At 69.9% G+C, this 56,723-nt stretch carries 47 protein-coding genes and 1 tRNA gene (1 of these 48 running past the window's edge); 22 read left to right on the top strand and 26 right to left on the bottom strand.

All coding sequences use genetic code 11. The features are described from left to right. The 4 genes from gluQRS to C6P64_RS04925 all read left to right on the top strand — a co-directional run. Window positions 1–143, top strand: partial view of a tRNA glutamyl-Q(34) synthetase GluQRS gene (gluQRS, locus tag C6P64_RS04940; protein WP_105747478.1) — the 3' portion only. The gene continues 769 nt to the left of window position 1, outside the view; 143 of the gene's 912 nt are visible here — the last part of the coding sequence; its start codon lies beyond the left edge, outside the window; it ends in the stop codon at window positions 141–143. After that, on the top strand, window positions 113–919 hold the full coding sequence (gene trmB, locus C6P64_RS04935; RefSeq protein WP_105747477.1) for a tRNA (guanosine(46)-N7)-methyltransferase TrmB: 807 nt from the start codon (window positions 113–115) through the stop codon (window positions 917–919). The genes gluQRS and trmB overlap by 31 nt, the downstream gene beginning before the upstream one ends. An 83-nt stretch (window positions 920–1,002) precedes the next feature. Beyond that, window positions 1,003–2,127: a bifunctional diaminohydroxyphosphoribosylaminopyrimidine deaminase/5-amino-6-(5-phosphoribosylamino)uracil reductase RibD gene (ribD, locus tag C6P64_RS04930; RefSeq protein ID WP_105747500.1), complete on the top strand. Its 1,125-nt coding sequence runs from the start codon at window positions 1,003–1,005 to the stop codon at window positions 2,125–2,127. Between the two features lie 35 nt (window positions 2,128–2,162). Then, a complete protein-coding gene (locus C6P64_RS04925) occupies window positions 2,163–3,101 on the top strand; it encodes a pseudouridine synthase (RefSeq protein WP_105747476.1) in 939 nt (312 codons plus the stop codon). 40 nt (window positions 3,102–3,141) lie between these two features. Here the strand turns inward: C6P64_RS04925 and C6P64_RS04920 are convergent, their stop codons facing one another. The 8 genes from C6P64_RS04920 to C6P64_RS04885 form a co-directional block, all read right to left on the bottom strand. Further along, on the bottom strand, window positions 3,142–3,483 hold the full coding sequence (locus tag C6P64_RS04920; protein WP_105747475.1) for a helix-turn-helix domain-containing protein: 342 nt from the start codon (window positions 3,481–3,483) through the stop codon (window positions 3,142–3,144). Between the two features lie 127 nt (window positions 3,484–3,610). Beyond that, entirely contained in the window at window positions 3,611–4,363 is a 753-nt protein-coding gene (locus tag C6P64_RS04915) for a 2-keto-4-pentenoate hydratase (protein WP_105747474.1), read from the bottom strand. An 11-nt stretch (window positions 4,364–4,374) separates the two neighbouring features. Continuing rightward, entirely contained in the window at window positions 4,375–7,011 is a 2,637-nt protein-coding gene (alaS, locus tag C6P64_RS04910) for an alanine--tRNA ligase (RefSeq protein ID WP_105747473.1), read from the bottom strand. 162 nt (window positions 7,012–7,173) lie between these two features. Then, window positions 7,174–8,151: a Bug family tripartite tricarboxylate transporter substrate binding protein gene (locus C6P64_RS04905; protein ID WP_105747472.1), complete on the bottom strand. Its 978-nt coding sequence runs from the start codon at window positions 8,149–8,151 to the stop codon at window positions 7,174–7,176. 29 nt (window positions 8,152–8,180) lie between these two features. After that, window positions 8,181–9,917, bottom strand: coding sequence for a long-chain-fatty-acid--CoA ligase (locus tag C6P64_RS04900; RefSeq protein ID WP_105747471.1), 1,737 nt, complete (start codon window positions 9,915–9,917; stop codon window positions 8,181–8,183). 34 nt (window positions 9,918–9,951) lie between these two features. Continuing rightward, window positions 9,952–11,121 (bottom strand): acetyl-CoA C-acyltransferase, encoded by a 1,170-nt coding sequence (locus tag C6P64_RS04895; RefSeq protein WP_105747470.1) that lies wholly within the window; start codon window positions 11,119–11,121, stop codon window positions 9,952–9,954. A 19-nt stretch (window positions 11,122–11,140) separates the two neighbouring features. After that, on the bottom strand, window positions 11,141–13,255 hold the full coding sequence (locus tag C6P64_RS04890) for an FAD-dependent oxidoreductase (RefSeq protein WP_105747469.1): 2,115 nt from the start codon (window positions 13,253–13,255) through the stop codon (window positions 11,141–11,143). Window positions 13,256–13,271: 16 nt separating this feature from the next. Further along, entirely contained in the window at window positions 13,272–14,426 is a 1,155-nt protein-coding gene (locus tag C6P64_RS04885) for an acyl-CoA dehydrogenase family protein (RefSeq protein WP_105747499.1), read from the bottom strand. A gap of 142 nt (window positions 14,427–14,568) precedes the next feature. On the opposite strand from C6P64_RS04885, the gene C6P64_RS04880 reads away from it, so the two are divergent. Beyond that, window positions 14,569–15,078 (top strand): MarR family winged helix-turn-helix transcriptional regulator, encoded by a 510-nt coding sequence (locus tag C6P64_RS04880; RefSeq protein WP_105747468.1) that lies wholly within the window; start codon window positions 14,569–14,571, stop codon window positions 15,076–15,078. Window positions 15,079–15,175: 97 nt separating this feature from the next. On the opposite strand, the gene C6P64_RS04875 is transcribed toward C6P64_RS04880, so the two are convergent. Beyond that, window positions 15,176–15,988, bottom strand: coding sequence for an SDR family NAD(P)-dependent oxidoreductase (locus C6P64_RS04875; protein ID WP_105747467.1), 813 nt, complete (start codon window positions 15,986–15,988; stop codon window positions 15,176–15,178). 169 nt (window positions 15,989–16,157) lie between these two features. Here C6P64_RS04875 and hpaE point away from each other — a divergent pair, with 169 nt between their 5' ends. After that, the gene (gene hpaE / locus C6P64_RS04870; RefSeq protein ID WP_105747466.1) at window positions 16,158–17,627 is read left to right on the top strand and encodes a 5-carboxymethyl-2-hydroxymuconate semialdehyde dehydrogenase; all 1,470 of its coding nucleotides are present in this window, start codon (window positions 16,158–16,160) and stop codon (window positions 17,625–17,627) included. Between the two features lie 84 nt (window positions 17,628–17,711). Here hpaE and C6P64_RS04865 read toward each other — a convergent pair whose 3' ends face one another. Next, window positions 17,712–18,785: an NAD(P)H-dependent flavin oxidoreductase gene (locus C6P64_RS04865; protein WP_105747465.1), complete on the bottom strand. Its 1,074-nt coding sequence runs from the start codon at window positions 18,783–18,785 to the stop codon at window positions 17,712–17,714. A gap of 71 nt (window positions 18,786–18,856) precedes the next feature. On the opposite strand from C6P64_RS04865, the gene C6P64_RS04860 reads away from it, so the two are divergent. After that, on the top strand, window positions 18,857–19,363 hold the full coding sequence (locus tag C6P64_RS04860; protein WP_105747464.1) for a dihydrofolate reductase: 507 nt from the start codon (window positions 18,857–18,859) through the stop codon (window positions 19,361–19,363). Window positions 19,364–19,429: 66 nt separating this feature from the next. Here the strand turns inward: C6P64_RS04860 and C6P64_RS04855 are convergent, their stop codons facing one another. Further along, window positions 19,430–20,428, bottom strand: coding sequence for a c-type cytochrome (locus tag C6P64_RS04855; protein WP_105747463.1), 999 nt, complete (start codon window positions 20,426–20,428; stop codon window positions 19,430–19,432). A 186-nt stretch (window positions 20,429–20,614) separates the two neighbouring features. Then, on the bottom strand, window positions 20,615–21,478 hold the full coding sequence (gene nadC / locus C6P64_RS04850) for a carboxylating nicotinate-nucleotide diphosphorylase (protein WP_105747462.1): 864 nt from the start codon (window positions 21,476–21,478) through the stop codon (window positions 20,615–20,617). A 145-nt stretch (window positions 21,479–21,623) separates the two neighbouring features. On the opposite strand from nadC, the gene C6P64_RS04845 reads away from it, so the two are divergent. Continuing rightward, window positions 21,624–21,845, top strand: a complete 222-nt coding sequence (locus C6P64_RS04845) for a hypothetical protein (protein ID WP_105747461.1) — start codon at window positions 21,624–21,626, stop codon at window positions 21,843–21,845. A gap of 53 nt (window positions 21,846–21,898) precedes the next feature. Next, window positions 21,899–22,678: an exodeoxyribonuclease III gene (gene xth / locus C6P64_RS04840; protein WP_105747460.1), complete on the top strand. Its 780-nt coding sequence runs from the start codon at window positions 21,899–21,901 to the stop codon at window positions 22,676–22,678. A 65-nt stretch (window positions 22,679–22,743) separates the two neighbouring features. On the opposite strand, the gene ntrC is transcribed toward xth, so the two are convergent. The 11 genes from ntrC to hemC all read right to left on the bottom strand — a co-directional run bounded on the left by ntrC (window position 22,744) and on the right by hemC (window position 34,430). Next, on the bottom strand, window positions 22,744–24,297 hold the full coding sequence (gene ntrC, locus C6P64_RS04835) for a nitrogen regulation protein NR(I) (RefSeq protein ID WP_105747459.1): 1,554 nt from the start codon (window positions 24,295–24,297) through the stop codon (window positions 22,744–22,746). A 41-nt stretch (window positions 24,298–24,338) separates the two neighbouring features. Next, the gene (glnL, locus tag C6P64_RS04830; RefSeq protein ID WP_105747458.1) at window positions 24,339–25,430 is read right to left on the bottom strand and encodes a nitrogen regulation protein NR(II); all 1,092 of its coding nucleotides are present in this window, start codon (window positions 25,428–25,430) and stop codon (window positions 24,339–24,341) included. Beyond that, window positions 25,427–25,966: a hypothetical protein gene (locus C6P64_RS04825; protein ID WP_342747514.1), complete on the bottom strand. Its 540-nt coding sequence runs from the start codon at window positions 25,964–25,966 to the stop codon at window positions 25,427–25,429. Before C6P64_RS04825 ends, glnL begins: the two co-directional genes overlap by 4 nt. Window positions 25,967–26,115: 149 nt before the next feature. Then, the gene (gene glnA, locus C6P64_RS04820) at window positions 26,116–27,531 is read right to left on the bottom strand and encodes a type I glutamate--ammonia ligase (protein WP_105747457.1); all 1,416 of its coding nucleotides are present in this window, start codon (window positions 27,529–27,531) and stop codon (window positions 26,116–26,118) included. Between the two features lie 223 nt (window positions 27,532–27,754). Further along, on the bottom strand, window positions 27,755–28,588 hold the full coding sequence (locus C6P64_RS04815; RefSeq protein ID WP_105747456.1) for a competence/damage-inducible protein A: 834 nt from the start codon (window positions 28,586–28,588) through the stop codon (window positions 27,755–27,757). A gap of 9 nt (window positions 28,589–28,597) precedes the next feature. Next, the gene (locus tag C6P64_RS04810; protein ID WP_170073042.1) at window positions 28,598–29,419 is read right to left on the bottom strand and encodes an EI24 domain-containing protein; all 822 of its coding nucleotides are present in this window, start codon (window positions 29,417–29,419) and stop codon (window positions 28,598–28,600) included. Window positions 29,420–29,444: 25 nt separating this feature from the next. Continuing rightward, window positions 29,445–30,179 carry a pseudouridine synthase gene (locus tag C6P64_RS04805; RefSeq protein ID WP_105747455.1) on the bottom strand — a complete coding sequence of 245 codons (735 nt, stop codon included), beginning with the start codon at window positions 30,177–30,179 and terminating at the stop codon, window positions 29,445–29,447. 9 nt (window positions 30,180–30,188) lie between these two features. Next, a complete protein-coding gene (locus C6P64_RS04800; protein ID WP_105747454.1) occupies window positions 30,189–31,466 on the bottom strand; it encodes a heme biosynthesis protein HemY in 1,278 nt (425 codons plus the stop codon). A gap of 11 nt (window positions 31,467–31,477) precedes the next feature. Then, the gene (locus C6P64_RS04795; protein WP_245911626.1) at window positions 31,478–32,515 is read right to left on the bottom strand and encodes a uroporphyrinogen-III C-methyltransferase; all 1,038 of its coding nucleotides are present in this window, start codon (window positions 32,513–32,515) and stop codon (window positions 31,478–31,480) included. A 104-nt stretch (window positions 32,516–32,619) separates the two neighbouring features. After that, window positions 32,620–33,450, bottom strand: coding sequence for a uroporphyrinogen-III synthase (locus C6P64_RS04790; protein WP_105747452.1), 831 nt, complete (start codon window positions 33,448–33,450; stop codon window positions 32,620–32,622). Further along, a complete protein-coding gene (hemC, locus tag C6P64_RS04785; RefSeq protein WP_105747451.1) occupies window positions 33,447–34,430 on the bottom strand; it encodes a hydroxymethylbilane synthase in 984 nt (327 codons plus the stop codon). Before hemC ends, C6P64_RS04790 begins: the two co-directional genes overlap by 4 nt. Window positions 34,431–34,575: 145 nt before the next feature. Between hemC and argH the strand changes: the two genes are divergently transcribed. Beyond that, window positions 34,576–36,027, top strand: coding sequence for an argininosuccinate lyase (argH, locus tag C6P64_RS04780; RefSeq protein ID WP_105747450.1), 1,452 nt, complete (start codon window positions 34,576–34,578; stop codon window positions 36,025–36,027). A gap of 17 nt (window positions 36,028–36,044) precedes the next feature. Here the strand turns inward: argH and C6P64_RS04775 are convergent, their stop codons facing one another. The 3 genes from C6P64_RS04775 to C6P64_RS04765 all read right to left on the bottom strand — a co-directional run bounded on the left by C6P64_RS04775 (window position 36,045) and on the right by C6P64_RS04765 (window position 40,465). After that, a complete protein-coding gene (locus C6P64_RS04775) occupies window positions 36,045–37,421 on the bottom strand; it encodes a GGDEF domain-containing protein (RefSeq protein ID WP_105747449.1) in 1,377 nt (458 codons plus the stop codon). Beyond that, complete coding sequence (locus C6P64_RS04770; protein WP_105747448.1) at window positions 37,418–38,212, bottom strand: ABC transporter substrate-binding protein; 795 nt, start codon at window positions 38,210–38,212, stop codon at window positions 37,418–37,420. Before C6P64_RS04770 ends, C6P64_RS04775 begins: the two co-directional genes overlap by 4 nt. Window positions 38,213–38,377: 165 nt before the next feature. After that, the gene (locus tag C6P64_RS04765; protein WP_105747447.1) at window positions 38,378–40,465 is read right to left on the bottom strand and encodes a TonB-dependent receptor plug domain-containing protein; all 2,088 of its coding nucleotides are present in this window, start codon (window positions 40,463–40,465) and stop codon (window positions 38,378–38,380) included. A 129-nt stretch (window positions 40,466–40,594) separates the two neighbouring features. Between C6P64_RS04765 and C6P64_RS04760 the strand changes: the two genes are divergently transcribed. The 12 genes from C6P64_RS04760 to C6P64_RS04700 all read left to right on the top strand — a co-directional run bounded on the left by C6P64_RS04760 (window position 40,595) and on the right by C6P64_RS04700 (window position 56,675). Beyond that, window positions 40,595–41,443, top strand: coding sequence for an AAA family ATPase (locus C6P64_RS04760; RefSeq protein ID WP_211296796.1), 849 nt, complete (start codon window positions 40,595–40,597; stop codon window positions 41,441–41,443). A gap of 44 nt (window positions 41,444–41,487) precedes the next feature. Then, the gene (locus C6P64_RS04755; protein WP_105747446.1) at window positions 41,488–42,108 is read left to right on the top strand and encodes a GNAT family N-acetyltransferase; all 621 of its coding nucleotides are present in this window, start codon (window positions 41,488–41,490) and stop codon (window positions 42,106–42,108) included. 3 nt (window positions 42,109–42,111) lie between these two features. Then, a complete protein-coding gene (locus C6P64_RS04750) occupies window positions 42,112–43,293 on the top strand; it encodes a vWA domain-containing protein (RefSeq protein WP_105747445.1) in 1,182 nt (393 codons plus the stop codon). 275 nt (window positions 43,294–43,568) lie between these two features. Then, a complete protein-coding gene (locus C6P64_RS04745) occupies window positions 43,569–44,870 on the top strand; it encodes a dicarboxylate/amino acid:cation symporter (protein WP_105747444.1) in 1,302 nt (433 codons plus the stop codon). 24 nt (window positions 44,871–44,894) lie between these two features. Further along, on the top strand, window positions 44,895–45,236 hold the full coding sequence (locus C6P64_RS04740) for a GlpM family protein (protein ID WP_105747443.1): 342 nt from the start codon (window positions 44,895–44,897) through the stop codon (window positions 45,234–45,236). 22 nt (window positions 45,237–45,258) lie between these two features. Then, window positions 45,259–46,023, top strand: a complete 765-nt coding sequence (locus C6P64_RS04735; RefSeq protein WP_211296795.1) for a sulfite exporter TauE/SafE family protein — start codon at window positions 45,259–45,261, stop codon at window positions 46,021–46,023. A gap of 34 nt (window positions 46,024–46,057) precedes the next feature. Next, entirely contained in the window at window positions 46,058–47,926 is a 1,869-nt protein-coding gene (locus C6P64_RS04730) for a sensor histidine kinase (RefSeq protein ID WP_105747441.1), read from the top strand. Next, window positions 47,919–49,256 (top strand): sigma-54-dependent transcriptional regulator, encoded by a 1,338-nt coding sequence (locus C6P64_RS04725; protein ID WP_105747440.1) that lies wholly within the window; start codon window positions 47,919–47,921, stop codon window positions 49,254–49,256. Before C6P64_RS04730 ends, C6P64_RS04725 begins: the two co-directional genes overlap by 8 nt. A 151-nt stretch (window positions 49,257–49,407) precedes the next feature. Continuing rightward, on the top strand, window positions 49,408–51,327 hold the full coding sequence (locus tag C6P64_RS04720) for an autotransporter assembly complex protein TamA (RefSeq protein WP_170073041.1): 1,920 nt from the start codon (window positions 49,408–49,410) through the stop codon (window positions 51,325–51,327). Then, window positions 51,324–55,178 carry a translocation/assembly module TamB domain-containing protein gene (locus C6P64_RS18150; protein ID WP_170073040.1) on the top strand — a complete coding sequence of 1,285 codons (3,855 nt, stop codon included), beginning with the start codon at window positions 51,324–51,326 and terminating at the stop codon, window positions 55,176–55,178. The genes C6P64_RS04720 and C6P64_RS18150 overlap by 4 nt, the downstream gene beginning before the upstream one ends. Continuing rightward, a tRNA-Arg gene (locus C6P64_RS04705) sits at window positions 55,169–55,243 on the top strand. Before C6P64_RS18150 ends, C6P64_RS04705 begins: the two co-directional genes overlap by 10 nt. Window positions 55,244–55,436: 193 nt before the next feature. Further along, window positions 55,437–56,675: a tyrosine-type recombinase/integrase gene (locus C6P64_RS04700; protein WP_105747438.1), complete on the top strand. Its 1,239-nt coding sequence runs from the start codon at window positions 55,437–55,439 to the stop codon at window positions 56,673–56,675. The last annotated feature ends 48 nt before the right edge of the window (window positions 56,676–56,723 follow it).

Genomic DNA, 56,723 nt, shown 5'->3' with positions numbered 1-56,723 from the left:
CAGCGGTCGATCTGTCCGATCCGCTGGCGGCGCTCAACGCGGCGGCTGCCCTGCTGGGCCTGGCTCAGCAGGGCGGATCGGTGATGCAAGCGCTGGACTGCTGGACCCGGCAATGGGCGACTCTCTACAATTCCGCCCCGTGAACACCGAAAACAACGCCTCCCCCACCGACCTGCCGGCTGTCGACGCTCCAGCGAGCGAGACAGCCGCCCAGGCACCGGCCCATGTGGCCCACCCCAAGACCATCAAGAGCTATGTCAAGCGTGCCGGCCGCACCACGACTGGCCAGGCCAAGGCCTTCGAGGACCTGGGACCGAAGTTCCTGCTGAAATACGCGCCGCAGCCGCTCGACGCCCAGGCTGCCTTCGGCCGCGAAGGCAAGCTGATCCTCGAGATCGGCTTCGGCATGGGCGAGGCGACCGCGCATATCGCGCGCGTGCGCCCGGACGACAACTTCCTGTGCTGCGAGGTGCACGAGCCCGGCGTCGGCGCCCTGCTCAAGCGCATCGGCGAGCAGGAGCTCGCCAACATCCGCATCCTGCAGCATGACGCGGTCGAGGTGATCGACCACATGCTGCCCGAGGGCTGCCTGGACGGCATCCACATCTTCTTCCCCGATCCCTGGCACAAGAAGAAGCACAACAAGCGCCGCCTGATCCAGTCGCCCTTCGTCGCCAAGCTGGTCAGCCGGCTGAAACCCGGCGGCTACCTGCACTGCGCGACCGACTGGCAGCCCTATGCCGAGCAGATGCTCGAAGTCCTGAGCGCCGAAGCGCAGCTGGCCAACACGGCCACCGACGCTGGCCTGGCTGGCTATGCGCCCAAGCCCGACTACCGTCCGCTGACCAAGTTCGAGAACCGCGGCCTGCGCCTGGGCCATGGCGTCTGGGACCTGGTGTTCCAGCGCGTCGCCGCCTGATGCGGCCCGCTGCCGCCGGACTTCGCGCGATGAACGACCAGCAGCGCCCGGGCGATCTGGGCAGCCTGGGCAATGTGGGCGATATGCTCGCCCTCGATGCGCTGGCCGCGCAGGCCACCGGCCTGTCCGAGCCGAACCCGCGTGTCGCCTGCCGCCTGATCCTGGCCGATGGCCGGGTGTTCGAGGGCCATACCCAGCAAGCCGGCGGCCCGCATGCCGAGGTGATGGCGCTGCGCGCGGCGCAGGCGGCCGGTGCCGACACGCGCGGTGCAACCGCCATCGTCACGCTCGAGCCCTGCAGCCACCATGGCCGCACCCCGCCCTGCTGCGACGCGCTGATCGCGGCCGGCGTGGCGCGCGTGATCGTCGCGCGGCAAGACCCCAATCCACTGGTCGGCGGCCAAGGCATTGCCAGATTGCGCGCGGCCGGCATCGAGGTCGAACTGCTGCCAACCGATCACCCGCTGGCCATCGCGAGCCGCGAGCGCAACATCGGCTTCCTGAGCCGCATGACGCGCGGCCTGCCCTGGGTGCGCATGAAGATGGCGGCCTCGCTCGACGGCACCACCGCGCTGTCCAATGGCGTGAGCCAGTGGATCACCGCCGAGGCCGCGCGCACCGACGGCCATGCCTGGCGCAAGCGTGCCGGCGCCATCCTGACCGGCATCGGCACCGTGCTGGAGGATGATCCGCGCCTCGACGTGCGGCTGGTCGAGACCGCAAGACAGCCGCTGCGCGTGCTGGTCGACTCCCGGCTCGAGTTGCCGCTGGACGCCAGGATCATCGCGCCGCCCGGTGCCCTGCTGGTCTACACCGCCAGCGACCCGGCAGCGACGACGCCCAAGCGCACCGCGCTGGCCGAGCAAGGCGTGACCGTGATCGACTGCCCCGGCCCGGCCCGGCCCGGCTCACACGCCAAGGTCGATCTGGCGGCCCTGCTGCGGGACCTGGCCCGGCGCGGCGTCAACGAGCTGCATGTCGAGGCCGGCCACAAGCTCAACGGCAGCCTGCTGCGCGAGGGCCTGGTCGACGAGCTGCTGCTGTACCTGGCGCCCAAGCTGCTCGGCCCCGGCCTGGGGCTGGCCAACATCGGCCCGCTGACCGAGCTGGCGCAAGGCGTCGAGCTCGAGTTCGTCGAGGCGACACCGGTCGGGCGCGACCTGCGCCTGCGTGCCCGCCTGCCGGGCCGCTTCGATCGGCAAGACTGACGCCTTCCAGCCCGCCAGCCCCCTGAGCTAGACCCATGGCCCATGTCCCGAAGAACCCCGCGATCGCGATGCGCGACGGCGTCTCGCCGAGCTGCGTCGCGCTGCCGCGCATGAAGGCGCCGCCCTGGCCGACCCTGCTCGACTACCTGGCCGAACGGCTGGCGGCGGTCAGCCGCGCCGAATGGCAGCAGCGCATGCAGGCCGGCGAGGTGGTCGGCGAGAACGGCGAGCCGCTGGCACCTGATCACCCCTACCAGAACGGCGCGCGCGCCTACTACTGGCGCAGCCTGCCCGACGAGCCCGAGATCCCCTACTACGAGTCGATAGTTTTCCAGGACGAGCATCTGGTGGTGGCCGACAAGCCGCATTTCCTGCCCGTGACGCCGGGCGGGCGCTATGTGCAGCAGACCCTGCTGGTGCGGCTGAAGAAGGCGCTCGACCTGCCGAACCTGAGCCCGCTGCACCGCATCGACCGCGAGACCGCCGGCCTGGTGGTGTTCAGCGTGCGGCCGCAGGACCGCGACGCCTACCAGCGCCTGTTCCGCGAGCGCCTGATCGCCAAGAGCTACGAGGCGATCGCGCCGGCCTGCACCCACCTGGACTGGCCGCTGACGCGGCGCAGCCATATCCTCGAGCAGGAGGACGCCTTCTACAAGATGCGCGAGGCGCTGCCGCACGAGGGCCTGCCGGACAACAGCGAGACCGTCATCGAGGCGATCGAGCAGCGCGGTGCCTGGGCGCGCTACCGGCTATCGCCCGTGAGCGGCAAGCGGCATCAGCTGCGCGTGCACATGAACGCGCTCGGGCTGCCGCTGCTCGGCGACCAGTTCTACCCGCAAGTCAGGCGCAAGCCCGGCGAGCTCGAGGACTATGCCGAACCGCTGCGGCTGCTCGCGCGCGCCATGGCCTTCGACGACCCCGTCACGGGCCAGCGCCGCCAGTTCGAGAGCCGGCTCGAGCTCGCCTGGCCCTGAGGACCGGCCGCCCCAAGCAGCAGCCCGGCGGCCCTGCCACTCAGGACTCGACGTGCAGCTGGGCCTGGGCCATGCAGCGTCCCAGCAGCGCGAAATACTCCTCGGTGCGGCCCGTGGCCTGGACATACTTGATGCGGTTGTCTTCCAGGTCCGGGACCAGCTCGATCAGCCCCTTGGCGCGCAGGGTCTTGAGGCGCCGGTGCACGGTGCTCGGCGAGATGGTCGGAAACATGTGCATGGCCGCCATCACCGTCAGGCGGGTGCCCGCATGCCAGGTCACGGCCATGGCATTGAGCATGCGCTCCTCGATCGGATCCATCCCGGGATAGGTCGGCGACTCGCGCAAGGCCTCGACGAGGCTGAGAAAACGTTGAAAACTCATGATCCGGTCTCCTCAAAAATAAGTCTGAATGGCTCGGAGCCCATGTGCTCCACACCATTTGTCGCCTTTTTGATCAGAATGTAAGCGGAAAGTTTCAACTTGCCAAGAAAATCTTGGCCACCTCGGCTCAGGCTGTCAGCAGCAGCTGCGCCTGGCCCAGACCGTCGAACGAGACCTCGACCCGGTCGCCCGCGCGCACCGTCGTCACGAGCCAGGCGCCGGTGGTCACGAGATCGCCCGCGCGCAGTCCCGCGCCATGGGCCGCCGCATGGTCCAGCAGCCAGGGCAAGGTCGCCAGCGGATCGCCGCTCGGATGGCCGCCCTGCCCCTGGAGCCGGGTCTGGCCATTGACCTCGATCCGGCAGGCCAGCCCGGCCCAGTCGGTCGGGCCGTAGCCGGCGAGCTCGGCATAAGGCCGCTCGGGACCGATGACCAGGCCGGCATGCACGCTCTGGTCGGCGATCTTCCAGGCCGTCGGCGCCTGCAGGCCACCCGCCAGCCGGGTGCCGATCAGCTCGATCGAGACGCAGACCGTCCCCAGGCAGGCCAGCAAGTCGGAAGGTCCGGCAGGGCTACGGGCCAGGCGAAATGCCAGCTCGGCCTCGATCAGCCATTCGGGCTGGGCCGCCGCCGGCCAGTGCGCCGGGCTGCTGAGTACCTCGGGCAAGGGCGCGGCTGTCACCAGCGAGGTGCCGCCGACCTTCCAGGCCCGGGGCCCCTCCGGGAACCAGCCCAGCGCCTGCGCCACGCCGGCCTGGATGGCGTAGGCGTCGTCGAGCTCCAGGCTGGCGTCATAGGCTTCGGGCTGCCAGGGCTGGCCCGAGCGGCGGGCTTCGAGCAGGCCCGAGACGATGGCCTGCTGGCGGGCGGATAGGGTCATCGTCAAGGGATTCAGGCGCGCTCGGCGACCCAGGCCGGCACGCTGGCCAGCGCCTCGGCGAGCTTGCTCGAATCGGTGCCGCCGGCCATCGCCATGTCGGGCTTGCCGCCGCCCTTGCCGCCGACTTGGCTGGCGACGAAGTTGACCAGCTCGCCGGCCTTGACCTTGGCCACGCTGTCGGCGGTCACGCCGGCTGCCAGCTGGACCTTGGCGCCATCGACGGCGGCCAGCACGATGGCGGCGGTCTTGAGCTTGTCCTTCAACTTGTCCATCGTGTCGCGCAGCACCTTGGCATCGGCGCCCTGCAGCACGGCGGCCAGCACCTTGATGCCCTTGACCTCGACCGCCTGGCCGATCAGCTCGTCGCCCTGGGCCGAGGCCAGCTTGCCCTTGAGCGCGGCGATCTCCTTCTCGAGCGCCTTGATCTGGTCCTGCGACTGCGCGATGCGGTGGGTCAGCTCGGCGGCCGGCGCCTTGAGCGCGGCGGCGGCCTGGGCGACGGTGCTCTCGAGCGACTGCAGGTAGGCCAGCGCGTTGGCGCCGGTCACCGCCTCGATGCGGCGCACGCCGGCAGCGACGCCCGACTCGGCCACGACCTTGAACAGGCCGATGTCGCCGGTGCGCTGGACATGGGTGCCACCGCAGAGTTCGCGGCTGGAGCCGATGTCGAGCACGCGCACGGTCTCGCCGTACTTCTCGCCGAACAGCATCATGGCGCCGGTCTGCTGGGCGCTCTCGATGTCCATCACGCGCGCCTGGGCAGCAGCGTTGGACAGGATCTCGGCGTTGACGATGGCCTCGATCTGGCGGATCTCGTCGTCGCTCACCGGCGCGTTGTGCGCGAAGTCGAAGCGGGTGCGCTCAGGCGTGACCAGCGAGCCCTTCTGCTGCACATGGGCGCCGAGCACCTCGCGCAGCGCCTTGTGCATCAGGTGGGTGGCGCTGTGGTTGCGCACGGTGGCAAAGCGCAGGTCGGCATCGACCACGGCCTCGACATGGTCGCCGACCGCCAGCGTGCCGGTCTCGAGCTGGCCGTGGTGGCCGAACACGTCGGCCTTGATCTTCTGCGTGTCGGCGACGGCAAAGCGCGCCGAGCCGCTGGTGAGCACACCCTGGTCGCCGACCTGGCCGCCCGACTCGGCGTAGAACGGGGTGCTGTCGAGCACGACCACGCCGGACTGGCCGGATTTCAGCTCGGCCACCGCGACGCCGTCGAGGAAGAGGCCGACCACCTTGGACTGCTGCTGCAACTGCTCGTAGCCGACGAACTCGTTGCCGGCGCCAGAATAGTCGAGCGCCTTGTCCATCTTGAACTTGCCGGCGGCGCGCGCCTGCGCCTTCTGGCGTTCCATCGCGGCGGCAAAGCCGGCCTCGTCGACGCCCAGGCCGCGCTCGCGGCAGACGTCATTGCTCAGGTCGAGCGGGAAGCCGTAGGTGTCGTGCAGCTTGAAGGCGACCTCACCCGGCAGCACCTGGGCGCCATCGGCCAGCGCGGCATCGAGGATCTGCATGCCGTTTTCCAGCGTCTCGTAGAAGCGCTCTTCCTCGGCTTTCAGCACCTCGGTGATGCGCTGCGCGTTGGCGGCCAGGTTCGGGTAGGCCTCGCCCATCAGCGCGACCAGGTCGGGTACCAGCTTGTGGAAGAACGGGGTTTTCTGGCCCAGCTTGTAGCCGTGGCGGATCGCGCGGCGCACGATGCGGCGCTGCACATAGCCGCGGCCCTCGTTGGACGGGATCACGCCGTCGCTGACCAGGAAGGAAGTCGCGCGCACATGGTCGGCGATCACGCGCAGCGAGGGGTTGCCCAGGTCGGTGCAGCCGGTCTCGCGCGCGGCGGCCTTGATCAGCGCGTCGAAGATGTCGATCTCGTAGTTGCTGTGCACGCCCTGCAGGATGGCGGCCAGGCGCTCCAGGCCCATGCCGGTGTCGACGCAGGGCGCCGGCAGCGGCGTCACCGAGCCGTCCTCGGCCATCTCGAACTGCATGAACACGTTGTTCCAGATCTCGATGAAGCGGTCGCCGTCCTCGTCCGGGCTGCCCGGAGGGCCGCCGGGGATATGGTCGCCGTGGTCGTAGAAGATCTCCGAGCAGGGGCCGCAGGGACCGGTGTCGGCCATCATCCAGAAGTTGTCCGACTTGTAGCGGCCGCCCTTGTTGTCGCCGATGCGGATCACGCGGTCGGCAGGCAGGCCGATCTCCTTGGTCCAGATGTCGTAGGCCTCGTCGTCCTCGGCGTAGACGGTGGCGAGCAGGCGCTCGGCCGGCAGCTTGTAGACCTCAGTCAGCAGCTCCCAGGCCCATTTCAGCGACTCGCGCTTGAAGTAGTCGCCAAAGGACCAGTTGCCCAGCATCTCGAAGAAGGTGTGGTGGCGCGCGGTGTAGCCCACGTTCTCGAGGTCGTTGTGCTTGCCGCCGGCGCGCAGGCAGGCCTGCACCGAGGCCGCGCGCACATAGCTGCGCTTGTCGGTGCCGAGGAACACGTCCTTGAACTGCACCATGCCCGAGTTGGTGAACATCAGCGTCGGGTCGTTGCCCGGCACCAGCGGGCTCGACGCCACCACGGTGTGGCCCTTGGCGGCGAAGAAGTCCAGGAAGGTCTTGCGGATCTCGGCCACGGAGGCCACGGGTTTTGCTGAAGGCTGGGTCATGGGCTTAGGTTTGGGACGCAGACGACTCGAGTGCGCCACGAATGAATGGGTCAATGCCGGACGGGTCCGGGTCAATCGCCCATTTTAAGACTTGGCACGCCCGGCCGCCTGGCAATCCGCTGCCGCGCTGGCCAGCAGGTGCGCGGCCAGCGACTGGCGGACTCACTCCGCGACGAAGCCGGAAGCCTTGACCGCCTGCTCCCAGAGCCTGGTGGAGCCGGCCGTGCGGGCCACCAGTTCCTCGGGCGACTTGCCCACCGGGATGAAGCCCATCGAAATCAGCTTGTCCTTGACTTCGGGCAGGGCCATGACCTTGGTCAGGGCCTTGCTCCAACCCGCCACCGCGGCCGCCGGCGTGTTGCCCGGGGCATACAAGGCATTGAAGCCCAGTCCGGTGGCGCTGGCGTAGCCAGACTCGGCAAAGGTGGGCACGTCAGGCAGCTGGGGCGCACGCTGCGGCGTCGACACCGCCAGCACGCGGATCTTGCCGGCGCGGTGGTTCTCCAGCATGCTGCCCATCACGTCGACCGCCATCGGGATCTGGCCACCGATCAGCGCCATGTTGACCGGCGCGCTGCCCTGGAACGGCACCGGCTCGAGCTTGACCCCGATCGCATCGCCAAAGATCGTGCCGTAGAAGTGCGGCGGTGCGCCCACTGCCGGAGTGCCGAACATGGCCATGTTCGGACTCCTTTTGATGCCGCCGACCAGATCAGCCAGGGTGTTGATCTTGCTCTGCGGATTGACCGCGATCGCGAACGGAAACTCGGCCACGGTGCCGATCGGCGTCAGGTCCCTGGCCGGGTTGTAGTTCAGCTTGGCCACGGTGAAGGGATAGAGCGAGGCCACGGCATCCGGCCCGAACATCACCACGCTGCCGTCATTCGGTGCGTTCTTGAGGATGTCGACCGCCAGCCGGCCGCCAGCGCCAGGCTTGTTATCGACGATGATCGTGCGGTTGAGCTCGCCCTTGAGCTTGTCGGCCAGCAGGCGGGCGATGGTGTCGAACGAGCCCCCGGCCGGAAAACCGAGCAGGATCTTGGCGGGACGCTCCTGTGCCTGGACCGGCAGGACGGCCGAGGCGGCGAGCAGGCTGGCGAGCAGCGCGTGGCTGGCATGGCGGCGGGTGAGGCGGATCATGTTGTCTCCTTGTCGTGGTAAGAAAATCGTCAACCCTGCCGGGCGGCGACGGTTGCCGCGCCGTCGCGGACATCCTGCTCGGCCTGCGCGCGGCGCCACAGCACCTTGCCGGTGGCGGTGCGCGGCAGCTCGGCGACCAGCTCGATGACGCGCGGGTACTTGTAGGCGGCCATGTGCTCGCGCGCCCAGGCGATCAGCTCGTCCGCGCCGACCTGGCCGCGGTGGCTGTCGCGCAGCACGACGAGGGCCTTGACGGTCTCGCCGCGGTAGGGGTCGCGCGTCGCGATGACGCAGGACTCCTTGATCGCGGGGTGGCGGTGCAGCAGGGCCTCGACCTCGGCCGGCCAGACCTTGAAGCCGCTGGCGTTGATCATGCGCTTGAGGCGGTCGGCCATGTAGTAGTAGCCGTCTTCATCGACCCGGCCCAGGTCGCCGGTGCGGAAATAGCGCTGGCCGTCGATCTCGATGAAGGCGTCGGCCGTGGCCTGGGGCTGCCGCCAGTAGCCCTGGAACAGCTGCGGGCCCGCGACCAGGATCTCGCCCACCTCGCCGGGCGGCAGGCGGCGGCGCGTCTCGGGGTCGATGACACAGGCCCTGGTGCCGACATAGGGGATGCCCAGGCAATGGCGGCGCGGCGCCGACAGGGTGTTCTTGTGCGTGGGCGCTGCGGTCTCGGTCAGGCCATAGCCTTCCACATACTGGACCCCGAACACGGCGCTCAGCCTGTCGGCCACCGCATCGGGCATCTGCGCACCTCCGCCGCCGATGTAGCGCAGGCTGGACAGGTCATACTGGTCGAGGTCGTCGCCGCCCAGCAGGTCGATCACCATGGTCGGGATGTTGGGCCAGTGCGTGACCTTGTGGTCGGAGATGTCGCGTGCGGCGCGCTTGCGGTCCCAGCGCGGCAGCAGCACCATCTTGCAGCCATGGCGGATGCTGGCCAGCATGCCCATGACCAGGCCGGTGACATGGAACATCGGCACCACGATCAGGGTCACGTCGCCCGGCCCCATGCCCAGCCAGGGTGCGGCGCCCAGGGCGTTGTGCAGCAGCGAGGCATGGCTGTGCATGCAGCCCTTGGGCGCGCCGGTGGTGCCGCTGGTGTAGCCGAGCATGGCCAGGTCGGCGCCGCGGCGGCTGACCTCGGTCGGCATGATCTGCCGCGCCACAAGATCCTGCCAGCGCTGCACCGCCAGGCCCGGCACCTCGGGCGCGGGGTGGCGGACCGGCAGCCAGTTCTGCCACAGCGCCGGCCAGCTGGCGGCGTCCGGCTCGAAATCCGGCGGCAGCGCCTCGACCAGGTCGAACAGCACCAGCTGCTCCAGCCCTGCCGGCACGGCCGCGCTGGCCTGCGCCAGTTCGGCCGCGATGTCCGACGAGGCCAGCGCGATGCGGGCCTGCGAGTCGGTGATGTAGTGCTCGAGCTCGTCGGCCTTGTTCATCGGATTGACCGGTACCACCACCCCGCCGGCGCGCAGCACGGCGTGGAAGCCGATGATGTACTGGGGGCAGTTCTGCATGAACAGCAGCACCCTGTCGCCGGCCTGCAGGCCGAGCTGCTGCAGGGCGCCAGCGAGCTGCTCGGCCTCCCGGTGCAGCTGCTCCCAGCGGTAGTCGCGGCCCAGGAAATGCAGCCCAACCTGCTGCGGCGCGCCCTGGGCGCGGGCCGCGAAGCCCTGCCACAGCGACTCGTCCGGAATGCTGATCTGCCGCGGTACGCCCTCGGGCCAGAAGCGCCAGTGCGGTTGTTGCTCGATCTGGTTCATGCCTGTCTCCTTGTCGTTTTTTTCTGGGGTCGGCTCAGAGCACTTCGAAGATGCCGGCCGCGCCCATGCCGCCGGCGATGCACATGCTGACGCCGACCAGCCGGGCGCCGCGGCGCTTGCCCTCGATCAGGGCGTGGCCGGTCAGGCGCTGGCCGCTGACACCGTAGGGGTGACCGAGCGCGATCGCGCCGCCGTTGACGTTGAGCCGTTCGGCCGGGATGCCGAGCCGGTCGCGGCAGTACAGCACCTGGACGGCAAAGGCCTCGTTGAGCTCCCAGAGGTCGATGTCGTTGACCGACAGCCCGAGGCGCTGGAGCAGCTTGGGGATCGCGAACACCGGACCTATGCCCATCTCGTCGGGCTCGCAGCCGGCGGCCGCGAAGCCCAGGAAGCGGCCCAGCGGCTGCAGGCCGCGACGCTGCGCCAGCGTGTCATCCATCACGACGCAGGCGCCGGCGCCGTCGCTGAACTGGCTGGCATTGCCCGCCGTGACCAGGCCGCCGGGCAGCGCCGGCCGCAGGCCGGCAATCGCCTTGACCGTGGTGCCGGCGCGGATGCCTTCGTCCTGGCTGAGCGTGACCTCGCGCGTGACCAGGCCCTGCCGCGGGTCGGCCACGCCCATGGTGACGGTGATCGGCGCGATCTCGGCATCGAACCGGCCGGCGGCCTGCGCCGCATGCGCCCTTTGCTGGCTGGCGGCGCCATATTCATCCATCGTCTCGCGGCCGATGCGGTAGCGGCTGGCGACCTGCTCGGCGGTCTCGAGCATGCCCCAGTACATGGCCGGCTTGATCCGTGCCAGCTCGGGATCGTTCAGCATGGCGCTGTTCATCTGGACGCAGGAGATGCTCTCGACCCCGCCTGCGACATAGACCGCCCCCTCGCCGGCAATGATGCGCTGCGACGCCAGCGCAATCGCCTGCAGCCCCGAGGAGCAGAAGCGGTTGACCGTCAGGCCGGGTACCTCGACCGGGCAGCCGCCGGCCAGAGCGCTCTGGCGCGCGATGTTGAGTCCGGTCGTGCCTTCCGGGAAGGCGCAGCCCATGATGACGTCCTCCACCTCGGCGGCCTCGATGCCGGCGCGCGCGATCGCGTGCCGCACCGCGTGGCCGCCCAGCGTCGCGCCATGGCTCATGTTGAAGGCGCCCTTCCAGCTCTTGGCCAGCGGCGTGCGGGCCGTCGAAACGATCACGGCTTGTGTCATGTTCAATATCTCCCGGCCATCAGCCGTTGAAACGGCCGCCCGCGGCGACTAGGCGCTGCAGCCACTCGGCCGGCTGCCAGAAAACGGCATCGCCGTTGGGCGCTTGCGCGAACTGCCTCATGGTCTCGGCGACCTCGAACAGGCCGAGCTGGTCGGCGTAGTGCATCGGGCCACCGCGCCAGGCCGGAAAACCGTAGCCGGTCAGGTAGACCAGGTCGATGTCGCTGGCACGCGCCGCGATGCCCTGCTCCAGGATGCGGGCACCCTCGTTGACCAGCGCCAGCAGCAGGCGCTGCACGATCTCCTGCTCCGGCACGCGGCGCGGCACGATGCCGATCGCCTGGCGGTGCTGCTCGATCAGCTGCTGCACCACCGGGCTCGGGATCGCGTCGCGCCGGCCCGCCACGTAGTCGTACCAGCCGGCGCCAGTCTTCTGGCCAAAGCGGCCCAGCTCGCAGAGCCGGTCCGCGACCGCGCTGTGGCGGATCTCGGGCCGCTCAAGCCGGTGCCGCTGGCGGATATACCAGCCAATGTCGTTGCCGGCCATGTCGCTCATGCGGAATGGCCCCATCGGGAAGCCGAACTTCTCCATGGCCCGGTCGACCTCGGCCGGGCTGCAGCCTTCCTCGAGCAGGAAGGCCGCCTGGCGCAGATAGGGGTCGAGCATGCGGTTGCCGATGAAGCCGTCGCACACGCCCGAGACCACGCAGGTCTTGCGGATGCGCTTGCCCAGCGCCATCGCCGTGGCCAGCACCTCGTGCGAGGTCTGCACGCCGCGCACGACCTCGAGCAGCTTCATCAGGTGGGCCGGGCTGAAGAAATGCAGGCCGACGACATCCTGCGGCCGCTGCGTGAAGGCGGCGATGCGGTCGAGGTCGAGCGTCGAGGTGTTGGACGCCAGGATCGCGCCCGGCTTCATCACGGCGTCGAGCTGGCGGAACACGCTTTCCTTGACGCCCATGTCCTCGAACACGGCCTCGATCGCCAGGTCGGCCTGGGCCAGGTCGGCGTAATCGAGGCTGCCCCTGAGCAGGGCCAGACGTTCGTCAAGCTGGCCGGGCTTGAGCCGGCCCTTGCGCAGCTCGGTCTCGAAATGCTGGCGGATGCTGGCCAGGCCACGGTCGAGCGCCTCCTGCTTGGTCTCGAGCAGGGTGACGGGCAGGCCCGCCTGCAGCAGGCTGATCGCGATGCCACAACCCATGGTGCCGGCGCCGACCACCGCCACCGACTGCACGTCGCGCGGCCGGATGCCGGGCGGCATGTCGGCAATCCGGGATGCCGCGCGCTCGGCCAGGAAGGCGTGGCGCAGCGCGGCGCTCTCGGGCGACTCCATCAGCAGCCTGAAGCTCTGGAACTCGATCGCCATGCCTTCATCGAAGGGGGACCGGGTCGCGGTCTCGACCAGGTCGACGGCCTTGACCGGCGCCGGCAGCGGCCCAGCCTTGCCCTTGACCAAGGTGCGGGCGAAATGGAAATAGCCATCGGCGCGCGGGTGGCTGCAGGGCAGGTCGCGCAGCCTGGGCAGCGGCTGGCCGGCGGCCTGGGCGTCGGCTCCGGCGCGTGCCAGGGCAATCGCCTCGTCGCGCAGGGTCTCAGCACCAGCGGCCAGGCGGTCGAACAGCCGCTGGCCCGGGATGGCGGCGAGCTGCTCGGCCTTGACCGCATCGCCCGAGACGACCAGGTTGAGCGCGGGCTCGACGCCCAGCGCGCGCGGCAGGCGCTGGGTGCCGCCGGCGCCCGGCACCAGGCCGAGCTTGACCTCGGGCAAGGCCAGGCTGCAGTCCGGCGTCGCGATGCGGTAGTGGCAGCCGAGCGCAAGCTCGAGCCCGCCACCCATGGCCACGCCGCCCAGGGCCGCCACCACGGGCTTGGGCGAGCGCTCGACCATGGCGATCAGCTGGCTCAGGTTCGGCCCCTGGAAGGCGAGCGGGCTGCCGAACTCCTTGATGTCGGCCCCGCTCGAGAACACCCTGGCAGCGCCCATGAGCACCACCGCCCTGACCTCCGGGTCCTGGCGGGCCTGCTCCAGTGCCTTGACTGCCGCCTGGCGGATCGCCAGGCTCAGGCCGTTCATCGGCGGGTTGTCCAGGCGGATCAGCGCCACCTCGCCGTACAAGTCGTAGTGAACTGTCATCTCTGTCCTTCCGGCCTCAGCGGCGCGCGTCATCGCAGATGGCGCGTGCGATGATTTCCTTCATGATCTCGGAGCTGCCGGCGTAGATGCGCTCGATGCGGGCATCGCAGTAGGCGCGCGCCACCGCGTACTCCTGCATATAGCCGTAGCCGCCGTGCAGCTGCACGCACTCGTCGGTGACGCGGTCGAGCAGCTCGGAGTGCCAGAGCTTGCCGGCCGAGGCGCCAACCGAATCGAGTCCGCCAGTCAGATGGCGCTGGATCATGCTGTCGCACAGCGCACGGCCAGCCTGCAGGTCGGCCCACAGCGCGGCGAGCTTGAAGCGGGTGTTCTGGAAGTCGGCGATGCGCTGCTTGAAGGCCTTGCGCTCCTTGACATAGGCCTGGGTCCACTCGAACACGGCTTCGGCACGCGCCTGGCAGTTGACCGAGATGCAGAGCCGCTCCTGCGGCAGCTCCTGCATCATGTAGCGAAAGCCCTTGTTGACCTCGCCGAGCAGATGGTCGGCCGGCACCCGCACCTGGTCGAAGAACAGCTCGGCCGTGTCTTGCGCATGCTGGCCGATCTTGTGCAGGTTGCGCCCGCGCGAGAAGCCCGGCATGTCGGCGGTGACGACGAACATCGAGATGCCTGGCTTGCCCTGCCCGTCCTCGGTCGCGGCCGCGACCACGATCACGCTGGCGTTCTGGCCGTTGGTGATGAAGGTCTTCTGGCCGCTGATCAGCCAGTCGTCGCCGTCGCGCACGGCGCGGGTCTTGATCGCCGCCAGGTCGCTGCCCGCACCCGGCTCGGTCATCGCGATCGAGCCGACCCATTCGCCGCTGACCATGCGCGGCAATACCTTCTGCCGCACGGCCGGACTGCCGTAATGGACGATGTAGGGCGCGACCACCATCGAGTGCAGGTTGAAGCCCGGCCCGGTAGCGCCGATGCGGCAGAGCTCCTCGGCGACGATCACGTCGAACAGCAGGTCGGCGCCCGGGCCGCCGTCCTCCTCCGGTAGCCAGCAGCACAGCAGGCCGTTCTCGCCCGCCTTGCGCCAGAGTTCCAGCGGCACGCCATGCGCCTGCTCCCAGGCCGCATGGTGCGGCGCGATCTCGTTTTCGCAGAAGCGTCTCACCTGGTCGCGAAAGGCTTCGTGCTCGGGGCTGAAGAAGGGTCGGGGCAGCAAGTCCAAGGGGCTCTCCTGTCTGGGGTCATCGATTGAGCGCGAGCATAGCGGATTTTGTCAACCAATGTTGACTAATTAGGGAAAACGATAGGCAGCACCGGCCCGGGCCGGGCGACACCGGCGCCTGAGCGAGAATCACGCCATGCGTCAACACAAACCGTTCCTGCGCCGATTGCTGCTGTCGCGCACCGACTGGATGGAGCAGCGCCTGATTGCCAGCGCGGAACGCCACGGCTATGGCGATGTCACGGCCGCCATGAGCCGCCTGTGCGCCCACCTGGCTGGCAAGCCCATGGGGCTGTCGGAGCTGGCCCGGCGGCTGGCCGTATCGCGCCAGGCAGTGCACAAGCTGGCCAGCGAGGCGGCCAGCCTGGGCTATGTGGAATTCATCGACAGCGAGAAGGATGGCCGCATCAAGCTGCTGCGCTTCACCCAGAAGGGCTGGGACATGGCGGAATCGGCCGAGCGCGAGCTGCTGGCGATCGAGGCCGAACTGGCCGAGCAGATCGGCCCCGAGCGGCTGGAACTGCTCAAGGAGATCCTGGCCCTGCCCTGGTCGGCGCAGGAGCGGGAGCGCCGCGACCTGCGCGGCAGCCTGCAATCCGCCAATTTATCAACCAATATGGACAAATCAACCCATCAGGCAGAATGACAGGCGCCGCCTGGCTGCAGCAAGGCTTGGGCGTGCAGCGCGGCAAGGATGCGCGCTGGAATCAGCACAGCACGATCGTACCGCCCGCCCGCTGCGCTCAGACCACCAGCGGCGTCAGGCCGCCGTCGATCGACAGCACTGCTCCGTTGACATAGCTCGCGCGCGCCGAGGCCAGGAAAACGACCGCATCGGCGATCTCGCGTGGCTCGGCGATGCGGCCCATCGGGTGGCACTGGTTGATGCGATCGAGCGCCTGCTGCGGCGTGATGCCCTGCAGCCTGGCCTCGGCCAGCAGGCCCTCGTCGAGCCGCTCGGTCCGGGTCTGGGCCGGGTTGACGACGTTGACGCGCACGCCACAGCCGGCATAGGCCGCCGCCAGGCCGGAGCTGGCCAGCATCAGCGCCGCATTGGCCGAGCCGCCCGGCAGATGAATCGGGCTGGCGACCTTGCCGCCCATGCCGGCCACGTTGACGATCACGCCGCGACCGCGCGCGGCCATCTGCTTGATCAGCGGGTCGATCACATGCAGGTAGCTGAAGAACTTGGCCTGCATCGCCTCGTGCCAGGCGGCAGGCGTCAGTTCGTCGGGCGGGGTACGGCGCGCTGCGCCGGCGCAGTTGACCAGCACGTCAACCGGACCCAGGCCCGCGGGCGCGGCGGCCTGGGCCTGCTCGACCATGGCTTGCGCGGCGACGGGATCGCGCAGGTCGGCGCTCAGCAGACGGATGGCGTCGTCGCGGCCCGGCTGCTGCTCGAGCAGGCTGGCGCGCGCCGCCTGCAGATGGCCGCTGTCGCGGCCGACCAGGGTCACGCGGGCACCTTCGGCCAGGAACTGGCGCGCGCAGGCGAGTCCGATGCCGCGGCTGCCGCCGGTGATCAATGCATGCTGGTCTTGAAGCTGGAGGTCCATGGCGCTGCGCCTTCTGTCGGTTGCGGATCGGGATGAAGCGGGATTGCGGGGAATCGTCTGCGCATTGTTCCAGCATTCCGGCCGGCAACGCGAGGCAGGACGGTCCGTTACCATAGCGTGACCTAGCAGGCAGCCGTCACCAAGACGGTGCGCCACCAACGGACCTTCCATGCGCATCCCCCACCTGATCAACGGCCAGGCCATCGCCGGCCGCGACCATTTCGACAGCATCAACCCCGCCAACCAGCAAGTCCTGGCCACGGTCGCCGCCGGATCGGCCGAGGAGGTGCAGCTCGCCGTCGCCGCGGCCAAGTCGGCCCTGCCGGCCTGGGCCGGCAAGCCCCCCGCGCAACGTGCGAAGATCATGCACCGCCTGGGCGAGCTGATCACGCGCGACCAGGCCGAACTGGCGCGGATCGAGACCGCCGACTGCGGCCAGGCGATCGCGCAGACCGGCGCCAACCTGGTGCCACGCGCGGCCGACAGCTTCCACCACTATGCCGAGCTGTGCACCCGCATGGACGGCCAGACCCATCCGACCCCGACCCACCTCAACTACACCCTGCTGCAGCCGGTCGGCGTCTGCGCGCTGGTGGCACCGTGGAACGTGCCGCTGCTGACCGCCAGCGCCAAGGTCGCGCCCTGCCTGGCCTTTGGCAACACCGCGGTGCTCAAGCCCAGCGAGCTCAGCCCGCTGACGGCCGCGCGGCTGGGCGAACTCGCGCTCGAGGCCGGCGTGCCGCCCGGGGTGCTCAACATCGTGCAGGGCAATGGCCGCGACGCCGGCGCACCGCTGGTCGCGCACCCGGACGTGCGGCTGGTGTCCTTCACCGGATCGACCGCGACCGGCCACGCGATCGTGCGCAACGCCGGGCTGAAGAAATACAGCATGGAGCTCGGGGGAAAAAGCCCCTTCATCGTGTTCGAGGATGCCGACTTCGAGCGCGCGCTCGACGCCGCGCTGGTCATGATCTTCAGCATCAACGGCGAGCGCTGCACCGCCGGCAGCCGCATCCTGGTGCAGCGCACGATCTACCCCGAGTTCGCGCGCCGCTTCGTCGAGCGCGCCAGGCGCATCCCGGTCGGCGACCCGCTGGACCCGGCGACCGTGATCGGCCCGATGGTCAGCCAGGGCCATCTGGCGCGGGTGCGCGGCTACATCGAGCTCGGGCTGCAGGAAGGCGCGACGCTGCTGTGCGGCGGCGTGCAAAAGCCCGACTATGCGCCCGAGGTGGCTGGGTCGGTGCGTGACGGCAACTTCGTCTGGCCGACCGTGTTCGCCGATGTCAGGCCAGACATGCGCATCATGCGCGAGGAGATCTTCGGCCCGGTCGCCTGCCTGCAGCCCTTCGATGACGAGGCCGATGCGATCGCACAGGCCAACGACAACCCCTATGGCCTGGCCAGCTATGTCTGGAGCGAGAACGCCGGTCGCGCGCACCGGGTCGCCGCGGCGCTGGAAGCCGGCGTCTGCTATGTCAACAGCCAGAGCGCGCGCGATCCGCGCCCGCCCTTTGGCGGCGTCAAGGCCAGCGGCCTCGGGCGCGACGGCGGCCACTGGAGCCTGCAGACCTTCACCGAGCCGAAGAACATCTCGATCAGCTACGGCCAGCACGCGATCCCGCGCTGGGGACTCTGAGCGGGCGCCGGGCGGCGGCACCGCTCAGGCATCGAGCCCGCGCCGACGCAAGGGACTGCGCGGCGCAAACCCGGTCAGGCCAAGTCAGCCGCGCCAGCCCTCGGCCAGCGCGAGCGTGAGATCGGCCGCCGGCATCGCGCGCGCCAGCGATGCGGCCTGGCCGGCCCACAGCGGCGTGAAGTCATCCCTGCCCTGCGCCTCGGCCCAGGCGCGCAGCGGCGCCAGGTGCGTGGCCGCGAGCGGGAAGGCCGGCGCCTGGCTGCTGATGCAGCCGCCCGATTGACCAGCAGCGCCAAGCACGCGCATGGCGCGGTTCACGATGCCGCGCGCCGGCCTTCCGGTGAAGACATTGGTCAGCGCGGTATGCCGGGCCTGTGCCGACTGCAAGGCCGCCCGGTGCAAGGCGCTGGTGCCTGCCTCGGGGCAGAGCAGGTAGGCGGTGCCGACCTGCACCGCCGATGCGCCCAGCGCGCGCGCTGCCGCGACGCCGGCCGCATCCGCGATGCCGCCGGCCGCGATCACTGGCAGCTCGACCGCGCGCACGATCTGCGGCAGCAGCGCGAAGGTGCCGAGCTGGGTGGCGAGGTCGTCGCCCAGGAAGATGCCGCGATGGCCACCCGCCTCCAGGCCCTGGGCGATGATGGCATCGGCGCCATGGGCCTGCAGCCACAGCGCCTCCTCGACCGTGGTCGCGCTGGATAACACCTGGGAGCCCCAGGACTTGACGCGTGCGAGCAGCTCGGGCGCCGGCAGGCCGAAGTGGAAGCTCACCACCGGCGGACGGAACGACTCGACCAGGTCCGCCACGGTCGCGTCAAAGGGCGCGCGCGCCGCAATCGCCGGCCCCTCGGGAGCGGGCAGCCCGGCCTCGGCGCAGAGCGGTGCCAGCGCCGCGCGCCAGGCGGCCTCGCGCTGCGCATCGGCCGGTGGTGGCTGGTGGCAGAAGAAGTTGAGGTTCCAGGGACCTTGCGCCTGGCGGCGCATGCGCTCGAGCTCGTCGCGCAGCTGCGTCGGACTCAGCGTCGCGGCCGGCAGCGAGCCCAGGCCGCCCGCATTCGTGACGGCCAGCGCCAGCGCGCTGCCTTGGGAACCGGCCATCGGCGCCTGGATGACGGGCAGGCGCAGGCCGAGCAGATCTTGCAGAGTGGATTTGGACATGACGCGATGCTAGCGCGTCCAGGCTGGCGCCAGGCTTACCGCGCGCCAGTCGCCATGGGACAATTCCCCCCATGCGACTGAACCTGATTTACGCCCGCGCCGCCAACGGCGTCATCGGCAAGGACAACGCCATGCCCTGGCATCTGCCGGAGGATCTGGCCCATTTCAAGCGCCACACGCAGGGCTGGCCGGTCATCATGGGCCGCAAGACCTGGGAATCGCTGCCGGCCCGGTTTCGCCCGCTGCCCGGACGGCTCAACATCGTGCTGACGCGCGATGCCGCCACCGCCGCCCAGCTGCAGGCCGAGGGTGCACTGGCGCTGGCCAGCCTGGAGCAGGCACTGGCGCATTGCGCCGCGCTTGCCGCGCCACCGGCCGAGCTCTGGGTCATGGGCGGCGCCCAGATCTACGCCCAGGCCCTGCCGCTGGCCCAGCGCGTCATCGTGACCGAGATCGCCCAGGATTTTGACGGCGACGCCCATGCGCCCACGCTCGGGTCCGAGTGGCGCGAGACCGCGCGCGAGTCCCATGTCGCGGCCAGCGGCCTGGGCTACGACTTCGCGACCTACGAGCGCTGAGGCGCGGCAGGCTGAAACGAAGCAGGGGGCCGCGGCCCGCTGGCTGCCGATGCGCTCAGGCAGTCATCACTTGCCAGGCGCCTTGAGCAGGCTGTCCTTGATCTTGAGCATATTGTCCTGCAGCGGCTTGAACGGGCCGTACTTGTGCTGGTCGGCCGGGGCGCCGTCGACATAGGGCGGGAAGGCGGCATCGACCGGCTTGTTCCAGCGCGCCGGGAAGTCGCGCTCCAGATTGGCCTTCTGGCTGCGCGGCTGGCTCAGCACGAAGGCCGCGATGTCATAGGCATCGTCGAGGCTGAGCTGCGGCTGGCCATGTTGCACACCGAGCGGCATATTGGTGTAGACGAAGGAAGTCGTGAATATCAGCCGGTTCATGCCGGCACCGTTGTTGAACGAGTCCGGTCCCCACAGCGGCGGGAAGGTGTAGCCGCTCGCGCTGCCCGCGGCGCCCGCGCGCAGGCCGGCACCATTCGCGCCGTGACAGGCGGAGCATTTCTCGGCATAGAGCTTGGCACCGTGGAGCGGCGCCGCGCGGCGCTCCGGCATCGTGATCCTGGGCAGTCCCTGCCCCGTCACGGCGGCACCGGTCGGCACATCCTTGGAGAGGAAATGGATATAGGTCTCGAAGGCCTTCATCTCGCGGCTGTCGAGCGGCAGCGGCTGGCCCGCCATGCTGCGCTCCATGCAACCGTTGACGCGCTCGGCGACGGTGCTGACCTCGTCCTCGCGCGCGCGGTATTGCGGAAAAGCCGCATGCACGCCGACCCAGGGAATGGCATAGGGCTTGGTCGCGCCGTTCTGGTGACAGGAAGTGCAGGACAGATTGTTGCCGGCATAGCGCATCTTCGGATTGGCGACCTCGGGCCCGATATGCGCGAAGGTGCGCTCGGCCAGTTCCTTGCCGTAGCGCGCCAGGCGACCGTAGTGGTCGTCGGGCAGCTTGCTGACATCGTAGGCCTCGACGGGCTTGATCTGGTACGGCGCCGGCTGGGAACTCGCGGGCGCCTGCGCGTGCAGCAGGCTGGCAGACCCGAGCAGGGTCAGGGCAATCATGGGCTTGAGCATCTGCAATCTCCTGGATGTTGTCTTGAGCGTCGCGTGACGCCATCACCCCAATATACCCCCAAGGGTATTTGAAAGCAAGATGCTCGGGTATTGACCAGACGCGTCTGGTTGCCCCCGCTGCCCGCCGCGCAGGGACGTGAAAAAGGCCCTGAAGCAGGGCCTGTGTCGGGGAAAGCGGAGGAGCGATCAGCCCTGCAGCTCGACCGGCTTGTCCTGGAAGCGCATCGAGAAGTCGATCGCCTGCACGTCCTTGATCAGCGCACCGACCGAGATCCGGTCGACCCCGGTCTCGGCGAGCTGGCGCAGGCCGTCGAAGGTGACGCCGCCCGAGATCTCGAGGCTGATGCGGCCGGCGGCCATTTCGACGGCTTTCCGCAGCGTAGGCAGGTCCATGTTGTCGAGCAGCACCATCTTGACGCCGGCATCGAGCGCTTCCTGCAGCTGCTTCAGGGTCTCGACCTCGACCTGGATGAACTTGGCCCGATCGGCCAGGGCCTGGGCCGCGCGCAGCGCATTGGTGATGCCGCCAGCCGCCGCAATGTGGTTTTCCTTGATCAGGATCGCGTCGTACAGGCCCATGCGGTGGTTCTGGCCGCCGCCGCAGCGCACGGCGTATTTCTCGGCCACGCGCAGGCCCGGAATGGTCTTGCGCGTGTCGAGGATGGCCGCGCGCGTGCCCTCGACCTCCTTGACGTATTTCGCGGTCTTGGTCGCGACCGCGCTGAGCGTCTGCATGAAGTTCAGGCAGGTGCGCTCGGCGGTCAGCAGCTCGCGCGCGCGGCCGCTGATCTCGACGATCTTCTGGCCCGGCTCGCAGCGGCCGCCCTCGTCGACCAGCCAGTTGACCTGGGCGCCGGGCGCCACCTGGCGCAGCACTTCGTCGACCCAGGGTCGGCCGCAGATGACCGCCGCCTCGCGGCAGATGATGGTCGCGGTGGCCTGGCGCTCGGCCGGCACCAGTTCGGCCGTCAGGTCGCCGCTGCCGACATCCTCGGCCAGGGCGCGTTGCACATCGCTGGCCACTTGGGCCGCCAGATCGTAGTCGCTCATATGGGGTTTCCTTGTGCGCGGCCGCCTGCGCGACAAGCCGCTGAAGGGCATGATGATACGCCCTGCCCGGCTGCTACCCGGGCTGCGCCGGGTCGGTTTCCCCTGTCCGGTCGCTGCGATTATCATGCTGCGAAAATCCCTTGCCATGAAATTCGGATTTCCCCGGCTCTGGCGGCGCCAGCCCGCAAGCGGCCTGCCAGCTGAAATCGAGCAGGCGCGCGCGCTGATCGAGGCGGTCGACCGCGGTGGCCTGCCGCTGAACCCGGCCAAGGTCAACGCGATCGCGCGCGACCTCGGGCTCGAGGTAAGCCGCCAGGCCCCGGTCGAGCAGACCGTCGAGCGGATTCGCGCCTGCCTGCAGCGCTGAGCCGCAATCAACGCCGGCCGCACCCATCATTGCTTCAGAAAGACTACTCACCCATGCAAATCGCCACCTGGAACGTCAACTCACTGGGCGTGCGCCTGCCCCAGGTGCTCGACTGGCTGGCCGACCATCCGGTCGACCTGCTCGCGCTGCAGGAGCTCAAGCTGAGCGACGACAAGTTTCCGGCAGACGCCTTCGCCCAGGCTGGCTACCAGGCGGTCTGGTTCGGCCAGAAGACCTACAACGGCGTCGCGCTGATCGCGCGCGGCGAGCCGCGCGACATCGTGCGCAACATCCCGGGCTATGCCGACGAGCAGTCGCGCGTGATCGCCGCCACCTTCGACACGCCGCAAGGGCCACTGCGCGTGGTCAACGGCTATTTCGTCAACGGCCAGGACCCCGAAAGCGAGAAGTTCGTCTACAAGATGCAGTGGCTTGATGCGCTGCGCGAATGGCTGCGCACCGAGCTGGCGCAACATCCCAGGCTGGTGCTGCTGGGCGACTTCAACATCGCGCCCGAGGACCGCGACAGCTACGACCCCGAGGGCCTGCGCGAGACCATCCACCACACCAGCGCCGAGCGACGCCAGTTCCGCGAGCTGCTCGAACTGGGCTTTAGCGACGCCTACCGCCTGTTCGAGCAGCCACCCAAGAGCTACAGCTGGTGGGACTACCGCATGCTGGGCTTCCAGAAGAACCGCGGCCTGCGCATCGACCATGTGCTGGTCAGCGACGCACTCAAGCCCACGGTGACCGCCTGCGCGATCGACCGCGCGCCGCGCAAGCTGACCAAGCCGAGCGACCATGCGCCGGTGGTCGCGACGCTGAGCCTTTGATCGATCCGGGCCTACCCAACTCAAGCTCGCCAAAGCAAGGCCAAGCTCAGCCCAGCCACAAAGCCCTACTCCAGCCCCAGCTCCTGGATCTTGCGCGTGATCGTGTTGCGGCCGATGCCGAGCTTCTGCGCCGCCTCGATGCGGCGCCCGCGCGTGCAGGCCAGCGCGGTCTGGATCATCTGGGTCTCGAAGCGCCGCGTCAGCAGGTCCCAGACATCGGTGCGGCCCTCGGCCAGCAGCGCCAGCGCTTCGGCCTGCAGGCCCTGCTCCCAGGCGGCCTGGGGCGGCGGCAGCATGCCGTCGGCCGGCAAGCCGACCGGCTCGACCGCCAACGGGGCCGGCGCGGGTACCGGTTGCGCGGCGATCGGAGCGACCTGCGGGACCACCGGCTCGGCACTGGTCGCCTTGGCAGGCTGCAAGGACGGCTCGAGAGCCGCCGGTGCCGACAGGCGGCTGGCCTCGGCGACCTCGGGCGGCAGGTCCTTGACCTCGATCACCTGGGCCGGGGCCATCACGGTCAGCCAATGGCAGATGTTCTCGAGCTGGCGCACGTTGCCGGGGAAATCGAAGCGCGCCAGGCTCTGCAGCGCGGCGTCCGAGATCCGCTTGGGCTCGACGCCAAGCTGCTTGGCGCTCTGCTGCAGGAAGAAGCGCGCCAGCAGCGGCACGTCCTCGCGCCGCTCGCGCAGCGCCGGCAAGCGCAGCCGGATCACGTTCAGGCGGTGGAACAGGTCCTCGCGGAAACCGCCCTCCTTGACCCGCTGCTCGAGGTTCTGGTGCGTGGCCGCGATCACGCGCACCTGGGTCTTGACCGCGCTGTGGCCGCCGACGCGGTAGAACTGCCCATCCGACAGCACGCGCAGCAGGCGGGTCTGCAGGTCGAACGGCATGTCGCCGATCTCGTCGAGGAACAGCGTGCCGCCCTCGGCCTGCTCGAAGCGGCCGCGCCGCATGGTCTGGGCGCCGGTGAAGGCACCGCGCTCATGGCCGAACAGCTCGCTCTCGAGCAGGTCCTTCGGGATCGCCGCGGTGTTGATCGCGACGAAGGGCCCCTTGGCACGCGAGGAATGCTTGTGCAGCGCGCGCGCGACCAGCTCCTTGCCCGAGCCCGACTCGCCGGTGATCAGCACCGTCACATTGCTCTGGCTCAGGCGGCCGATGGCGCGGAACACGTCCTGCATCGCGGGCGCCTGGCCCAGCATCTCGGGCGCGGCAACCAGGCCCTCCTCGCTCACCTCCTCGCGCTGGCTCTCGCCGACCGCGCGCCGGATCAGCTCGACCGCCTTGGGCAGGTCGAAGGGCTTGGGCAGGTACTCGAAGGCGCCGCCCTGGAAGGCCGAGACCGCGCTGTCGAGGTCGGAAAACGCCGTCATGATGATGACCGGCAGGCCAGGCAGGCGCTGCTTGACCTGGTCCAGCAGGTCCAGTCCCGAACCGCCCGGCATGCGGATGTCGCTGACCAGCACCTGGGGCCCGTCGCCCTCGTCGGCTTCGTTGAGCGCGGCCAGCACCTCGCGCGGATTGGTGAAGCTGCGCGTCGGCAGGTTCTCGCGGGCCAGGGCTTTCTCGAGTACGAAGCGTATCGATTGGTCGTCGTCTACGATCCAGATGGGTTTCATGCGCGCGCTTTCTGTTGATGTCATCCGTCCCCCTTCCGGCGTCAAGGCAGGGGGATCAGCAGCTTGAAGTCAGTCCGTCCCGGCACGCTGTCGCATTCGATCAGGCCCTGGTGCTGCTGCACGAAGGTCTGGGCCAGGTTCAGCCCCAGGCCAGAGCCGCCATCCTTGCCCGACACCAGCGGGTAGAACAGGCGGTCCTTGATCTCGTCGGGCACGCCGGGCCCGTTGTCGACGACATGCAATTCCAGTGCCAGCTTGTAGCGCTGCTTGCCGAAGGTGATCTGGCGCGCGATCCGGCTGCGCAGCACGATCTCGGCATCGCCGCGCTCGATGCGCTCGGTCAGCGCATGGGCGGCGTTGTGCACGATGTTGAGCAGGGCCTGGATCAGCTGCTCGCGGTCGCCGCGAAACTCGGGGATCGAGGTGTCGTAGTCGCGCAGCACCTTGAGCCCGCGCGGGAACTCGGCCAGCACCAGCGAGCGCACCCGCTCGCAGACCTCGTGGATGTTGACGTCGCTGACGACGCGGGCGCGCCGGTGCGGCGCCAGCAGGCGGTCGACCAGCAGCTGCAGCCGGTCGGCCTCGTGGATGATGACCTGGGTGTACTCGACCAGCTCGCGCGAGTCGAGCTCCATCTGCAGCAGCTGAGCCGCGCCGCGGATGCCGCCGAGCGGGTTCTTGATCTCGTGCGCGAGGTTGCGGATCAGCTCCTTGTTGGCCTGCGCCTGCTCGACCAGCCGCTCCTCGCGCTCCATGCGGGCCTGCTGCTCGAGCGGCAGCAGCTCGACCAGGAAGCGCCCGCTCTCCTCCATCTGGCTCAGCAGCACATGGACATGCAGCAGCTCGTGGCCCGGGCGCCGGATGCGGTCGTCATAGCGGATCAGCGCATACTCGTTGCCGCCCGCGCTGGTCAGTGCGTTGCGCAGCAGCTCGGGCGACTCGAACCAGTCCCACAGCGGCAGGCCGGCGATGGCGCGGCGCGAGGTCCCGAGCAGGTCTTCCAGCGCGGCGTTGGACCACAACACCATGCCCTCGGCATCGACGATGGCGACCAGCGTCGCGAGCAGGTCGAGCGCCTGGTACTGCTGCCCCGGTGCGACGCGGCGGCCGGGCTTGGCTGGCGCGCTGCTCATTTCCTGTCGGGCGCCGGGGCCAGGCGGGCCAGTTCGCGCCGCAAGGCGGCGACATCGGCATCGACCCGCGCCAGCTGTTCCTTGAGGGCGGCGCTGCGCTGCTGGTGCAGCGTCGGGTGACGCAGCTCCTCGGGCCGCGGCTCGGGCTCGCCGCCCTGGTACTCCTGGCGCAGCTCGGCCTGGCGCGCCTCGGCCTTGCGCAGTTCGGCCTCGAGGATGGCACGGGCATCGGCGTCGCGCGCGCGCTGCTCGGCACTGTCGACCCGCTCGGCCTCGCTGCGCGCCGCGGGCGCGGCCGCCCCGGGACGCGAGGCCGCAGCGGCCGTGCGGGCACCGCCCTGCGGCTTGAGCCCCTCGATCACGGTCAGGTTGCCACCCTCGACCAGCTTGCAGCCGCGCGCCTTGGCGTCGCCGGGCTGGTTGGTGTATTCGTTGCCGCAGCGCCAGATCTTGTCGGGCGCCGCCGCCGCAGGCAGGGCGAGGGCGGCCAGCAGGGCCAGCGCGACCGGGCGGTGAAAAATATAGAGCATCTGCATGGCTTCGTCCGGGACGGATCCGCCCGTCCCGCCTCCTCGGCATCCAGTATCGCGTAAATCCTGCCGGCGGGCAGGCGGTCTCGGTCGCAGGCGCGGCGCAAAAAAAGGGACGGCAAGCCGTCCCTTCTGTCAGTGTTGCAATCCGGGGATTACAGGCTGAAGTACATGTCGTACTCGACCGGCGACACCTCGATGCGCGAGCGGGTGACTTCGGTCATCTTGAGCTCGATGTAGGCATCGATCCAGGCGTCGGTGAAGACGCCGCCCTTGGTCAGGAAGGCGCGGTCCTTGTCCAGCGCTTCCAGCGCCTGGTCCAGGCTGTGGCAGACGGTCGGGACCAGCTTGTCCTCTTCCGGCGGCAGGTGGTACAGATCCTTGGTGGCGGCTTCGCCCGGGTGGATCTTGTTCTCGATGCCGTCCAGGCCGGCCATCAGCAGCGCGGCGAAGCCCAGGTAGGGGTTCATCAGCGGATCGGGGAAGCGGGCTTCAACGCGGCGGGCCTTGTCGGAAGCGACGTTCGGGATCCGGATCGAGGCCGAGCGGTTCTTGGCCGAGTAGGCCAGCTTGACCGGAGCCTCGAAGTGCGGCACCAGGCGCTTGTACGAGTTGGTACCCGGGTTGGTGATCGCGTTCAGGGCGCGGGCATGCTTGATGATGCCGCCGATGTAGTACAGGGCGGTGTCGGACAGGCCGGCGTAGCCGTTGCCGGCGAACAGGTTCTTGCCATCCTTCCAGATCGACTGGTGGACGTGCATGCCGGAACCGTTGTCGCCAGCGTAGGGCTTGGGCATGAAGGTCGCGGTCTTGCCGTAGGCATTGGCGACGTTCTGGATCACGTACTTCTGCAGCAGGGTCCAGTCGGCGCGCTCGACCAGGGTCGAGAACTTGGTGCCGATTTCGCACTGGCCGGCGCCAGCCACTTCGTGGTGGTGGACTTCGACCGGCACGCCGACGGCTTCCAGGATCTGGACCATCTCGTTGCGCATGTCGATCGTGCTGTCGACCGGAGCGACCGGGAAGTAGCCGCCCTTGACGCGGTTGCGGTGGCCGCGGTTGCCGCCTTCGAGCTTGGCACCGCTGTTCCACGGCGCTTCGTAGTCGTCGATCGCGTAGAAGGTGTTGTTCGGCTCGGTGCTCCAGCGCACTTCGTCGAACAGGAAGAACTCGGGTTCCGGACCGAAGAAGGCGGTGTCGCCCAGGCCGGATGCCTTCAGGTAGGTCTCGGCGCGCTTGGCGATCGAGCGCGGGTCGCGCTCGTAGGCCTTGCCGTCGGTCGGCTCGATCACGTCACAGACCAGCACCAGGGTGGTTTCCTCGACGAAGGGGTCGATGAAGGCGGTGCTGGCATCCGGAGCCATCAGCATGTCGGACGCTTCGATGCCCTTCCAGCCGGCGATCGAGGAGCCGTCGAAGGCCTGGCCTTCTTCGAACTTCGCTTCGTCGAACTGCGAAATCGGCACGGTGATGTGCTGCCACTTGCCACGGGTGTCGGTAAAGCGGAAGTCAACGAACTTGACGTCGTTGTCCTTCACCATTTGCATCACGTCTGCGACGGTCTTGGCCATCAGAAAACTCCTGGTCGGGGAAAAAAGGATGAAACTGGGTTGTCTTGTCTCAAAGCAGAAACCGTGCCACCCCGCTTGCTTCGCTTGCGGGGCGCCGCAGCACAAGCCAGCGACAGCCGCTATTGTGCCTCGTCGACGAGGCTCTGACACGCGCCGGTCACGTCAGACCCGTAGCGCATCGGAATCACCATATTGGTGCGCTCAATGCACCAATATGAGGCCATCAATCACGCACCAATTCGGGGCCCAGCTTGGCACCGACAGCGTGCAGGCCCGCCAGCAGGTCGGCATAGGCTGCCGCCGCGGCGGCGGTCTGGCCCTTGACGCCGAGCTCGACATGGCGGCCCCACTCCGGGTGGTCGACGCTGGGCAGGCTGAAGACCTTGACCTCGGGGTGGGCGGCCTCGATCTGCTCCATCAGCGGCGTCAGCGCCGCCTCGATGGCGCCGAACACGATCACCGATTGCTCGCGCCGCTGCTGGCGCGCGAACCACTGGGCATAGTGCTGCTCGAGCACCCATTCGATCATCGGCCAGGCCATGACCGGGAAGCCCGGCACGAAATGCACCGCGCCCTGCCCCGAGCCGGTGCAGCTGAAGCCCGGGATCTTGTTGTAGGGATTGGGGATGATGGTCGCGCCGCGCGGAAACACCCCCATGTTGAGGCGGTGCACATTGTCGGCGCGCTCGGGCTCCCAGGGCTGGCCCTGCTCGCGCGCGACATCGCGCATGCGTTCCTCGATCAGGGCCTTGGCCTCGGGGTGCAGCTCGAGCTCGACGCCGAGCGCGGCGGCCGCGCATTGCCGGGTGTGGTCGTCGGGCGTGGCGCCGATGCCGCCGCAGCTGAACACGATGTCGCCGCTGGCGAAGGCGTCGCGCAGCACGGCCTGCAGGCGCGGCCGGTCGTCGCCGACATAACGCACCCAGGACAGGCTCAGGCCGCGCGCGGCCAGCAGCTCGATGACCTTGGGCATGTGCTTGTCGGCGCGCTTGCCGGACAGGATCTCGTCGCCGACGATGACGAGGCCGAAGGCGGGAACTGGGCGGTCGTGGGTCATGGGACAGGCCTATTCGATGACAGGGGAAGTGGTGGTGGACGGGGCCCGCAGGCGCGCCAGCGCAGCCAGCAGGTAATGCGCGAACCAGAGCGAGGAAAAGGCAAACACCAGCGCATAGACCCAGACCGCCAGCGGCACCAGCAGCGGCGCCATCGCGATGAACATGGCGCCCGAGGTCCACAGCAGGCTGGGCGCGGCGCCCAGCAGGCCGCAGAGCAGCCCCATCAGCCACAGGCTGAGCCGGTGCCGGGACAGCAGCGCGACGCGCTCCTGGCGGTCGGCATGCTCGGCCAGCGCGTCGAAGGCGAACACGCGGTAGCTCAGCCAGCCCCAGACCAGGGGCGGCAACAGCAGCGCCAGCGGCGGCAGCAGCCACAGCGGCAAGCTGGCCAGCAGCGCCAGCAAGGCCAGCAGGGTCGAGCCGAGCGACCAGCCCAGGCTGTCGAGGAAGCTCGCGCCGCGCCTGGGCTCGAGATGGGCGAAGCGGCGCTGCGCGACCAGCTTGACCATGGCCGGCGTCATGAACAGCCCGACCAGCAGCAGCGCCAGCAGCACCAGCAGCGGCGTGACCAGCGCCAGCAGGAGCAGCGGCACGAACACGCTGCCGAGCTGGGCCAGGCCGCTGTGATCGAGCCAAGCGCGCAGCGGCGACAGCAGCTCCCAGCTCTCGAGCCAGGCGCCGAGCTCGGCCTGCGCCGGATACCAGAGGTAGTAGCCGAGCGCGAACACGCCGGCGGCCATCAGCAGCACCGGCAGCAGCGACAGCAGCACCACGCGCGGATGCAGGCAATAGGCCAGCGCGCGCCAGAAGGAGTCGAGCAGCAAGCTCATGCGGAATTCAAGCTCGGACCGGAAGTCAGCGGCGCGGCGCGATCAGGCCGGCCACCTCGTCCGCCGTCAGCCAGCGCCATTCGCCCGGCGCGAGGTCGGCCGGCAGGTCGATGTCGCCGATGCGGCTGCGGTGCAGCGCCTCGACCCGGTTGCTGACGGCGGCGACCATGCGCTTGACCTGGTGGTACTTGCCCTCGGTCAGGGTCAGTTCGAGGACATGCTCGCCGAGCGCGCGGCAGGCCGAGGCCTTGACCGGCTTGGGGTCGTCCTCCAGCACCACGCCGGCGAGCAGCTTGTCGACCATCTGCTGGGTGACCGGATGCTTGCAGGTCGCGAGATAGACCTTGGGCACATGGTGGCGCGGCGAGGACAGGCGGTGGATGAACTTGCCGTCGTCCGACAGCAGCAGCAAGCCGGTGGTGTCCTGGTCGAGCCGGCCCACCGCCTGCACCCCGCTGGCCGCGCCCGAGGGCCGCGAGCGCAGCGGTGCCGGCAGCAGGGTGTAGATGCTGGGCCAGGCGCCGGGCTTTTGCGAGCACTCGTGGCCGGTCGGCTTGTGCAGCATCAGGTAGGCATGCTCGTGGTATTGCCAGGGCTTGCCCTGGATGGTGAACTCGAGGCCTTCGGGCTCGAAGTCGGCCGTCGCGTCGGTGCAGAGCTGGGCCGGATTGCCGACCGCGACATGGCCTTGCTGGATCAGGCCGCAGCAGACGCGGCGCGTGCCAAAGCCCTGGGAATAGAGGATTTCTTGCAGTTGCATAGGGGGTGATTAAAGCAGGGCCGCCTTTTTCCAGGCGGCCTGGGCCGCGTCGGCATCGCCACGTTGCTCGGCCAGCCGGGCCAGGCTGCGCCAGCAGCGGCGTGCCAGTTCAGGATCGGTCAGCTGCGCACTGGCCTGGGCCAGCAGGGTCGCGGCCTTGCCCCAGAGCTGGCGCTGCAGATAGGCCTGGCCGGCCAGGTATTGCAGGCCGGCATCGGCGGGCTGGCGCTGCTGGGCCTGCTCGATCTGGGCCAGCCAGTCGCTGCCGAGCCGGGGCAGCTCGGCCTCGAGGCGCAGCAGCCAGCGCCGCTGCAGGTCGGCATCCAGGCTGGCATAGCGGCCCCAGCCCAGCTGCAGGCTCTCCTCGAGCCAATGCCTTGCGCCCGGCAGCGCGTCGACGGCATCGCCATCGGCGCTGACACGGTCCCATTGCTCGAGCGCGGCCAGTGCGAGCTCGGGCATGGCCCGCTCGGCCGGTCCGAGCGCACGCCAGGCCTGCAGCAAGGCCGCCGGATCGCGCGCGGCACGCAGGGTGTCTTGCACCAGGCCGCGCAGCAGGCTGGCCGAGGCCTGGGCGCTGTAGGCCCGGTGCTTGGCGAGCAGCCGCACCAGTTCGATCGCAGCCGGATGGTCCTGCTGCAGCCGCGCCAGACGCAGGCGCAGGCGCAGCGCATGGATGCGACGTGCGACGCCCTGGGGCAGGTCGGCCAGCCAATGCGCGGCAGTGGTCGCGTCCTGCTGCTCGAGCGCCCAGGCGGCCGCGCGCAGCGACAGCCCCGCGCGCGCCTCGCTGCCCCAGCTGACAGTCGGACCCGCCAGCGCTGCGGCCAGGGCGCGATCGCGCTCCTCGGTATTGCCGAGTTCATGCGCGCTTTCGGCCTGCAGCAGCTGGGCCAGCAACTGGGCCTGTTCGCGACCCGGGAAATGATGGTCGCCGAGCTGCTCGAGCTGGGCCAGCGCCAGGCGCGCGGCCGACTGCGCGCGGACATAGCGACCGGCGTAATGCTGGGCCAGCGCATCGAGCACCGAGGTCAGCGCGGTGCGCTCGAGCTGGAGCACGCGCCAGCGCTGTGCCTGCTGCGGCAGGCTGCGCAGCAGCGCCAGCGCGCGCAAGGCGGCATGCAGCAGCAGGAACAGCAGCAGCAGGCCGAACAGGGCCAGGTTGAACGACAGATCGATGCGATAGGGCTGCCAGAACAGCGTCAGGTTCGCATCGTTGGAGCCGACCAGCAGGGCCAGCGCGATCGCGGCCGCGGCCAGACCCAGGAAGCCAAACACCCCTTTCATCTCGCCTCCCTTCAGCGTCCGCCGGCCGCGGCAGCCAGCGCCGCCAGCGTGTCGTCGGGATCGGGCAGCTGGTTCTGGCTCAGGTCGCGCTGCAGGCCCTGCAGGGTCTCGAGCGCGAGCTGGGTCGACTTGGCCTGGCCGTCGAAGTAGCGCTGCAGCATGGCCTCGAGCGCGCGCAGGTCGGCGCCGGCCGTGCCGAGCTGGCGCGCGAGCAAGGCCAGCCTGACATTGAGCAGCTTGAGCTTGGCGTTCTCGCGCAGGAAATACTCCTGGTCGGGCGCCAGCAGCATGGCCTCGGGCTGGTCGACGCGGTGCACCCGCACCAGTTCGCTGCCACGCGCGCTCAGGCTGGCCCAGGCGCGGCCCGACCAGTCGAGCCACCAGGCCTGCAGCCGCTGCCAGGCCGAGGCATCGCCGGCGACGGCAGCCGGTGACGCGGGAGCGGCGGCTGGGCTCTTGGAGGCCACGGCAGCAACGGTGCGCTCTTCGGGCTGCGCTGGTGCAACGGCGTTGAGCAGCGGCAGCTCGTCGAGCTGGCGGATCAGTCCGTCGAGCCGCTGGGCCAGGGCCGGCAGATCGACCAGGGCCGCGGCCTGGATGCGCTCGATGTCGCGCGCGATGGCGCGCTGGACCGGATTGAGACGCGGCTGGGCGGTGCGCGCGATGCGCTGGTCGGCCGACTGCAGGGCCGAGATCAGCGGCTGCACGCTGCCAGTCAGCTGGGCCTGCTGCTGGGCCAGCCTCAGGGTGGATTCGAGGTCCTGCACCAGGCTGTCGTCGCGGGTGCGCGAGACCGTCAGCATCAGCTCGTCGAGCTGGCTGCGCTGCAGGCTGACCTCGGACAGGCGGACCTCGGCCACGCCCAGCCTGACCTGCAGGTCCTGCACCAGCGATTCGGCGCGGCCGGCCTGCTCGCGCGCCTCGGCCACCACCGTTCCGGTGTCCGAGCTGCGGCGCGCAAGCTCCTTGCGCACCGCCTGCAACTGCATCCAGAGCGTGGCGCTGGCCGCCGCCGCCAGCAGGGCCAGGCCCAGCGCGAGCTTCGGCATCAGGCCGCCGGCGGGCGCTGGCGGCGGGGCAGACAGTGTCGGCGGCGCCGGAGAGGGCGATGCGGCGGGATTGGAGATAGGGGGCAAGTCAGGATCGGCCATGGTCACGCCATCGATTCTAGGTGGAGCAGCATATCGTCGAGCGCGGGTCGGCTGGTGCGCACCAGGCCGAAACCCAGCCGAGCGGCGGACTGCGCGATGCGCGGATGGGTCGCCAGCGCGCGCGCGCGCGACCAGTCGATGCCAGGCAGCAGCGCGGACAGATTGTCGAGCGCCTCGGAGCTGCTGAGCAGCCAGACCGTGCCGTCCTGGCTGGCGGAGCGGGCCAGCTCGCGCTGCGCCGCGCTCCAGGCCGGCGCGCGGCGCCGATAGGCCACGCACCAGTCGACGCGACCGCCCTGCCCGCGGCACTGGCTCGCGAGCCAGTCGCGGCCGTTGCCGGCCGGGCTGGCGGCCACGGCCTCGCTCTGGCCACGCACGACCAGCAGGCGATGGGCCGGGCCGACCTGGGGCGCGACCCGTTGCCAGAGCGACTCGGAATCGAACTGCGCGGCGGCGGCATCGGGCTGGTCGATGGATTCGGGCGGCACGCCGGCAGCGAGCAGCGCGCGCGCGGTCGCCGGCCCTGGGGCCCAGCAGCGCGGCCAGCGGCCTGGTCGCGGCGCGGCTGCGGCGTCCGCCGTGTCAACGGCATCAGCGGCGTCGCGGCGCGGCTCGGTCAGGTCGGCAAAGAACTGCTCGACCGCCGGTGCGCTGACGAACATCAGGGCGTCATAGTCATTCAGGTGGGCGCGCGCCTGGCGCAGCGGCTGCAAGTCGGCGGCGGGCGCGATCTCGATCAGGGGCAGCGCCTGGGCCTGCCAGCCCTGGTGCTGCAAGGCCGACACCCAGCGCTGCGCCTCGCCGGCCGGCCGGGTGACCAGCGCGCGCTTCATGGCGCGATGGGCTCCGTGGAATAGGTCGCGCCGCCCTGGCGCAGCAGTTCGACCACCTGCCGGCCAAGGGCCTCGGCGGCCTCGAGCCCGCTCACGCTGGCGGCGGCATGGACCTGGACCAGCGGACTGCGGCCTTCCGGGTCGCCCCAGGCGGCATCCAGACGCAGCTCGGATGCCAGCGGTTCGCCCTGCCAGCGCGCGTGCGCGGCCAGCGGCATCGAGCAGCTGCCTCCCATGGCGCGGCTGACCGCGCGCTCGGCGGCGACCGCCAGCCAGGTCGGCCGGTGCGCCAGCGGCGCCAGCGCGGCGGCGACCTCGGTCCGCTGCTGGCGCAGCTCGATGCCGAGCGCGCCCTGACCGGCAGCCGGCAGCATTTCCTCGGGTTCGAAGATCTTGCGGATGCGCGACTCCAGGCCCAGCCGCTTCAAGCCGGCTGCCGCCAGCACGATCGCGTGGTAGTGGCCCTCGTCGAGCTTGCGCAGCCGGGTGTCGAGGTTGCCGCGCAGCGGCTCTATCCTCACGTCGCCGCGTCCCAGGCGCTCGAGCGCGGCGCGCAGCAGCACGACGCGGCGCAGGCTGGAAGTGCCGATCACCGCGCCCAGGGGCAGCGATTCGAGGTCGGCGCAGCTCGAGGAGACCCAGGCATCGCGCGGGTCCTCGCGCTCCATCACGCAGGCCAGCTCGAAGCCCTCGGGCAGCTCCATCGGCACGTCCTTGAGCGAATGCACCGCCAGGTCGGCCCGGCCCTCCTCGAGCGCGACCTCGAGCTCCTTGACGAACAGTCCCTTGCCGCCGACCTTGCTGAGCGAACGGTCCAGGATCTGGTCGCCGCGCGTCGTCATGCCGAGCAGTTCGACGGCATGGCCACGCGCGCGCAGCAGGGACTGGACATGCTCGGCCTGCCACAGCGCCAGGCGGCTCTCACGGGTGGCGATGGTCAGGGAAAGTGGGGAAGATAGTTCGGTCACGGGGTCGGTCATCGGTAGGCGTTTGACCGAAGGATGCTAGCACGCCCCATCCGTCCGGGGGCCGGCGGGACGGGAGTTGGCACAGTCGTCATGCCGGCCGATAAAATCCTGCCTTTAGCCATTTTTTGCCGGTGCCTCCAGCCCGGCCGCGCATGCCATGTCCCAAAACCAGCTCGACACCAAATCCCAGGCCTGGTCGGCCCTGTTCTCCGAACCCATGAGCGAGCTGGTCAAGCGCTACACCGCCAGCGTGTTCTTCGACCAGCGCCTGTGGCTGGCCGACATCACCGGCAGCCTGGCGCACGCCGAGATGCTCGCCGCCCAGGGCATCATCAGCGCCGACGACTTCGCCTCGATCGAGCGCGGCATGGCCCAGATCCGCGCCGAGATCGAATCCGGCGCCTTCGAGTGGAAGCTCGACCTGGAGGACGTGCACCTCAACATCGAGGCGCGCCTGACCCAGCTGGTCGGCGACGCCGGCAAGCGCCTGCACACCGGCCGCAGCCGCAACGACCAGGTCGCGACCGACGTGCGGCTGTGGCTGCGCGACGAGATCGACATCATCGGCGGCCTGCTCAACGAGCTGCAGCTGGCGCTGGTCGAGATCGCGCAGCAGAACGTCGACGTCATCCTGCCGGGCTTCACCCACCTGCAGGTCGCGCAGCCGGTCAGCTTCGGCCACCACCTGCTGGCCTATGTCGAGATGTTCTCACGCGACGCCGAGCGCTTCTCGGACGTGCGCCGCCGCACCAACCGCCTGCCGCTGGGCAGCGCCGCGCTGGCCGGCACCACCTACCCGCTGGACCGCGCGCGCGTCGCCCGCACGCTGGGCATGGTCAACGCCGCCGGCGAAGCCGAGCTGTGCCAGAACAGCCTGGACGCGGTCAGCGACCGCGACTTCGCGATCGAGTTCAGCGCCGCCGCCAGCCTGTGCATGATCCACATCAGCCGCCTGTCGGAGGAGCTGATCATCTGGATGAGCCAGAACTTCGGCTTCATCAAGATTGCAGACCGCTTCACCACCGGCAGCTCGATCATGCCGCAGAAGAAGAACCCCGACGTGCCCGAGCTCGCGCGCGGCAAGACCGGCCGCGTGGTCGGCCACCTGATGGGCCTGATCACGCTGATGAAGGGCCAGCCCCTCGCCTACAACAAGGACAACCAGGAAGACAAGGAGCCGCTGTTCGACACCGTCGACACGCTCAAGGACACGCTGCGCATCTTCACCGAGATGATCGGCGGCCAGCTCGATCCGGCCACCGGCGTCAAGGCTGGCGGCATCACGGTCAACGCCCAGGCGATGGAGCAGGCCGCGCTGAAGGGCTACGCGACCGCGACCGACCTGGCCGACTACCTGGTCAAGAAGGGCGTGCCCTTCCGCGACGCGCACGAGACGGTGGCCCATGCGGTCAAGGCCGCGACTGCCCATGGCGTCGACCTGTCCGAGCTGCCGCTGGCCGTGCTGCAGGGCTTCCACGCCTCGATCGAGAAGGACGTGTTCGACTGCCTCAGCTTGCGCGGCAGCCTGAACGCGCGCAACACGCTTGGCGGCACCGCGCCGGCCCAGGTGCGCGCACAAATCCTGCGCCACCAGACCCGACTGGCCTGAACGCTGGCCGGGCCGCTTCAGGCCAGGGGGGGCTGGGGCGACTGGCCCAGCGGCAGGAGGGAAGGCTCGGCCGGATTCTCCGGCGCCAGCTCGACCCGGTTGCGTCCCTTGCGCTTGGCGGCATAGAGCGCGGCATCGGCGCGCGCCAGCCAGCGATCGAGCCCCGGATGCTGGGGTTCGATCTCGGCGACGCCAAAGCTCGAGGTATAGCGCAGGGTGCCGCCAGGGACCGCCAGCGCGCGCTGCTCCAGCAAGACCCGGATGCGCTCGGCAACCTGGAAGGCGCCCTGGGCATCGGTGCCCGGCAGCAGCGCAATGAACTCCTCGCCGCCGATGCGCGCGAGCTGGTCGATGACGCGCAGCTGGGCCTGGGCCCGGTGCGCGAAATCGATCAGCACCGCATCGCCGACTGCATGGCCATGGTTGTCGTTGATCGACTTGAAGTGGTCGAGGTCGACCGCGATCAGCGCCAGCGGCTGGCCGAAGCGCTGGGCGCGCTCGATCTCGACCCGGGCCAGCTCGGTGAAGGCGCGCCGGTTGGGCAGGCCGGTCAGCGGGTCGGTGCGCGCCTTGTGCTCGGCCAGTTCCTTTTGCTGGCGCAACTCCTCGGTCGCCTGCGCCACCCGCTCGCGCAGCATGGCCTCGTTCGAGGCCAGGCCGGCGGCCATGGTGTTGATGCCCTCGGCCAGCGGGCGCAGCACGCCAGCCCGACGGGTATCGACCCGGGAGCCGAGCACGCCGCGGCTGAGCTGGGACACCACCACGCCGATGCGGCCCAGCGGCTGGGTCACGCTGGCAGCGATCAGGGCGGCCAGCAGGCCGGCAAACAGCAGGCCGCTGCCGGTGGCGACCAGGGCCCAGGCCAGCAGTTCGCCACGCTGGCGCTGCAGGATGTCGAGCTCGAGCTCGACCAGCACATGACCGAGCAGCCGCCTCCCGTCCGAGCTGGACACCATGGGCTGGGCCGCGGCGCTGAACAGGTCGGATTCGGTCCATTCGGCCGACCAGATCGGCACCCGGGCCAGCAGGCGACCGTTGACGAGCATCGGCCGTCCGGGCTCGAGCACCGGCAGGCGCCGACCATGGGTCGGCTGGCCGGAGGCCACGATCAGCTCCCCTTCGGGAGTCCAGAACGAGACCACCGCGGCATGCAGGTCCGAGGCGCGGGCACCGTCGGCCAGGCGCTGCAAGGCGGACTGGCTGCCCGCGAAGAGCGCGAACTCGGCCGCGTTCGCCGCCTGCTTGGCCATGCCCTGGGCATGCTCGTTCAGGGTCTCGGTCAGGATGCGCTCGTGCCGGGTCAGGAAACCCTGCAGCAGCACCAGGATGGCCAGGATGGCCGGCAGGGCAGCGGCCAGGAACAAGCGCATGCGAATGCCAAAGCGGATGCTCATGGGTTGACTCCGCGCGACTTGAGCGCAAGTGCGAGCGTGGTCGCGCTGGGCAGTGACAGGCCCAGCGAGCGCGCCACCTGCTCGTTGACGGCGACCGAGCCGGCATCCGCCGGCGCGGGAGGCGGCAGCTTGCGACTGAGCAGCCACTGGTGGATGGCGGATGCGATCTGCATGGCCGTGTCGGCTGGCGCCGTATGCAGCGCGAGCAAGGCACCGGCCCGGACATGGGCGGCCGAATAGCTGACCAGGGGAATGCGCTGACGATAAGCCGCCAACAGGATGTTGGGCATGTTCTGAGGGGAGTAGACCAGCTTGTCGGGCAGTGCCAGCAACAGCTCGGCTTCTTCGAACAGGGCACGCAAGGCCGGATAGACCCCTTTCTCCCCGTTCAGGATGGTTTGCTCGACCAGGGTCAGGCCGCGCGCGGCCAGGGCTCGGGCCAGTGCCGGCCTGACCGCCAGCGAGTCGGGGCCGAACAGCACGCCGACGCGCTTGTGCTCGGGCAGGGCCAGGCGCAACAGCCTGACGATGCGCTCGGCCGGCTGGTCGATGAACACCGCCGACTGGCGCCCGAGCGCCTTGGCCGCCAACACCGGGTAGCTGGCCTGCGGCAGCAGGGTCGCGATCAGGGGCACGCGCGCCAGCGCCGGGTGGGCCAGGGCCAGCTCGACCGCCTGGAGGCAGGCCCGGACTCCCAGGGTCACGACCAGCTGGGGCAAGGACTCCGGATCGAGCACCAGCTCGGACCAGGTCGCGACGCGCCAGTTCAGCGTCAGCCGGAATTCGCGCATCCAGGCCTCCTGCAGGGCCCGGACCGCCTCGGCATAGGCGCCGCCTGACTCGGACAGGACGACCCAGACCTCGGCCTCGGCCGCGCGGGCCGGATGCGCGGGCCAGGCCAGGCTGGCGGCGCCACCGAGCAGCGCCTGCAGGCAGTGACGGCGCGCGCGGTCCAGTTAATGCTCCAGCTTGAGGGTCAGGAAGGCACGGCGCTCGAACTGGTACTGGTACAGGCGGCCGCCAGTCAGGGAGGAGTGGAACTCGGTCTGGTCGCCGTTCAATGCCTGCAGCGTGAGCGCAACCTCGGCCTTGCGTCCGCCCTCGAGCCGCCACGGATGGGCCAGGCGCAGGTCGAGCCGGCGGCTGCTCGGCAGCGTCTGCGCAGTACCGGCCCAGCTCATGGCTTCGCGCTCATGCCACATCAGCGCCAGGTCGATGCCGCGCGGCAGCGACTGCAACCAGGCCAAGGTGCTCGCGCGCGACGGCGGCTGGTTGGTATTGCGGGCCGGATCGGACCAGTCGAGCTGGCTGAAATTCTGCTGCCACTGCAGCTGGGTCCCGCTGCCGGGCGACCAGTTCAGCTGGTACTCGATGCCGCGCAGCGTGAAGGAGGCCAGATTGTCGAACAGCTGCCGGGGAATGTTGGGATTGCCCTTGTTCGCGGCATAGTTCGGGTTGGTGATGACGCCGACCCAGTCGCTGACATGCTCGCGGTAGGCGCGCAGGTCGACGGTCAGATGCCAGGGCCGGAAGCTGCCGAGATAGGAGATCTCGTGGCTCAGCAGCTCCTCGGGCCGGATGTTGCCGCCCAGATAGCCACGCCCCGCCAGCTCGCCGGCCGGCGTGTAGTAATGCATGTCCCCCGCGAGCTCGAGCAGGCTGTTGCTGCGCACCGAGCGGTTGATGCCGAACCGCAGCGTCTGGTCGGGGCCGAGGTGGTGGTTGAGCATCAGGCGCGGCGCCAGGTAGTCGCCGACCCGGCTGTGCTGGCCGGCAAAGAGACCGGCATTGGCGGTCCAGCGCTCGGTCGGGCGCCACTCGAGATGGCCGAAGGCCCGGGTCTCGCGATAGCCCACGCTGTCTGGGGTGTTGTAGTAGGGCAAGGACTCGGCCTGCTCCTGCTTCCAGCCCAGGCCCCAGACCGCGCGCAGATCGCGGCCCAGGCTGTCCGAATGCTGGAACTCGAGGTTGGCGCGCCGGCCCTTGGCACCGTAGTCCAGGATGCAGCGATCGATCGCCGGACGCCCGTTGCGCAGGAAGGCGCAGGGCACGAGCGAGACATCGGTGATCTGCTCGTCCGACAGGTCGGCACTGAGCTGCCATTGCTCGTCGGCCGACAGCTGGCGCTGCCAGCGCCCCTGCAGGTACCAGGCGCGGCGCTCCAGATTGCGCTCGGGGTCGCCCGCGTTGCCGGCCAGGCCACGGCCGGTCAGCAGGTCGCTGGCACCGGCCTTGAGCATCAGGTCGTCGTCGCCACTGGGCCGGATGTCGGCGCGCCAGTCCAGCAGCCGCAGCCGCCGGTCGTCGAAGGCATTGGCATAGCCGTGGTCGGCCTTGGAGCTGGCCGACAGGCGGTAGGCCCGCTGCTCCTCGCCCCAGCCGTGGCTCACGCGGACATCGCGCAAGCCGTCGTTGCCGAGGTTGACGGCCACCTCGCTGCCCTGGGCATCGGAGGCATGGCGGGTGACGATGTTGATGACACCGAACATCGCATTGGCGCCATAGGCCGCCGCGTTGGCGCCGCGCATGACCTCGATGCGCTCGATGTCGTCGGGCGAGACCTCCATCATGCCGTAATGGGTATCGCCGAGGAAGGTCGAGGAATAGACCGAGCGGCCGTCGACCAGCACCAGGTTGCGGATGCCGAACTCGTCGAGCGGCAGGTGATAGGCCGCGACCGGGTTGGCGCCGTTGATGCCGCCGATCAGGTAGCCCGGCACCAGGCGCAACAGCTCGGTCACGTCGCGCGCGCCCCAGCGCCGGATCTGGTCGCGGTCGATCACGGTCATCGAGCCCGGCACGTCGTGCAGCGACTGCCGCAGGCGGCTGGCGGTCAGCACCACCGGGACCTCGGACAGGTAGTCGGCCTCGGTCAGGGACTGGGCGCGGGCCGGGCTGGCCCCCGCCGCCAGCAGCGCCAGCGCCGCCGCCAGCTGCAGCCGGGCAGCGGCCGGTAGGCCCCGGCCGGGAATGACGGTCGAAGCCCGTCGTGTCGAAGGCAGCTCACCCTGGCAGCTGCCGGCATCGGTCCATTCATCTGTCATGGGAGGGATTATCCAGGATCAGTCAGCACCAAGGCGGCAAGCAGCGCCAGCCCCCAGGCATGGAATATCCTCTTAGACTGTCCCCCATTCCATTCACTTCCTCCGATCGAGAGCCGCGACTTGAGCCAGATGATGAAAAAATTCACCGGAACCGAGAACTATGTCGCCACCCAGGACCTGATGCTGGCGGTCAATGCCGCGCTGCAGCTGCGGCGCCCCTTGCTGGTCAAGGGCGAGCCCGGCACCGGCAAGACGCTGCTGGCCGAGGAGGTCTCGGCCGCGCTCGGCATGCCGCTGCTGCAGTGGCACATCAAGTCGACCACCAAGGCGCAGCAAGGCCTGTACGAGTACGACGCGGTCAGCCGGCTGCGCGACAGCCAGCTCAACGATCCGCGCGTGCAGGACATCCGCAACTACATCGTCCAGGGCGTGCTGTGGCAGGCCTTCACGGCCGAGCAGCCGGTCGCGCTGCTGATCGACGAGATCGACAAGGCCGACATCGAGTTCCCGAACGACCTGCTGCGCGAGCTCGACCGGATGGAGTTCTACTGCTACGAGACGCGCGAGCTCGTCAAGGCCAGGCACCGGCCGCTGGTCTTCATCACCTCGAACAACGAGAAGGAGCTGCCCGACGCCTTCCTGCGCCGCTGCTTCTTCCACTACATCAAGTTCCCCGAGGCCGCGACGATGAAGCAAATCGTCGAGGTGCATTTCCCCGGCCTGCGCGACGAGCTGCTGGGCGCGGCGCTGAAGGCCTTCTTCGACATCCGCAGCCTGCCGGGCCTGAAGAAGAAGCCCTCGACCAGCGAGCTGATCGATTGGCTTCGGCTGCTGCTGGCCGAGGAGATCCCGCTGCACCGCCTGCAGGGCGAAGGCCAGCAGATCGCCGTGCCGCCGCTGGTCGGCGCGCTGCTCAAGAACGAGCAGGACATCGCACTGTTCGAGAAGCTGGTCATGATGAACCAGCGCCACCGCTGAGCCAGCCGGCTGCCCCTTTCGCCACCTCGACCCGAAGGCCAGACATGAGCGCGATCACCCACCCCGTCATCCTGGAGGGCCGACACGCCCGCCTGGTGCCGCTGTCGCACGAACACCACGATGACCTGGTCGAGGCGGTCGGCGACGGCGAGCTCTGGCGGCTCTGGTACACCGCGATCCCGACGCCCGCCGGCATGGCGGCCGAGATCGGGCGCCGCCTCGGCCTGCACGCGCGCGGCAGCATGCTGCCGTTCGTGGTGATCGCGACCGAGGGGCGCCATGCGGGCCGCGCGGTCGGCATGACGAGCTACATGAACATCGATGCCGTCAACCGCCGGGTCGAGATCGGCTCGACCTGGTACCGGCAATCGGTCCAGCGCAGCGGCGTCAACAGCTGCTGCAAGCGGCTGCTGCTGGCGCACGCCTTCGACGACCTCGACTGCATCGCGGTCGAGTTCCGCACCCACTGGTTCAACCAGGCCAGCCGGCGCGGCATCGAGCGCCTGGGCGCCAAGCTCGACGGCGTGCTGCGCAACCACCAGATCAACCCGCACCCCGACGCCGCCGGCTCGCTGCGCGATACCTGCGTCTACAGCATCATCGACAGCGAATGGCCGGCGGTGCGCGCCCACCTCGACCACCAGCTCGACAAATACCGGGCCTGAGCCATGCTGATCGACTTCTTCTACTCGCTGCGCGCGGCCAGGCTGCCGGTCTCGGTCAAGGAGCTGCTGACGCTGCTCGAATGCCTGCAGGCCGATGTGGTCGGCCCGCGCTCCGAGGCCTGCTCGCTCGACGACTTCTACTTCCTCGCGCGCACCGTGCTGGTCAAGGACGAGAAGCATTTCGACCGCTTCGACCGCGCCTTTGGCGCCTATTTCCACGGCGTCGAGCAGCGGGTGGACTTGAGCGAGATCCCGGCCGACTGGCTCAAACAGGAGCTCGAGCGCCTGCTGTCAGCCGAGCAGAAGGCCAACGCGCCCAGGCTGGACTGGGACTTGCTGATGGAAACGCTCAAGAAACGGCTCGAGGAGCAGAAGGAAAAGCACGAGGGCGGCAACAAGTGGATCGGCACCGGCGGCACCAGCCCGTTTGGCCATGGCGGCCACAACCCGCAGGGCATCCGCATCGGCGGCCAGAGCAAGAACCGCAGCGCGGTCAAGGTCTGGGAGCAGCGCACCTACCGCGACTACGACGACAGCCAGGAGCTCGGCACGCGCAACATCAAGCTCGCGCTGCGCCGACTGCGCCAGTTCGCGCGCAGCGGCAACGAGCTCGAGCTCGACCTGCCCGGCACCATCCGCGCGACCGCCGCCAACGCCGGCTGGCTCGACCTACGCCTGGTGCCGGAGCGGCACAACAGCGTCAAGGTGCTGCTGCTGCTCGATGTCGGCGGCAGCATGGACGACCATGTCAAGCAGGTCGAGGAGCTGTTCTCGGCCGCCCGGACCGAGTTCAAGCACCTCGAGTTCTTCTACTTCCACAACTGCGTCTACGACCACCTGTGGCGCAACAACCGGCGCCGCCACGGCGAGAAGTTCGACACCTGGGACGTGATCCGCAAGTACCAGCAGGACTACAAGCTGGTCTTCGTCGGCGACGCCACGATGAGCCCGTACGAGATCCTGCAGCCGCACGGCAGCGTCGAGTACGACAACCCCGAGCCCGGCGCCGAATGGCTGCAGCGCCTGACCGACGCCTTCCCGCATTGCGCCTGGATCAACCCGGAGCCGCAGGGCGTCTGGCAGTACCGCCAGAGCGTGGAGATCATCCGCGAGCTGATGGGCAAGCGCATGTACCCGCTGACGCTGCAGGGACTCGAGCAGGCGATGCGCCAGCTCATGAAGTGAGCCTGGCCGGCTGCCGGCAGCGCGCCGGCCGGCCAAGCGTTCGGTTTTCCGAACAGCGCTAGGGGCCAGCGCACGGAGAGCCGAACGACGGCCCGGCGACCGGGAAATTTTATTGATATGAATCAATGACTTAAGTTCATTTTCCCGGGCCTGGCAAGCGGGCACGAAAGCTGCGATTGCAAGGGCAGATCCGGCCCGGACAGGTGTTGACCTGCTGGTGCCGGCCCCCTCGACCACAGCCACCGCCCTGCCCTCCGGGCGGTCAAGGAGTCCCGATGAAAATGAACAAGCTCACGACCTGGATCCTGCTGGCCCTGCTGGCCGGCATCGGCGTCGGCTACCTGTGCCATGAACTGGCGCCCGATGCGGCCGCGGCCAAGGAGATCGCCGGCTATTTCTCGATCCTGACCGACATCTTCCTGCGCATGATCAAGATGATCATCGCGCCGCTGGTGCTGGGCACGCTGGTCGCCGGCCTGGCCGGCATGGGCGACGGCAAGGCGGTCGGCCGCATCGGCGGCAAGGCGCTGGGCTGGTTCCTCGGCGCCTCGCTGTTCTCGCTGCTGATCGGCCTGGTGATGGCCAACCTGCTGCGCCCGGGCGACGCGATCTCGCTGCCGCTGCCCGACGTCAGCGCGACGACCGACCTCAAGACCTCGTCGCTGAACCTGAAGAACTTCATCACCCATGTGTTCCCGAAGAGCATCTTCGAGTCGATGGCCAACAACGAGATCCTGCAGATCCTGATCTTCGCGCTGTTCTTCGGCATCGCGCTGGGCAAGCTGCATGACAAGACCGCGATCGGCCTGGTCAAGACCTGCGAGGAAATCGTCCATGTGATGCTGCAGGTCACCGACTACGTGATGCGCTTCGCGCCGGTCGGCGTGTTCGCCGCGGTCGCCTCGGTCATCACCATCCACGGCCTGGGCGTGCTCGAGGTCTACGGCCGCTACATGGCCTATTTCTACCTGGCGCTGGCGCTGCTGTGGCTGGTGCTGATCACCGCCGGCTACCTGGTACTGGGCAAGGAGGTGTTCCGCCTGATCAAGCTGATCCGCGGCCCGATGCTGATCGGCTTCTCGACCGCGAGCAGCGAGTCGGCCTATCCGAAGCTGATGGAGCAGCTCGAGAAGTTCGGCATCAAGGACCGCATCACCGGCTTCGTGCTGCCGCTGGGCTACTCGTTCAACCTCGACGGCTCGATGCTCAACACCGCTTTCGTCTCGATCTTCATCGCCCAGGCCTACGGCATCGAGATGTCGATCGGCCAGCAGATCACGATGCTGCTGGTGCTGATGGTCTCGTCCAAGGGCATCGCCGGCGTGCCGCGCGCCTCGCTGGTGGTGATCGCCGCCGTGCTGCCGATGTTCAACCTGCCCGAGGCCGGCCTGCTGCTGATCCTGGGCATCGACCATTTCCTCGACATGGCGCGCACCGTGACCAACGTGCTGGGCAACTCGATCGCCACCGCCGTGGTCGCCAAGTGGGAGAACGCGATCGTGCCGGTCAGCGCCGAGCTGGCCGAGTCCGACGAGGTGCTGCCGCTGCCCGCCGAGCCGGCGGTCGCCAGGGCCTGATCCCCGGGCCAGACCAGCAGCCAGATGACGACCCTGTTCCTCAAGTGCCTGCTGGGGGCGCTGGCGGTGCTGCTGATCGCCTGGTGCTCGAAGAGCCGGCATTTCTTCATCGCCGGCCTGGTGCCGCTGTTCCCGACCTTCGCGCTGATCGCCCACGCCATGGTCGGCAGCGAGCGCGGCCCGGCCGCGCTGCGCCAGACGGCCTTGTTCGGCCTCTGCGCCCTGCTACCCTATGCGGTCTACCTGCTGGTCGTGTTCTGGCTCAGCCTGCGCCTGGGTCTGGGTGCCACGCTGGCAGCGGCTACCCTGGCCTGGACCCTGAGCGCTGGCGCCTTGCTGCTAGGCTGGCAGCACTGGGCGACCTAGCCCCCCAAAAGCCCACTATCTCATGATGGAATTCAACTGGTTCTTGCTCGCTGGCGCCGCCTTCTTCGCCGGCATGGTCGATGCCGTGGTCGGCGGCGGCGGTCTGATCCAGATCCCGGTGCTGCTGTCGCAGTTTCCCCAGACCGCGATCCCGACCCTGTTCGGCACCAACAAGCTCTCGAGCCTGGCGGGCACCGCATCCTCGCTCTGGCGCTATGCGCGCACCGTCTCGATTCCCTGGGCCGTGGTGCTGCCCGCCACGCTGGCGGCGCTGCTGGGCGCCTGGCTCGGCGCCGCGGTCACGGCCTGGCTGCCGCGCGAGGCGATGCGCCCGCTGGTGCTGGTCATGATGCTGGCGGTCGCGCTCTACACCTTCTGGCGCAAGGACTTCGGCCATGTCGAGGCGCGCGCGCTGGTGCCGGCCGACCGCTGGCGCGCCGCCCTGCTCGGCCTGGTGATCGGCTTCTACGACGGCTTCTTCGGCCCAGGCACCGGCAGCTTCCTGATCTTCGGCTTCGTGCGCCTGTTCGGCATGGACTTCATCCGGGCCTCGGCCAGCGCCAAGGTCATCAATGCCGCGACCAATGTCTCGGCGATCGCCTTCTTCGCCAGCCACGGCCCCATCCTGTGGCTGGTCGCGCTGGTGATGGCGGTCTGCAACCTGGCCGGTGCCCAGGTCGGCACCGCGCTGGCGCTGCGCCGCGGCGCGGGCTTCGTGCGCCAGGCCTTCTTGCTGGTGGTGACGGTGCTGATCGGCAAGCTGGCCTGGGACATGCTGGGCGGCTGAGGCGCCGCCGGCACATTCGGAAAACCGAACACCCATGCCCCCGCGCCAGAAGCTGCTGCACCTGTGCGTCCTGCTGCTGGCCTTTGCCGGCCTGATCGCGGGCACCAGCCTGCTGGCCTACCGGCTCAGCCTGGCGATGGGGCTGGCGGAACTGCAGGTGACCGGGCGGCACCGGCTCGACCTCTACGCCAGCAGCCTGGAGCGCGAGATCGACAAGTACGCCTACTTCTCGACCACGCTCGGGCTCGAGCGCGACGTGCTGCAGCTGCTGGTCAGCCCGCAGCCGGCGCTGGCCGACCAGGTCAACCGCTACCTGGAGCAGCTCAACGAGCGCGCCGGCACGCTGGCGATCTATGTGCTCGACGCGCGCGGCCTGGTCGTGGCCAGCAGCAACTGGCGCCGGCCCGACAGCTACCTCGGCGAGGACCTGTCGTTCCGGCCCTATTTCCGCCAGGCGCTCGAGACCGGCAGCGGGCGCATCTTCGGCATCGGCACCACGCGCGGCGAGCCGGGCTACTACCTGGCCTCGGCGCTGGGCGGCGCCCAGGGCACGCTCGGCGTCGCGGTGGTCAAGGTCGGGCTGCAGCAGCTCGAGCAGTCCTGGGCCACGGTCGAGGCACCGGCGCTGGTAGCGGACGAGAACGGCGTGGTGATCCTGGCCTCGGTGCCGGACTGGAAGTTCACCACCTTGCAGCCGCTCGATCCGGCGACCCGGCTTGCCTTCGACCAGACCCAGCAATACAACCGGCGCGCGCTGGCGCCGCTAGGCGTGGTCGAGCTCGAGCGGCTCGAGCATGGGGCGCGGCTGGTGCGCCTGCCCCGGGTCGGACCGGAGCGGGTCTCGATGTTCCCGGTCGCGGGCAAGTTCCTGGCCCAGACCCAGGCCCTGCCCGGCACGCCCTGGAACATCACCGTGTTCTCGCAGCAGGAAGAAGTGCGCGGCATGGCGGCCAGCCGCGCCACGCTGGCCGGCGTCGGCGCGGCCTTCCTGTGCATCCTGGCGCTGATGCTCAACGAACGGCGGCGCCACCTGAAGGACCGGCTGGCGGCGCGCGAGGCGCTGCAGCAGGCGCATGACGAGCTCGAGCGCAAGGTGGCCGAGCGCACCGCCGACCTGTCGGCGGCCAACTTGCAGCTGCAGGCCGAGGTGGCCGAGCGCACCCGGGCCGAGCGCACCCTGCGCGCGGCGCAGGACGAGCTGGTGCAGGCCGGCAAGCTGGCAGTGATCGGCCAGCTCGCGACCGGCATCGCGCACGAGCTGAATCAGCCGCTGGCCGCGCTGCGCACGCTGTCGGGCAATGCGCGCAAGTTCCTGGCGCGCGGCGACCAGCCGACCGCCGACGGCAACCTGGCGCGCATCGCCGAGCTGGTCGACCGCATGGGCCGGCTGACGGGCCAGCTCAAGTCCTTCGCGCGCAAGTCCTCGGGCCGGCCGCAGGCGGTGCCGCTGCGGCGCGCGATCGACAACGCGCTGTTCCTGCTCGAGCCACGCTGCCAGCGCGCCGGGGTGGTGATCGACATCGAGCTGGCGCCGCCCGAGCTGCAGGCCTGGTGCGATGCCAACCGGCTCGAGCAGGTGCTGGTCAACCTGGTCGGCAATGCGCTCGATGCGATGGCAGGCCAGCCGACGCCCAGGCTGGACATCAGCGCCGGGCAGCGCGGCGAGCGGATCGAGCTGCAGGTGCGCGACCGCGGGCCCGGCCTGGCCGACGAGGCGCGCAGCCATCTGTTCGAGCCCTTCTTCACCACCAAGGAGGCCGGCAGCGGCCTCGGGCTCGGGCTGGCGATCTCGGCCGGCATCGTGGCCGACTTCGGCGGCAGCCTGAGCGGCGACAATCACCCCGAGGGCGGAGCCGTTTTCACCCTGGACCTGCCCATTGCCCCGGAGCCCGGACATGAATGACCCCTTGCAAGTGCTGCTGGTCGAGGACGACCCCGATGTGCGGCTGGGCTGCGAGCAGGCCTTGCAGCTCGAGGACATCGCGGTCTGCGGCGTGGCCAGCGCGGAACAGGCGCAGCGCCGCGTCGGGCCTGACTTTGCCGGCGTGGTGGTCAGCGACATCCGGCTGCCGGGCATGGACGGCATGGCCCTGCTCAAGGCCTTGCGCCAGGTCGATCCCGAGCTGCCGGTGGTGCTGATCACCGGACACGGCGATGTGTCGCTGGCGGTGCAGGCGATGAAGGACGGCGCGCACGACTTCATCGAGAAGCCGTTCTCGCCCGACCTGCTGGTCGAGGTGGTGCGCCGGGCGCTGGACAAGCGCCGCCTGACGCTGGAATTGCGCCAGCTGAAAGCCAGGCTGGACAGCCGCGACCGGCTCGAGGCCCAGCTGATCGGGCGCTCGCCCGCGATGGCGCAGGTGCGCCAGCTGGTGGCGGACCTGGGCAACAGCGCGGCCGACATCCTGATCCAGGGCGAGACCGGCAGCGGCAAGGAACTGGTGGCGCGCTGCCTGCACGAGGCCGGCCCGCGGCGCAAGGGCAATTTCGTCGCCATCAACTGCGGCGGCCTGCCCGAGTCCCTGTTCGAGAGCGAGATCTTCGGCCACGAGGCCGGCGCCTACACCGGGGCCGGCAAGCGCCGCATCGGCAAGATCGAGCACGCCAGCGGCGGCACCCTGTTCCTTGACGAGATCGAGTCGATGCCGATCGCGCTGCAGATCAAGCTGTTGCGCGTGCTGCAGGAGCGCTGCCTGGAGCGGCTGGGCTCCAACACCCTGATCCCGGTCGATTGCCGGGTGGTGGCCGCGACCAAGGCCGACTTGAAGGCGCTGTCGGACCAGGGCCGCTTTCGCGCCGACCTCTATTACCGGCTCAGCGTCGTCACGCTGGCGCTGCCGCCGCTGCGCGAGCGGCGCGAGGACATCCCGCTGCTGTTCGAGCATTTCCTGCTGCAGGCGGCCGCGCGCCACCAGCGCCCGCTGCCCGCGGCCGATCCGGCGCGCCAGGCCCGGCTGCTGGCCTACGACTGGCCGGGCAATGTGCGCGAGCTGCGCAACGTGGCCGACCGCTGCGTGCTCGGCATCGCGGCCGGCGCGCCGCCCTTCGGCGACTTGCAGCCCGCCGGCCCGCGGCCGCTGGCCGCGACGGTGGAGGACTTCGAGCGCGCGCTGATCGCCGAGGCGCTGGGCCGCCATGGCGGCAGCCTGGCGCGCACCGCCGAGGCGCTCGGCATGGCCAAGACCACGCTGCACGACAAGATCCGCAAATACCGGCTGGCCCAGCCGGACTGAGCCCGGAGCAGCCGGCTCACCGATCAGCGGGTCGCCAAGCCTGGGGCGGGCTGTTAAATTCACAGCCTCAGCACCCGAAGGACCCCATGCTTGTCGCGAATCCCGAGCCGGCCGGTGCCCGACGACCGGCCGCCGCTCGTCCCCTGCCGCCATGACGCCCCGCACCAGGCCCGCCTTGCGCATCCTGCCCGCCCCGATCAGGTCGCGCCGCTGGCCGGCGCTGGCCGGCGCGCTGCTGCTCGCCAGCCTGGCCGCTGCGGGCAGCGCCTGGGCGCAGGCGCCAGAAAGCTCGCCGGCAGCGGAAGCAGCGGCCAGTAGCGGCGAGAAGCCGGCCAGCGCGGCCGCAGCGGCGCGCGAGCCGTTCCGGATCGAGCTGATCGCACCCGCGCCGCTCGACGAATGGCTGCTGCGCCATGCCGAGCTGGAGCGGCTGCGCAGCCTGCCCGATCTCGGCGAGACCGAACTCGAGCGCCTGCTGCTGACCGCACCGGCCGACCTGCGCCAGCTGCTGGCCAGCCAGGGCTATTTCTCGCCGCGGATCGCGATCGAGCGTCGCACGGCCGCGGACGCGATCCCGCTGCTGCGGATCGAGGTCGAACCCGGACCGCTGGCACAGGTCGCCGACTGGCAGATCCTGCTGACCGGCCCGATCCAGGACGACCCGGCCGCAGCCAGCCAGCGCGCGGCCCTGCTGCAAGGCTGGACGCTGACCGAGGGCCGGGTCTTCACCCAGCAGGACTGGGACGCTGCCAAGCAGGCCGCGCTGCGCGCGCTGAGCGGGCTGCGCTACCCCGAGGCACGCATCACGCACAGCCTGGCCGACATCGACCCGCAACAGCACCAGGCCCATCTGCGGCTCGAGCTCGACTCCGGCCCGGCCTACCGCTTCGGCCCGCTGCAGGTGCAGGGCAGCGAGCGCTACCAGCCCGAAACCATCCATCGCCTGGTGCGGCTGGCCGGGGTCGCGCCGGGACTGGACTACGACGAGCGCCTGCTGCAGGCCGCGCAGCAGCGCCTGCTCGACAGCGGTGACTTCGAGTCGGCCTTCGTGCGACTCGACACCAGCGCCGACCCCGAGGCAGCACCGGTGCAAGCCAGCGTGCGCGAGGCCAAGCAGCAGAAGCTGGTGATCGGCGTCGGTGCCAGCACCGACAGCGGCGCCCGCCTCAGCCTCGAGCACCTGCACCGGCGCGTCCCGGGGCTGGACTGGCGCGCCGCCACCAAGCTGCAGCTCGAGCGCGATACCCGGACGCTGAACGAGGCGCTCGACTCGCCGATCGACGAGCACGGCTGGCGCTGGAACCTGGCCGGGCAGCTGCAGCGCCAGCAGGACGGTCCGCTCGTGACCTCGAGCCAGCAGCTGCGCGCCGGGCGCTCGCAGGGCGGACGCCAGCTCGAGCGTCAGCTCTATGCCCAGTATGACCGCGCCCGTACCCAGGACCCGGCGCTGGCGGTGCAGGACGATGCAGCGGCCTCGCTGAGTGCGCATTACGGCTGGACCCGGCGCGCCTTCGACGACCTCTACAACCCGACGCGCGGCCAGGGCCTGGCGCTCGAGCTCGGCGCCGGCCTGACGCTGGCGCAGCACCAGCCCTATCTGCGCGCGCGGGCGCGCTGGCAGGCCTATCTGCCGGCCTTCGAGGGCAGCGAGCGGCCCAGCCGCTGGGCGCTGCGGCTCGAGGGCGGATCGGTCTGGAGCCGCGACGGCGACAGCGTGCCGGCAACCCAGCGCTTCCTCGCCGGGGGCGAAGGCAGCGTGCGCGGCTACGGCCTGCGCGAGATCGGCGTGCCGCGCACGCAAGGCGGGGTCGACCCGGGCTTGCTGCTGACGATTGCCAGCGTCGAGTGGCAGCGCCCGGTCTGGATCGACGGCCGGCGCAGCGACTGGGAAACCGCCTTGTTCGTCGATGCCGGCGCGGTCGCCAACCACGGCCGCGCGCTCAGCCCGCAGGTCGGCCTGGGCGTGGGGCTGCGCTACCGCAGCCCGGTCGGCCCGCTGCAGGTGGACCTGGCCTACGGCGTCGAGCGCCAGGCGCTGCGGCTGCACATGAGCGTGGGATTCGCATTTTGAGCCCGACCCCAGCCCCCGCCCCGCCCCAAGCTGCCGCCCACCGCCATGGCTGGGCGCGAGCGCTCGCGCGGCTGGCCTCCGGCCTGGCCTGGCTGTGCGGCACCGCGCTGGCACTGGTCGCCGCGCTGCTGCTGTCGGTCTGGCTCTGGAGCGGCCACACGCGCTCGCTGCCGCTGACGCTGGACTGGCTGCAGGCCTGGCTCAAGGGGCCCGACAGCGCGGGCCCGCTGCTGGTGCGCGACGCCAACGGCAGCCTGCGCGAGGGCGGCCGCATCGGCTATCTGCGCTGGCAGCGCGACGGGCTCGAGATCGAGCTCGAGGACCTGCAGCTGCGCTGGCCAGCCAGCCTCTGGCCCGACCTGCTGCTGCGGCGCGAGCTGCGGCTCGATCCGCTGCAGCTGGCCCGGTTGCGCCTGCGCGACGACAGTCCGCCCAGCACCGAGCGCCAGCCGCCGTCCGACCTGCGGCTGCCCTGGCTGGAATCGGTCCAGCTGCCGCTGCGGGTCGGGGCGATCGCGATCGAGGGCAGTACCAGGCTGGCACTCGGGCCGCTGCTGGCCGACTACCGTTACCGCCACGGACCGGACGGCGGCCTGCAGCACGAGCTGCAACTGCAGCAGCTGCACTGGGCCCAGGGGCAGTACCAGCTGCAGGCCCGGCTGCAGGCGAGCGCGCCGCTGCAGCTCGACGTCCAGCTGCAAGGCCTGGCACAGGCCAGCCTGCCTGGCGGGCGCCGCCAGTCGCTGTCGGCCCGCGCCAGCCTGAGCGGACCGCTGGCGGGCCAGGATGCCAGGCTTGCGCTCGAGGCCAGCGTGAACCCGAGCCCTTCGGCGCGGAGCCGCGACCGCTCAGGTTCGGGTTCAGGCGCGACGCTGCAGGCCAGCGCCACGATCGCGCCCTGGGCGACCTTGCCGCTACCCGCCGCCGAGCTCGAGCTGCGCGAGATCGACCTGGCCGCCTTCTGGCCGCAGGCACCGCGCACCCACCTGCAGGGCCGCTGGCAAGCCAGCAGCCAGCCGGCCAGCGCGCAATCCCAGACCGAAGGCCCGCACTGGCAACTGGACGGCGAACTGCGCAACCGCGCCGCCGGTCCCTGGCAGCGCGGCGCCTTGCCGCTCGAGCAGCTGCGCGCCGCGCTGGCCTTCTCAAACGGGATCTGGCAGCTGCAGGCCCTGGACGCCCGGCTGATCGACCAGGGCCGGCTGCAGGCCACCGGCAGCTGGAACGGCCAGCGCGCCGAGCTGCGCCAGGCCGAACTCAGGCTGGCCGATGCCAGCGCCAAGGCCAGCGGCAGCCTGGTCCTGGACAAGCGTCTGCTCGACGGCAGCATGAGCCTGGGCCTGCCAGGCGCCCAGGCCAGCGCCCGAGCAAACGCGCCAGGCGGCCAGCTGCAGCTGGCGCTGGCCGATGCCCAGCAGCTGCAGCGCTGGGTCAACGGTCCGCTCAGGCGCTGGCTGCCTGCCGGCATCGGCCCCGAGCAGCTGCCCGAACCCTGGCGCAGCGCGCTCTGGCGCGGACAGGCCAGCGTCGATGCCGGCTGGACCGGGCCGCTGCAGCTGGACCGGCTGCCGCAGGACTGGAATGCCAGGCTGCAGGCGCCGCAGCTCCAGGTCCAGTGGCCGGCCTCGAGCGAGCGCGCAGCGCTGCAGTTCACGGACTGGCAGCTGGCGCTCGCCGGCCGCAACCAGGCCCTGAGCCTGGACCTGGCAGGCCATGCCGCGAGCGCTGGCTGGAGCGCCAGCAGCCGGCTGCGCGCCAGCGGCCAGTTCGGCCAGGAGCGCCAGGGCCCAGTGGCCGACATCCGTCTCGAGCAGGCCGAACTGCAGCTCGCGGACGCGACCCGCCAGCTAGCAGGCCGGCTCACGGGCCCGGGCTCCACCGCGCTGCGCTGGGACGCCACGGGCCTGACGGCAGCACCGGGCAAGATCAACCTCGCGCTGTCGGCGCGGGACGGCAAGGCGGCGCGTCCGCCGGCCGAGCTCGCCTGGGACAGCCTGCGCTGGTCGAACGGCCGGCTCGAGTCGCGCGGTCGCGCCAGCGGGCTGGCGCTGGGCTGGCTCGATACCCTGCTGGTCAGCCCGGCGGCGCCGCGCGGGCCGCTGGCGCAGGCCGGACTCAGCGGCGAACTGGCGCTGCAGGGCAGCTGGGACCTGAGCCTGCCGCTGCAGCCCACGGGCAAGGCCGACCAAGCCGCCCGGGCCAGGATAGAGCTGGCCCGCAGCGGCGGCGACCTGAGCCTGCTGCTGCCCGACGCTGGCAGCGGCAAGCCGCAGCCGGTCGGACTCGAGCAGGTCCTGGCCAGCGTGACGCTGGAAGGCGCGCAGCTGCAGGGCCGGCTGCGCTGGAACAGCCGGCTGGCCGGCCGGCTCGACGCCGAGCTCGGCAGCCAGCTCGCCGCGCCCTCGGCGACGCTGCCGCAATGGAGCTGGCCGGCCGAGGCCGCGCTGGCGGGCCGGGTCCAGGCCGAGCTGCCCCAGTTCGGCCTCTGGTCCAGCCTGCTGCCGCCGGGCTGGCGCCTGCGCGGCAGCCTGCAGGCCGACGCCAGGCTCGGCGGCAGCCGGCGCCAGCCCGAATGGCATGGCCAGCTGCAGGTCAAGGAGCTGGCGCTGCGCTCGCTGGTCGACGGCATCGACTTCAGCGGCGGGGAACTGCGCGCCACCCTGGCCGGCGACCAGCTCAACTTCGACAGCCTGAAGCTGCGCGGCGCCGGAGGCGACAAGGGCGGCCTGCTGCTCGGCAGCGGTTCGCTGCGCTGGAGCCGCCCCGACACCCCGGCCGGCCAGGCCATCGCGCCACTGCTGCCGGTCATGACGCTGGACCTGCAGGCCAGGCAGCTGCGGCTGCTCGCGCGCGCCGACCGCCGACTCACGCTGTCGGGCCGGCTGGCGGTACGGATGGACGAGAAGCTGCTCGACGCCACGGGCCGGCTGCAGGCCGACCAGGCCTTGTTCACCCTGCCCGACGAGAACCGGCCGACCCTGGGCGAGGATGTGGTCGTGCGCGGCCAGGGCCAAGCAACTGCGCCGGCCGAGCCGGGCGCATCGGCCCCGTCCAAGCCGATCAGGCTGCGGCTCGAGCTCGCGCTTGGCGACGACTTCCAGCTGCGCGGCCAGGGACTGGACAGCCGGCTCAAGGGCGAACTGCTGCTGAGCCTGGACCCCGGCCAGGCTGCGCCCCAGATCACCGGCCAGGTCAGGACCGAGCGCGGCCAGTTCCGCGCCTGGGGCCAGCGGCTCGAGATCGAGACCGGACTGATCAACTTCAACGGCCCCTACGACAACCCGACGCTCGACATCCTGGCGCTGCGACCGCTGGCGGACCAGCGCGTCGGCGTCCAGCTCAGCGGCACCGCGCTGGCACCGCGCCTGCGCCTGTATGCCGACCCCGACCTGCCCGAAAGCGAGAAGCTGGCCTGGCTGGTGCTGGGCCGACCGGCCGGCGGCACCGGGGCCGAAACCGCGCTGCTGCAGCAGGCGGCACTGGCCCTGCTGAGCGGGCGCGGCCGGGCCAATGACGGCGGCTTCCAGCGCGCGCTCGGGCTCGACGAGCTGTCGTTCCGGGGCGAGACGCAGAAGGCCGACGGCAGCACCCATGCCGCCGCGCTCACGCTGGGCAAGCGGATCTCGCGCCAGCTCTACCTGAGCTACTCGCGCAGCGTGGTCGGCACCACCGGCACCGTCGCCATCCTGTACGACCTGGCGCGCCACCTGACGCTGCGGGCCCAGGCCGGCGACGACAACGCGGTCGAGCTGCTCTACACCCGCCAATACGACGGCAAGCGCGCAGCTTCCAGCCCCGGCAAGGCAAAACCGGCCGATGGCGCCGCTACAATGCGAGGGTCCTCTCCGTAGTTCAATGGATAGAACGGCCGCCTCCTAAGCGGCAAATACAGGTTCGATTCCTGTCGGAGGGACCATCTGAGCATCTCAGACGGTCTCACAACATCGCATAACCCGCTGATTCCACTAGGACAGCGGGTTTTTTCTTGTCTCACGCCGTATCATTGGCCGCCACGACATCCCAACATTCTGACGGTACCTTTGACGGTATCTGCCTGGATACCGCCGCCCCTGGGCCGTGAGATACCGTCAGCCCCACCAGGACCGAGCATGGCGCTTACAGACACCTTCGTCCGGCAGGTCAAGCCCAGCGGCAAGACGGCCGGCGACAAATACACCGACGGCGATGGCATGTACCTGCTGGTCAAGCCAGCCGGCAAGTATTGGCGCATGGACTACAGACTGCACGGCAGCCGCAAGACGCTTGCCATCGGCGTCTATCCGGCCGTGTCAGTCGCCCAGGCGCGCAAGCGGCGCACCGAGGCCCGCGAGCAACTGGCCCAGGGCATAGACCCCAGCACGGCCAAGCGGGAGGCCCAGCACGCCGAGAAGGTCGCCGCAGCCAACACCTACGAAACCGTCGCGCGCGAGTTCCACCAGGTCAAGGCCCACGGCTGGAGCGAGAGCTACGCGGCGAAGTGGCTGCGCCTGCAGGAGCTGTACCTCTTCCCGGCCATCGGCAAGCTGGCCCTCGAAAAGATCAAGCCGCCGATCCTGCTGAAGGCGCTGCGCAAGGTCGAGGACAAGGGCATCCTGAGCACGGCCGAGGATCTGCAGCAAGGCGCCGGGCAGGTTTTCCGCTACGGCGTACAGACCGGGCGCTGCGAGCGCGACATCGCGGCCGACCTGCGCGGCGCGCTCAAGCCCCATGTGACCCGGCATTTCGCCGCCGTGGTTGATCCGGTGCAGGCCGGCGAGCTGCTGCGCGCCATCGACGGCTACGGCGGATCGCCAGTCACCCGAGCTGCGCTGCAACTGGCCGCGCTGATCTTCCAGCGGCCTGCCAACATCCGGTCCATGCAGTGGGAGTGGGTCAACCTAGACCAGGCGATGGTGACGGTCCCGCCGAAAGAGATGAAGCTGAAGAAGTCGGACAAGCTCAACGGCAAGCCGCACCTGATCCCGCTGGCGACCCAGGCGGTCGAGATCCTGCGCGAACTGCAGCCCTTGACCGGCCGCAGCGCCTTTGTGTTCCCAGGCGCTCGGTCCCTGGCCCGGCCCATGTCCAACAACACCATGAACGCGGCGCTCAAGCGGCTCGACTTCGGCACCGATGACCATGTAAGCCACGGCTTCCGCGCCATGGCAAGAACCATGATCGCCGAGCGCCTGCACGGCGTTCCTGAAGCGCTGGTAGAGGCCCAGCTAGGCCACGGCAAGAGCGGCCCGCTGGGCAGTGCCTACGACCGCGCCGAGTACCTGGAACAGCGTCGGCTGATGATGCAGACTTGGGCCGACTACCTGGACAAGCTGCGGCAGGGTGCCGAGGTGATACCGATGAGGGCTTGAAAATGACACTGGATTTAAGCAACGCATAGGCTTTGTTGCGCAATTCAA

Source organism: Malikia granosa (assembly GCF_002980595.1).
GTDB classification, from domain to species: Bacteria; Pseudomonadota; Gammaproteobacteria; order Burkholderiales; family Burkholderiaceae_C; genus Malikia; species Malikia granosa.
This window is presented reverse-complemented; position numbering and strand designations above follow the sequence as displayed.

Bases quoted from the DNA above. Each gene is read 5' to 3' on its own strand.
- trmB (WP_105747477.1), top strand. From the start codon at position 113: ATGGGCGACTCTCTACAATTCCGCCCCGTGAACACCGAAAACAACGCC.
- ribD (WP_105747500.1), top strand. From the start codon at position 1,003: ATGCTCGCCCTCGATGCGCTGGCCGCGCAGGCCACCGGCCTGTCCGAG.
- C6P64_RS04925 (WP_105747476.1), top strand. From the start codon at position 2,163: ATGGCCCATGTCCCGAAGAACCCCGCGATCGCGATGCGCGACGGCGTC.
- C6P64_RS04920 (WP_105747475.1), bottom strand. From the start codon at position 3,483: ATGAGTTTTCAACGTTTTCTCAGCCTCGTCGAGGCCTTGCGCGAGTCG.
- C6P64_RS04915 (WP_105747474.1), bottom strand. From the start codon at position 4,363: ATGACCCTATCCGCCCGCCAGCAGGCCATCGTCTCGGGCCTGCTCGAA.
- alaS (WP_105747473.1), bottom strand. From the start codon at position 7,011: ATGACCCAGCCTTCAGCAAAACCCGTGGCCTCCGTGGCCGAGATCCGC.
- C6P64_RS04905 (WP_105747472.1), bottom strand. From the start codon at position 8,151: ATGATCCGCCTCACCCGCCGCCATGCCAGCCACGCGCTGCTCGCCAGC.
- C6P64_RS04900 (WP_105747471.1), bottom strand. From the start codon at position 9,917: ATGAACCAGATCGAGCAACAACCGCACTGGCGCTTCTGGCCCGAGGGC.
- C6P64_RS04895 (WP_105747470.1), bottom strand. From the start codon at position 11,121: ATGACACAAGCCGTGATCGTTTCGACGGCCCGCACGCCGCTGGCCAAG.
- C6P64_RS04890 (WP_105747469.1), bottom strand. From the start codon at position 13,255: ATGACAGTTCACTACGACTTGTACGGCGAGGTGGCGCTGATCCGCCTG.
- C6P64_RS04880 (WP_105747468.1), top strand. From the start codon at position 14,569: ATGCGTCAACACAAACCGTTCCTGCGCCGATTGCTGCTGTCGCGCACC.
- C6P64_RS04875 (WP_105747467.1), bottom strand. From the start codon at position 15,988: ATGGACCTCCAGCTTCAAGACCAGCATGCATTGATCACCGGCGGCAGC.
- hpaE (WP_105747466.1), top strand. From the start codon at position 16,158: ATGCGCATCCCCCACCTGATCAACGGCCAGGCCATCGCCGGCCGCGAC.
- C6P64_RS04865 (WP_105747465.1), bottom strand. From the start codon at position 18,785: ATGTCCAAATCCACTCTGCAAGATCTGCTCGGCCTGCGCCTGCCCGTC.
- C6P64_RS04860 (WP_105747464.1), top strand. From the start codon at position 18,857: ATGCGACTGAACCTGATTTACGCCCGCGCCGCCAACGGCGTCATCGGC.
- C6P64_RS04855 (WP_105747463.1), bottom strand. From the start codon at position 20,428: ATGCTCAAGCCCATGATTGCCCTGACCCTGCTCGGGTCTGCCAGCCTG.
- nadC (WP_105747462.1), bottom strand. From the start codon at position 21,478: ATGAGCGACTACGATCTGGCGGCCCAAGTGGCCAGCGATGTGCAACGC.
- C6P64_RS04845 (WP_105747461.1), top strand. From the start codon at position 21,624: ATGAAATTCGGATTTCCCCGGCTCTGGCGGCGCCAGCCCGCAAGCGGC.
- xth (WP_105747460.1), top strand. From the start codon at position 21,899: ATGCAAATCGCCACCTGGAACGTCAACTCACTGGGCGTGCGCCTGCCC.
- ntrC (WP_105747459.1), bottom strand. From the start codon at position 24,297: ATGAAACCCATCTGGATCGTAGACGACGACCAATCGATACGCTTCGTA.
- glnL (WP_105747458.1), bottom strand. From the start codon at position 25,430: ATGAGCAGCGCGCCAGCCAAGCCCGGCCGCCGCGTCGCACCGGGGCAG.
- C6P64_RS04825 (WP_342747514.1), bottom strand. From the start codon at position 25,966: ATGCAGATGCTCTATATTTTTCACCGCCCGGTCGCGCTGGCCCTGCTG.
- glnA (WP_105747457.1), bottom strand. From the start codon at position 27,531: ATGGCCAAGACCGTCGCAGACGTGATGCAAATGGTGAAGGACAACGAC.
- C6P64_RS04815 (WP_105747456.1), bottom strand. From the start codon at position 28,588: ATGACCCACGACCGCCCAGTTCCCGCCTTCGGCCTCGTCATCGTCGGC.
- C6P64_RS04810 (WP_170073042.1), bottom strand. From the start codon at position 29,419: ATGAGCTTGCTGCTCGACTCCTTCTGGCGCGCGCTGGCCTATTGCCTG.
- C6P64_RS04805 (WP_105747455.1), bottom strand. From the start codon at position 30,179: ATGCAACTGCAAGAAATCCTCTATTCCCAGGGCTTTGGCACGCGCCGC.
- C6P64_RS04800 (WP_105747454.1), bottom strand. From the start codon at position 31,466: ATGAAAGGGGTGTTTGGCTTCCTGGGTCTGGCCGCGGCCGCGATCGCG.
- C6P64_RS04795 (WP_245911626.1), bottom strand. From the start codon at position 32,515: ATGCCGAAGCTCGCGCTGGGCCTGGCCCTGCTGGCGGCGGCGGCCAGC.
- C6P64_RS04790 (WP_105747452.1), bottom strand. From the start codon at position 33,450: ATGAAGCGCGCGCTGGTCACCCGGCCGGCCGGCGAGGCGCAGCGCTGG.
- hemC (WP_105747451.1), bottom strand. From the start codon at position 34,430: ATGACCGACCCCGTGACCGAACTATCTTCCCCACTTTCCCTGACCATC.
- argH (WP_105747450.1), top strand. From the start codon at position 34,576: ATGTCCCAAAACCAGCTCGACACCAAATCCCAGGCCTGGTCGGCCCTG.
- C6P64_RS04775 (WP_105747449.1), bottom strand. From the start codon at position 37,421: ATGAGCATCCGCTTTGGCATTCGCATGCGCTTGTTCCTGGCCGCTGCC.
- C6P64_RS04770 (WP_105747448.1), bottom strand. From the start codon at position 38,212: ATGCGCGAATTCCGGCTGACGCTGAACTGGCGCGTCGCGACCTGGTCC.
- C6P64_RS04765 (WP_105747447.1), bottom strand. From the start codon at position 40,465: ATGACAGATGAATGGACCGATGCCGGCAGCTGCCAGGGTGAGCTGCCT.
- C6P64_RS04760 (WP_211296796.1), top strand. From the start codon at position 40,595: ATGATGAAAAAATTCACCGGAACCGAGAACTATGTCGCCACCCAGGAC.
- C6P64_RS04755 (WP_105747446.1), top strand. From the start codon at position 41,488: ATGAGCGCGATCACCCACCCCGTCATCCTGGAGGGCCGACACGCCCGC.
- C6P64_RS04750 (WP_105747445.1), top strand. From the start codon at position 42,112: ATGCTGATCGACTTCTTCTACTCGCTGCGCGCGGCCAGGCTGCCGGTC.
- C6P64_RS04745 (WP_105747444.1), top strand. From the start codon at position 43,569: ATGAAAATGAACAAGCTCACGACCTGGATCCTGCTGGCCCTGCTGGCC.
- C6P64_RS04740 (WP_105747443.1), top strand. From the start codon at position 44,895: ATGACGACCCTGTTCCTCAAGTGCCTGCTGGGGGCGCTGGCGGTGCTG.
- C6P64_RS04735 (WP_211296795.1), top strand. From the start codon at position 45,259: ATGATGGAATTCAACTGGTTCTTGCTCGCTGGCGCCGCCTTCTTCGCC.
- C6P64_RS04730 (WP_105747441.1), top strand. From the start codon at position 46,058: ATGCCCCCGCGCCAGAAGCTGCTGCACCTGTGCGTCCTGCTGCTGGCC.
- C6P64_RS04725 (WP_105747440.1), top strand. From the start codon at position 47,919: ATGAATGACCCCTTGCAAGTGCTGCTGGTCGAGGACGACCCCGATGTG.
- C6P64_RS04720 (WP_170073041.1), top strand. From the start codon at position 49,408: ATGACGCCCCGCACCAGGCCCGCCTTGCGCATCCTGCCCGCCCCGATC.
- C6P64_RS04700 (WP_105747438.1), top strand. From the start codon at position 55,437: ATGGCGCTTACAGACACCTTCGTCCGGCAGGTCAAGCCCAGCGGCAAG.